We start from the raw sequence: 57,671 nt of genomic DNA, 5'->3' as shown, positions 1-57,671 counted from the left end.
TTTTCTGTATGGAACACACTGGCATCTATACCAGAAACATTGTCAAGTATTTGCTCAAAAGAGGATGCAAAGTTTGGCTTGAATCCTCCCTGCACATCAAAAGAAGCATGGGACTAATCAGGGGTAAGTCAGACAAAATTGATGCTGAAAGAATTGCCAATTTTGCTTTTGATCATCAACGTGATGCCAAACTGGTCAAACTCTCACATCCCACCTTAAACCGCCTCAAAGACCTGATGAAAACCAGAATGAGGCTTCAAAAAAGTTTACACAGTCAGCAAACTGCTGTAGATGAGTTGACCAAAGTAGACCCAAAGGCAGGACGTGAAATCGAAAGAATCAGTAGGTCAGCTATCAGTGGATTAAAAAAATCTTTAGAGAAAGTTGAAGCCAAAATGGACGAATTGATTCAGATAGATAAACACTTAAAGGCCTTATACGAGTTGATCACTTCGGTGAAAAGTGTAGGCAAGGTTTTGGCCGTGGATCTGATCGTTTATACAGAAGGATTTACTCGCATGTTGGACAACCGAAAGCTGGCTTGTTATTGCGGTGTAGCTCCTTTCGAATACAGTAGTGGAACCAGTGTGTATGCCAGCCCTGGTACTTCAAGCTTTGCTAATAAACAGCTGAAATTTCATCTACACATGTGTGCGATGAATGCCATCAAATGTCACAAAGAACTTCGAGGATATTACCTTCGAAAAACCGAAGAAGGGAAAAGTAAAATGAGTGCACTCAATGCAGTGAGAAACAAACTACTCCATAGAGTAGTCGCCGTAGTAAAAAGAGGAACCCCTTATCAAGAGAAATTGGATTAAAAAAAGACCAATACGCTTGTTTTTACCATAGATAGCGCCTGTTACCTGTAGTTGTTTAATTGTTCGAAGTTGAGCGAGTTGAGATATTCCCCCATTTGTCCTCTAAGAGCCATTGTTTCTCTATCAATTGACTCTGGAAATTTAAGACCAGTTTTAGAAGAAGTTCTTCTGTAAAAATGTTCGTAGTTGGAAAAGCGTTCAAAGGCAAACCCAAAGTCAGAATAGTATTCTAACATCCAATCCAGTTCATAATCCAGTAAATCTTTTGAAATCTGTCTGTCAAGTAGTTTGACAATTCGTTCCTCCGCCTCTGGGTCAAGTTCACAGATTCCAGTTAGCCAAGTTGGTTCAGTTAGCGCATACCACATGATAAAGAGTCCTCTTTTCAGTGCTTCAAGTTCGTCCTTAGCAAGCATTGAATACTCACGATGTATTTCCAGATATTCTTTGGATATTCCGAAGTAAACTACTTTGTCAGTTTTTTCGTCAATCGTTCCTTCAAGTTGTTGAATTCTGTGGTAGAGTTCCAACTCCTTGTTTCCGAGTTCATCTATGCTCATGGGAGAAATTACAGGTAACGTCCCGATATGCTGTGGGGCGTTTGTTATGTACTTTGTTTCTTCACGAATATAGTCGAATCTGGGATTCGACTCATACATTTTTGATTTACAATGAGGCGCATCGCAGAATCGACGGAGCTTCCAAAACCTCTGCGGCTTCCTTTACCTTCGAACCGCCCTGCAGACATCATCGATTGTTATAGCCATTTTTTCTTTCGTAATTTCTTGAGTTTAAGGATGGTATTTGGTTTACCTCTTTCCTTGATAAATGCAGCGTTTCTATTCATTACCGCTGGTAGCATGTCCCATTGGGAAGCTCCAGTATAGTCAATATCAAAGTTGTAGTTGATGGATACTTTGAGTGAACCTATTACAGAAAATTCTGTTGTAGAATGTTTGATAAATTCAGCATAATACCAGCTGATTATCTCCCGATCTTGGTAATTTTTTGGTGAGCGCTCTTCTTTTTGAATTAGGACGTTAGCTTGTTCGAAATCTTTGGCCGTTGGTGCTGAAGAAGAGTTAATATCTGTTACGGCTATAAGGTTCATGCCATACTCAGTTTGTTGTTCAGACTCAAGAACGAAAGCACCTCCATAGTTGCCATTTTCTAGTTTGTATGTTAAACAGTCACCTTTCTGGTACAACGAATCTCTGAATTTCTTCTTTACTCTCTTCTTGGCAGACTTCTTCTCGGAACTAATTTTTAACAGGAATTTCTCTAGAACCTTTTGTCTCTTGCTTAACTCCGATGTTTCTGAACCTAGTTCTTTCCAAAGCTCAATATCCTTTCCTGATTCGATTATATCTCTTATACGTTCTGAAAGTTCTGCGTTGAGCGATTTACATTCCCATTGACAAAGGCCAAGAGCAAACCAGAAATTATGGGAGTCTTCCTTACTCTTGATGCTGTCTTGGTTCGAGTTGATCAGTTGCTGAGAGATATCATCGGGCTCTCTTCCGTCATTATATAGCTCAAAGAACTCATATTTAACGTCTTCAAAAATATCGTTGGAAGAAATGCCTGTTCCCCAAGTTCCCATATGTGCTTGATTTGAAAATTAGTTGGCTATAACATCCGTATATCACGCACTAGTGCGTGATATATCCTTTATATATTTATTTAAACATTTATTATCCGTACAATTCTACGGCTAATTTTTTTCAGAAGTGCTGCGTCACAAGGATAGCTTAATAGCAGAAAGATTCCAAATAGCCTATCTATCCCTCAGCCTATACATAAATTTCAAACCACTCCAGTCCGCATCTACGGCGGCTACTTTTACATCTACCAGTCCCGCATCCAGCATATAGTCACGGATGTGGTTTTCCCTGAAAGGAGAGGGGAGCTTGGACGAAAGCTTGACCCAACTCACCCACATCGTGCCATTTTTCTTAAGCCAGGGGATTTGATTGGCAGCTTCTTTAAGGTCTTTTTCTTCTCGACAAAATATATGGATGAAGTCTATGGATTCTACTTCTGGCTGGTCTATGTGCTCCACCAGTTCGGGCCAGTCGGAGAACAAGTCGTGGTAGTGATCAGGTTCGTTGACGAGCAGCACTTTGAATGCGGATTTGATACCAAGTTTCTTGGCCAGTGGTGTGGAGGAGTATCCAGCAGTCATCTTAAGTCCGGTTGAGTGAATCTTAAAGGTACTAAAAAATCCATTGGGGACATCTATGAGATTAAGCTAAAGTAGCGCACTTTTTTCACATAAATGACCGATATTTAAAATCTGAAAATTGAATGTAGAAAGTACATTCTAATTTTCAACCCCACTCCAAAACTTCTAGTTCTAATTTTCTTATTAATTAAAACGAATCGAATTTATGAATTTAGAATCGAAGTATTTCTATGTCCTGGGTATTGCCGTACTCGCCTTTTTACTAGCTGGTTGCGAACCTAAAGAACCCACTGATCTTTCCGATCATAGCCTCATACCTCATCCAGCAGAAATTACTGCTACAGGCGGACGGTTTCAATTGAATCCATCTGTCACCGTGCGAATGGCAGATCTATCCTTGCACCGTGTAGCCGATTATTTAATTGATAGAATGGCATCATTGAAAGTAGTAGAGTCAGGTGCGGCAGATATAGCATTGTCTTTGGATGCCAATGATGAGCAGCTTGGAGCAGAGGGCTATCAGCTTAAAATTACAGAAAGTCAAATCCTCATTTCTGCCAATCACCCACAAGGAGTATTCTATGGCGTACAGACTTTGTTGCAGATGATACCATTGCGTCAGTATGAATCAGTAGAGTTGCCAACTGGGGTCATCAGAGACTATCCCAGGTATGCGTATAGAGGGTCTATGCTGGATGTATCCAGACACTTTTTTGGAGTAGAGGATGTGAAACGCTATATAGATTTTATTACCACTTATAAAATGAACGTCTTGCATCTGCACTTGTCAGATGACCAAGGGTGGAGAATTGAAATCAAATCCAAACCTGAATTGACTGCCATAGGGGCTGCTACAGAAGTGGGTGGTGGAGATGGTGGTTTTTATACCCAGCAGCAATACAAAGAGATAGTCAAGTATGCAGCAAATAGGTTTATCACCATTATTCCAGAAATAGACATTCCTGGTCATACACAGGCGGCTTTGGCCTCCTATGCAGCATTGAATTGTGATGGTAAAGCAGGGGATTTATACACAGGAACCAAAGTGGGATTCAGCACATTGTGCACAGACAATGAAGCTACCTATGAATTTGTGGATGCAGTGATCCAGGAGTTGGCGACCATCACGCCTGGAAAATATATCCATATAGGAGGGGATGAGTCTCACGCTACTAAAAAGGAGGATTATATCTATTTTATCAATCGAGTGCAGAAAATCGTGAGTAAATATGGAAAGACCCTGATTGGTTGGGATGAAGTGGCTCAAGCCAATATTGAAACAGAATCCATAGTGCAGCAATGGAACAGTGCTGGCAACGCTACCCTTGCGGCAGAGAAGGGCAACCGCATCATTTTGTCTCCAGCTACACTGGCCTATATGGATATGAAATATGATACCACCAGTCGTATAGGTTATGACTGGGCTGCATTGATTGAAGTAGATCAGGCCTATAGTTGGGATCCTGATACTATAAATGCTATGGTTCCTGTGGAATTGATTTTTGGCATTGAGGCGCCACTCTGGACAGAGACTGTAGAGAATATGGAGGATATAGAATATTTGGTGTTTCCTAGATTGCCTGGCTATGCTGAAATTGGCTGGTCAGCTCAGTCTATTCGAAACTGGGAGACCTATCGTATCCGCCTGGCTGGCCATGCCCCTCGTTTTGAATCAGAGGGTATTGATTACTATCGTTCGCCTTTGGTAGATTGGGGAATGATGGATTCTATTAATTGATAACAATCAAAGACTAAACATAAATGGATTTCGGCTCGGCCTGACATTTATGTTTAGTCTTAAGTCAATAGTTACTCATACCTCAAAGACTCCACGGGATTGGTTCTGGCGGCTTTAATAATGTGGTAGGAAATGGTGATCAAGGCAATAAGCAGTGAGACCACTCCTGCCATGCCAAATAGCCCAATGCTCAAAGTTGACCTGAAAGCAAAGTTTTCCAACCACTGGGACAGCAATATATAAGTAATAGGCGCTGAAATCGTAAATGATATAACAATAAGTGTTGCAAAATGTTTGGACAAGGTCAGAAACAATTCACTGATGCTTGCACCCAGTACCTTTCTTACCCCTATTTCTTTCATTCTTCGTTCAGTGGTCAGAGCAGACAAACCAAACAGTCCCATCCCCCCAATGAATATGCTCAAAAAGGCAATGATGGAAATGACGGCACTCATCTGCTGATCAGTTTTGTATAGGTCATTTATATGATCTTCAAGGAAGGCGTATTCCAGTGGATATTCGGGAATCGTTTCTTGCCAAACCTGCTCCAGATGGTTCAGTCCTGATTGGATATTGTTTCCATTGAGTTTAATAGACATTTCATCATATCCCCAATCCGTGTGTATGACGAGTGCCAGGGTGTTTACCCGATGATGCAATGAATTGAAATTAAAATCTTTGGTCAAACCTATGACATGACCGAGTGAATCGTCAGGATACCAGGAGTGCCCCATTTGCATACCCACAGGATCTGTAGCGCCCATTTCTTTGGCGCAGGCTTCATTGATAATAAAAGCAAGCCCATGGTCTGTTTTTCTGGCCTCGTCAAAATTGCGCCCAGCTATTAAATCAATCTCGTATACGTCCAGATAGTCGAAATGCACGTTGACGTTGGAGGGGGTGAATGTCACAATGCCACTATCACTTTCTACTTTGGCACCCCATTGGTGAAAATTATTACCAAGTCGCTGACCCGAGGCGGTCACACCCAGCACATTGTTGTTTTCCAGTAATTTTTGCTTGAGGAGATCATATTTATCATTGGCAGTTTTATCCATGTCCACCAGTAGGATATGGCTTTTATTAAAACCAATGTCTTTATTTTTCATAAAATTGAGTTGGTCGAGCACGGCCAGCGTGGCCACGATCATGGCGATGGCCAAACTGAATTGTATGATGATCAAAGTGCTTCTTAAAATGGATTTACCTTCTTTCTTTTCCCCACCTCGGAGAATAGTTGCTGGGTTGAATTTTGTCATATAGAGTGAAGGATAAAGCCCAGTGAGCACACCCAGTAAAATGACTATTCCGAGCATAGAGAGGAGCACGGTATGATTGACCAAGACAGTTTCAATGGCCAACTGACGGTCAATGACTTGATTTAGAAAATCCAGCCCAACCCAACTGATCACCAGAGACAAGACAAAGGCGCAGGAAGTCATGAGTAAAGACTCCACAATAAACTGCCAGAAGAGCTGGACTTTGTTGGCACCAATGGATTTTCTCACGCCCACTTCCTTCACTCTGGTACTGGCTCGTGCCACGGTAAGGTTCATAAAATTGACAGAAGCTATAATAAGGATGAACAAACCCACAAGCGAAAAAACATCCAAATACGCACCATTGAATTTTCGGTAGTTCAAGTAATCATGTTCTGTATCTGTGGAGGCCAAGTGGACTTCTGGAAGTGGCTGGAGATAGAGTTTGTAATAGTCATTGATGTCTTCTCGGCCTGAGTTTTTATCCAGGTACGCAGGATATCTCTCCGCCATATTGGCTAAATCTGCATCAGGCGTCAATTGGAGATAGGTGACCAGAAAATTTCCACCCCACTTATTGTTGAATTCAGGATCTTCGGAAGTAATGGAAGTTATCGAAATCACGACTTTAAATTGTAGATGTGAGTTTTCGGGGATGTCGGCCAATATGCCTGTTACTTTGTACAGGTCATTATCCATTTCGAGTGTTTCTCCTATCACATCTACTTGTCCGAAAATACTTTGAGCTACCTGTTCTGTAAGCAAAATGCTATAGGGTTCGTTCAATGCGGTACTTCGATCTCCAGCAATCAGGCGAAAATCAAACATTTCTAAAAATGTACTGTCGGCAGAGACCACTTGATCTACAGGGTGGGGTATGCCATCTTTCCTCCAGATGCGCTTGCCTCTTCCCCATATTCTCATATATTTTTCTACTTCGGGAAAATCTGTGATAAAGGCTGGTCCCATGCCAGGCATTGACAGGGCCACGTTTTGCACTTTGGTGCCAGGGAAACTTTGCACCTCACAGAGACGGTAAATATGGTTCTTTTGAGCATGTTGATCAAAGGATTTTTCATCCTGAATAAATAAGTAAATAGCCAGACAAGCGGCAAAACCTATAGCCAGACTGAGGATATTTAGACTGTTGTGAAAACGGTGCTTGGTTAGGTTGCGAATAGCAATGAGTAGATAACTTCTAAGCATAATGGTATGATTTGAGTGTTTTGACTTTGTTTTTTTTAGGGCAAAGGGCCTGACATAATTCAAGACCTGATACCAATAATTGAGTTTTGCTTTTTTTGAATCCTGGTTTTCCAATGTATGCAAAAACTGCTCATACAAGTCGCCTGAGACCTCTTCGTAAAGGTCTGACTTGAGCATCAGGTGTAAGATCCTGGATGCTAATCTTGGTGGATTGGGAGCAGACTGCTGCATAAACCTAAAAATGAAAGCTGAGTGAGCCTTCTGAAAATTTCGGATACTGATTCCAAAGCGAAAGTCTTAATTCGCGAGCATTGGCTAAAACCTGCTCACCCTCAGCTGTAATATTGTAGATGCGTTTTCTACGTCCACCTCGCTCGGAAGTGGCTCCTCCCATGACGGAGGTTAGAAAACCTTTATCTGCCAGACGGCTGAGTGTGGAGTGCACAGCTCCAATGGCCGTAGATTTTTTGGTTTGAGTTTCAAACTCCTGAGCAATGTTGAAAGCGTAGGCCTGTTCACCTAAAATACCAACTAAAAGCAGGATAACTTCTTCAAATTCGCCTAAACGTGATTCTGTCATAATGATACTAGATTGTAGAACAAATACTAAGCTAAATATTTTTTGTTCTACAATCTAGTATTAAATAAGAAATTTGATTTGGAAAAAGAAATGCCGCTACTTGAAAGCAGCGGCATTAAAAGGCATGATAAATGGGCTTAGACCCCCATTTGTCTTTACTAAGATAGAAACAACTTATTAGTTGTCTGTTATTTCAGTGTTATTATTACGACTGGCTGAAAAGTGAGTTCCAGTGAATGGCAATTATAAATGCAATCTGATATTTAGTTTGTTGAAGACTTTCATGAGATAAAGCATAACAATAGAGAAGGCTGCACACCATAAAATACCTGGTAGACCACTACTGAAATATTCTGGTACGATACTGAATCCTATGGCTGCATTGAAATAAATAATAATCCCAGGAAGTATATATATCAAAAGCGGGTTGGCAGCAGCTGGTATAAAGAATTCGCTCCATTTTGTTTTCTTTCTGACCTCCATGAGCCAGTACAAAGCGTAATAAATAAAGGTGCAAAGTCCAGCCGAATACAATGTCCAGGAAGGTGTGCCTCTAATTTTTGAGACTTCATAATAGGGTCTCAAAAGATACCCAGCAAGAAAAAAGAGGAGACCAAAACCAATAACTTTCCAGTGAATGGTAGGGGTGTTTTTACATTCAAAGAATAATAAGGAAATAATGACACCTGCACTGACCAGTGTGACGTGCGTGAGATGCCCTGCCACAAATTTGAACCAGGCCAATTCACCAATGGCTAGGCCATCTGTAAGATTCACACAATTGACAATCACAGAAGCTAAAAAGAAGCCAACAAGAGCTTTTAGGTTGCCATTGGCAAACCAATAAAAAACTACAGTAAACAAGTAAGCCCATCCAATCAGTCCTAAGATTCCCCACCATTTTTCGGTCATTCCTATCTGTCCATTGTCTTGGACGTATAAAAAGTACAATGCCACAAACCCAAGCATGCCCCCATATTGGAGTACGTGCTTCCAAAGGGTTGGATAATCTTTGCTGTATCTGTTCCAGATGGGTATGGGAAGGGTATAAGCGAAAAAGGCCCAAAGTGCCGGGCTGATGAGCATCTGAGCTTCATTGTATCCATACTCTGCATTGACCATAAATAGCCCCATCACAATCAAGGCCAACGAGCGTTTGAGGGTATGTTTCCAAATCAGATGAGGTTGATCTTCTTTAATTAGTCTGGCGTTGAAAGCAAATGGCACTGACATCCCTACGATAAAAAGGAAGGCAGGAAAAACCAAGTCCACAAAGGTCATGGCATCTGCATCTGCTGGCATGTGTTTCATCCACTGGGGCACATCTGACACGCCAGCCAATTCATTCACAAATATCATAACCAATATGGTAATCCCTCTAAAAGCATCTATAGAGGAGATGCGCCCATTGTACAAATTTTCTTTGATTGTCATCTATTGATTCTTTAGCTCCAAAGTAAAATACAGCACTGGGATGAAAGGAATCAATAAATTAGCTCAATGGCATACAATGGGCTTTCAATGAATGGGCTTATGCCAAAGCAGCTAGTGCCTTTTCGAAATCAGGGTCTTGAACGATCTCTGGTACTTGCTCTGAATAAATTACTGTATGGTTTTCGTCGAGGATCACAATGGCTCTTGAATGAAGATGAGCCATGGGACCATCTATGATGGTTACCTCATAGTCCTTCCCAAACTGACCTGTTGTGAAATCCGAAACCGTCTCAACACTGTCAATACCTTCAGCTCCGCAAAATCTGGCTTGTGCGAATGGCAAATCACGAGAGATACATAGAATTTTGGTATTTGCCAGTCCACTAGCCTTTTCATTAAAAGTGCGAACAGAGGCTGCACAGATACCTGTGTCAATACTTGGAAATATATTAAGAATCACACGCGAACCTTTGTAATCAGCCAGAGAGATATGTGAAAGGTCATTTTTCACCAGGTCAAAATCTGGAGCTTGCGAACCGTTTGCAGGTAGATGGCCAATGGTATTGATCGTATTGCCTTTTAGTGTTATGGAAGCCATAGTTAGATATTTAGTTTAAATAAGTAAATATACAAACCAGAGTGCAGGGATGGTGTCTGAATAGGAAAAAAGAGAGGGTTATTTATAAACAAAACTCCCCTTTGTAAGAGGGGAGCTTTGTGGGCTTAATTTTCTTCTGATTCCATTTTTACTGAATCAGGTACTTTGCCAGGCTGTAAGAAATCTTCTTCTTTTACCATATCGGCCTTACCCAAATAAGTCCAGCTGATCACATCTGTATACTTGTCTATTACTCGATTGATGTCTTCTAGTGAAACGGCGTTCACGCGTTCGGTAAAGTCTTCTGACATTTCCCAGCCTCCTTTGAGTTCATTGCTTCCCAGACTTTGAGATTGGGATGACAATGTTTCTTGTCCCATATAGAACTGTGTGAGGTAGCTTTGCTTTTTGTTGATCAGTTCCTTTTCATCAAAGCCTTCTTTTTTCAGTTTACTGATTTCATCCACCATCACCTGGATGGACTGTTTTGGGTCAGTAGTAGAGATGTAAATCCAATTGTATGGATTCGTCACCTTGCCATTGTCATAATAAGAATAAGGTGCATAGGACAAACTTCTTTTGGTTCGCAATTCTACAAAATAGCGTTCGCTCAAAATACTCATTGCGATCATCATGGCTGTACCATCTTCGGATGAAAGAGTGGGGGCACTCATTACACCAGCGATATAATTAGTTGCAATATCTCTGTCATTGATTTTGTTCGAAATCTCTCCAAGCATATTTCTTTCTTCAGCAGGTGGCAGCGTGCCTTTTGGCAGCTTGGCCAATGAAGCACCTATTTTCTTTTTCAAATCAGCTACATCCAAATCACCTACAATAACCAAGAAACTCCTGTCCTTACCTAATATTTTTTTGTAATAGGATTTCAAATCTTCTAACGACAAGGTCTCCAGTGAAGCAGCCGTGCCGTTTGGGTTTTTCTCATAGTTTTTACCTTTAAAAACATTGGCCATGGCCGCTTGAGTTAAACTTTGATCAGGATCTGCATCATTTTGTTTGGCTGCTGAAATCAACTGATCTTTCAATAGCTGATACTGCTGATCATCAAAAACGGGATTCATGATGGCGTCAACAAACAAATCCCAGGATGCGTCCCAATTTTGTTTCACACATCTCATATTGATCTGGCCATAGTCGTAGTTCGTTCCTGCTGCCACTGTGGTGCTCATTTGCTCTAGTGCCGTGCTGTAGGCCAGTTTATCCATGTTGGTTGTCCCACCCGTCACAGCCAGTTGCAAAGCGAAGTCTTCTATACCACTTTGTTCCAATGAATAGTTGGCCGTGCCGCCACTAATAAATAATCTGGCACTCACGATTTCTTTAGGCACAGACTTGTAAATGACTTTAAGGCCCTTTACATCAAACTCTTGCGTTTGTGCAAAAGTTGGGCTCATCAAACCAAAAAAGGCAAGCAGAGCTATATTGAATTTCATAATATTCTTCATGATCTTATTTCTTTAGGTAGGCTTGTAATGAGTTGAGTTCCATGTTTTCTTTCATGTCAGGCGACACCAATAAACCAGTAACGCTTGGTTTGTTTTTGACGTAGTTTCTAACAAATTTTTTGATGTCTTCCCGAGTTACCTTGTTAAGATTTTCTACATAGTTTGTGTAGTAGTCTATACTGGCCGACGACCACCAATAGGTTACCGTATGAATAAATTGTGAAGTCTGCTCCTTGCTATAAGCATCTTGAATGGCCAGCATATTTTTAGCTGTTTCCAATTGCTCATCTGTAAAATAATCGTCAGTATCCCATTGTGCCATCTCCTGTTCCAATACTGCAAACGCCTCTGTGATTTTGGCCGGATTGGGTACCATGAAAATATAAATGGGCCCAACATACTTGTTGGTTGAGTAGCCAACATTGACATTCATAGCAAGGCCGCTCTCTATTAGGTTTTGTTGAAGCTTAGATGATCTCTGTGATAAAATGAAGCTAAACACATCTGCTGCATAGGTGGCTGGAATATCATTTCTAGTATCAGGCCCATGGTATCGAATTAATGCGATTGGTGTTTGTGCATTTTCATTTTCAGTAATGAAATAGGAATCTTTCTTTAAAGGCTCAAATTCTGGAATAGGATATTTTTCAAATGGATCAAAATCGGAAGGTTTCCAGTCGCCAAATACGGCATTCGCCTTTGCTAAAACTTCATTGTGATCCACGTCTCCTGCTACTACCAAGATGGAATTGTTAGGATGGTAGTACTTGCCCTGCACGATCTTCATTTTTTCGGTGGTTGCGGAAAGAATCACATCGTGATCACCAATCACATTTTTGCGACTGTATAAATCACCCCACATTTTCCGATCACTATCTTGAAACAAGAAAAAGACTGGATTGGATTCGGCACGTTGGAATTCGCCATCTACTACGGGGTTTTCGTTCTTCATTTCTTGTTCATCAAATAGTGGATAGCGAATGGCGGAGTTCATAAACTCCATGCCTTCCTGCAATTTTAAATTGCTGAGGGTTACGAAATAATTCACTCGCTCTCCAGAAGTAGTGCCATTGAACACGATACCTAACTCTTTGGTACGCTCAAGAAATGCTTCTTGTGAAGGTAAATCTTTGTTGGCCTTGAAGAACATGTGCTCGTAAAGGTGGGATAGCCCATCAAATTCGGGCGACTCGGTATAGCCGCCATTGCGCACGGTAATTTCGATGGTGGCCAATGGTACAGTATTGTCCTCAATCGTGAGGACTTCCAGGCCATTGTCAAGTGTTTCTAAAAAGAAATTGTCAGGGAGTTTTTGCTGGGCAAAAGTGGATGCCGAAGCGAAAAGCAATCCCAAAGTCAAGAGTTTAATTGTTTTCATGAGTTTTTGAATTTATTAAAGGGTTAATCTATGAACTAACTGGAAAATTAAGAATAATAAATACACGGATGGAAGATATCTGTTTTAATCCGTTGCTTAGTATTCGACTTGTAGACTTCTGGAAAGCTCGAAAAGTTTTATACGGGGACTCTTTTTATGATAGAAGCCGTCAAGAGGACAATGCAAGGATTAATCTGTATCAGCGCCTGCTTCTGGACATCTAAAATCAAACTTCTAATCCTTTGATATTGACCTAAAATAGGCTATTATTATGCTGAGGCAAGCATTCCGTATTTTAGGGCAAATCACCTAAATGTATATGGATAAGCATCAGCGGCATTTCTGAGATAATTAAAAGCATTTGTAGGAAGGGTATTTCTTCAGATAGTCATTGAGACATTTTCTGTCGAAACCAAAAGCAGTTGGAAAACTGCAGCGTTTGGTATTCCAGACTAGTAAGTATTTATTCTGTTGCTATATAATATTTTAATCTCTAAGAATGGCTGTTAAAAACAAATGGTGGGCGTTGTTTCCTACTTTGATTCTCATATCTGTGGTATTCATGTACTATTTTTTTGTGTATGTGAAGAGCAATGAAAAGGAGTTGGTTCTCAATAATATGCGGGTATTGTTGCAGACGAACAAAAACATCGAATCAAGACTTAATTCCTTGTATAAAATCAGTCAGTCTAAATTGAATGAGATTTTGTACAATAAGGGTGAGAATACATCAACTGGCGAGTTCAAACATCTGGAAGATGCTGAGAAACCAAGCAAGGACACGCTTTATAAGATTTCACACGGAAGTGTCATTTTCTATTACTTTGATGGTTCATGTGCCTATACCTATCAACAGGACATCAAAGAAATTTTTGCGAATCCACTCATCCATCGCGAAGATGTTTTTGATTTTATCACAATTCGTCAGTTTTCTGATGAGGGTCAGACACAAGAAATACTGTATACCAACAGTACAGTAGGTGGCACGCGGCTACAACGAGATTCAAGTTTTTTTCAGTTTAAAGCCCAGAGTTTTTTTGAGATCAATCTTGGTTATGAAGATTATGTGGTTTTCAACTCTCTGCTGCGCGGGGAAAATAATATTTATCTGACTGGATTTGTCAACAAATCGAAATTTAATGAACGAAAGCGCGAGGTTTCGGTATTTACAATTACGCTGATAACCATCTTGATTATCATGATGATCATTAGTTTGCCTTTGCTCAAGCTTAGAGTAATGAGCAATTTGGAACGGCTGCACATATCGGATATTTTCTTGACTGGCATTTCGATCGTCATGGGGACTGCCATTCTGCTCATTCTATTCTTGTTTTATAGTTCTAATCTAATCTATGAACAAGAGAATCAGGAGAGAAAGCTAGGTAGGCTAGCCGATAGAGTCAGTGATGGTTTTTATCAAGAACTTGATTCGATGCTTGATAGGATGAAGTTTATTCGAAACCAGACAGATAATAAACTAGATATACTGCACAGTTCGGATCAGATGGGTGGTAAAGCAAAGTTGGAAAGCATTGACTTCCTTAAGGACTTTGAACTGGGACATTATGATGCTGTTTCAAATTTCTTTTGTTTAAAAAATGCACATCTGAGCTGGGAGGACTACGGCTATGCCAATCTCTATTTTTGGACGGATTCAAAGGCTCGCATGAAAATACAGCTATCTCCTAGGTCAGAAGTGAGTAAAACGGGTCCGGATTTGAGCCATAGAAGTTACGTCATGGATATCATAAACAAAGAACCCATAGTTTACTCCAGGGAATCTTTATCGACTAGTGGTGTCCAAGATAAGGATACAATTGCCATAGAGTCTATCAGATCTGTGCTGGATGGCACTTATGAGATTGCTATTGGAATACCTTCTGGAAATGAAAAATACCCAGTTTTGGCCAGAAGCGGGCCATTCGTTACGTTAATTGATCCCATTATGGAGATTGGATATGGGTTTTGCATTTTTGATGAGAATGGAAATACCTTGTTCCATTCGGATAAGACCAGAAACCTAAACGAGAATTTTCTGGATGAAACCTACAATACTTTTGATCCCTTTATTGAAAGTGGGGTGTCGCATTTTACTTCAGTGATGTATGCCGGATTGAATCATTATGTACGCGTGCTCCCAATGAAAAATCTCCCTGGTCTTTACATGGCAGCATTTGTTGACCATCAATATATCAGATCACCAAATGTGATTGCCATGAATGTGACCATATCCATGCAGGTTGTTTTTTATATTTTCATCACGTGCTTCTTTTTCGTTATTTATCTGCTTACCTCAAAGAGAAGCAAATTAAAGCAGCGAATTTTCCCATTCAATTGGCTTAGGCCGTATTACGATAGTGATGGCAAATACGAAAGAATTTATTTGAGGCTTTTATCGACTAATCTGCTGGCTGTGATCTACCTGATTTTGAGTTTTTTTACTTCAGGTCATAATCCAGACACTTTAATTTTTTCACTTCTTTTTGTAGTGCTTTTGCTGATCGCTGTTCACTACTTGATACTTGCTACAAATCTTCCCTACGAACAAAAAATACATACCTTATTTTCAATAAGCAATAGGTACAAGACCTTGTACCTGCTAGCCATAGGTCTCTTATTATTAGGGTTCTTAGGATATGGAGCTCATACATTACGGGCTCAGTATGAAGATTGGATTATTTCTATTCCTTTTTGGGTTTCTCTGGTTGTCCTACTGTTATTGTTAGGGTTGCTTTTTTATCCACTGATCAAAGAATTATATACCAGCAATAGTGCGGCTACAGAAAACAAAAAGAATCCGTACAAATTCAAAAAATTTACAATCTATAAATACTATGCTCTGTCATGGGTTTTGATTTTATCTATTCTTCCTCCTCTTACCTTCTTCACGATCAATTTCAAAAAGGAGAAGGAGATTTTGTACAAAACCAACATTCTTTCGATCAAAAGGAAGAATGATCAATGGGAAAAGGTAAAGCTGGACAATTATTATGAACCAAAACAGATACCAAAAAAACAAAATATTAATGATCCGCATGGTTTAGTAGGAAAGATGAAGAATCTTAAGATCCTTAATCCTGACTCCCTTGTTTTTGTAAACTCAGAGCAAGTTGAAATAAAGCCCGATGATCGACTTCAAACCGCCAGATTTGTTATTCCCAAAGGGTATAACATACTTGAATTTGGAGCAGAAAAGGAGGAAACAAAGAGTGGGTTATTTGGAGATTACTATGGGGCATTTAGGTTTTATTTTGACAATTATGGCGTGATGAGTCAGGGATATATTCCAGATGTTGATAGAAAAGGCAACTGGTCTTATGCGAAGGGTGGTATTTATTTCAATGATTCCAAAATGAAGATATCGACTCCTCCTCAGTCTCTTGCAAGTATTATATACCCACATTGTGGGTCACATGTTATTTTTTTACTGGTACTTCTGCTGGCTACGTATCGGGTGATGGAATATGCAGTGCAGAGAATATTCGGGTTGGACTTCAAGAACTATGTTGATCATCTGATCTCGGATAAAAGATTGGATGATTTTACCCAAGAGATAGTTGAGATCACAGCGTATGATGATCAGAAAATCAGTTCTTTCAATAACTGTTTGATTATTAGTGTCAATTCATCACACCTATTTCAGATTCGAGAAAAAATAAAAAACGAGAGGGCCGATCGTTTTGTTTGTCTGGACTTATTTGATTTGGATAATCAGGCATTTGAGAATTCGAGTGATCAGCAGAAAAAAGGATCAGGATCAGAGTCTGAGCAAGTCAAGCGGGTGATATTAAATATGTCCAATTTTTCAAATGAAAAGAAAGGGCATAAGCTGTTGGAAGAGGCACTCAATCATGATTTGAAACATGTCAAAGAGCCCATTCTTCTATATATAGAGCATTTCGAGTATGCCTACAATGATTTGGTCTACAATAGAAAAAGAATGCTCATACTGCAACGCATGGTAGATAATCCTTCGATACGTGTCGTGATTTCGTCTGAGATTAACCCGAAAAAGATTTATCAATTTTATCAGGGATGTATTCAAAGCCTAGAAAAAAACTTAGCAAAAAGTACAGATGGCTATATGGAAATAAAATCCAAGCTGGATGAAATCATGGTGGATTATAAAAAATGGATGCATCTCATGGGTGGGTTTTATAAGATGACAATTCCGCTAGAAATCATAGAAAGCGGGGCAGATGGAGTGCTGGAAGAAGGACTTCACTCAGAGTTGAGTAACGGTGTTTTTCTGGATAGAATCAAATGGCGCTATACTGGTGCTAAAGCCTCAAAGGAAATTTCTAAGGAGGATTTTACATTGAATGTGCAGGAAATTTCGTCATCCTATTATTTCTCAATATGGAACTCACTGTCTCAAGAAGAGCGACATATTGTCTATGACATAGCCAAAGATAAGTATGTGAATACGAATAACACAGATGGGATCATTGAGCTTCTGCATAAGGGTATTTTGAAATATGATCATTCACTACGCTTGGTCAATGAAAGCTTTACCAACTTTGTACTATCAGAAGTAAACAGCAATGAAGCTTTAGAAAAGGAGCTTGAATCCAACAAAAAAGGTAAATGGAGTGTAGCGTCATCTGTTATTATTTTGGTGATCATAAGTTCGATCGTTTTTGTTTCCTTTGGAAAAGTGAGTGGCTTAAGTGATATCAACGCACTTGTCAGTTCTCTGGGAGCTATTTTCGCCTTATTTCTAAGAATCAGTGGGCTTGTGACTTTGGGAGCAAAAACTACCTAGTCTCTGGATAATATTTCAAGTTCGACAGCATATTCTTCATAAAATACCACCTAGGAAAAAGTAGTTAAACAAGCATATTTGTTATGTCTGAATAAAATGGACGTAATAAATCCTTTCTCTAACCATAGATCGTCAGAAGCTCAATTTCTCTAAAACAGAACGGGTTAAATAGTCTTTCGCACACCTTTTAAACTCCTTATTTATTAAAGGATAGCCTCATCATTATTCAAAATAAGAGCATTTAATTTTTCAGGGTGAAAAACAGCCTTTGACCCTCTTGCTGAGCGATTTTTAGGTTCTAATTTTGGGTTTTCACATCTTATTTTCATTTTTTTTCTAAAAAAATCTCCTCGTCAAAATCCGATTCAGTCTTGAACTCCGTAGGTCTTACCCAAAATGTGACGGACACATTTAATTAACATTTATTCTAACTAAAATCTAATTCTTATGAAAAAGAAAATTGTAATAGGTCTAAGCATGGTAGCTATGGTGCTGACTGTCGTTTGGGCAGCGGATCACATTGATGCACCTGCTGTGGGGTCTCTTACCGCAGGTAGTGGAGATACGGACATCACAGATTTTTATGCATTCGAAAGCCCTGCTTCTAGCGACAATTATGTTTTTGTCTGCAATGTGCAGGGACTGACGGCACCAACCGCAACAGGAGATTTGTCTTTCAATGAAGACGTGATGTATGAATTTAACATTGATACAGATGCCGACCAAGTAGAAGATTGGGTGATCCAGACTATTTTCAGAGATGGCAAGGTCATTTCTTTTGGTCCAGTAGCACCTTCGGCTTCGGGCACTGCAAGTACAATTGAAAATAGTGGCCCACGGGTAGAAGCATTGGTTACTGCCTATGGAGAATCAGCAGAAATTGGTACCGCCAGCGGCATCAAACTATTTGCTGGTTCAAGAGATGATCCATTTTTCATGGACTTCTTCAAGTTTGTAGATATTGTGAATGGTGTGGGCAACTCGCTTCAGCTAGACGTGGCAGATCCTGCGGACGGTGAAGCGTATGCTACTTCATTCGACGCAAGCGGAGCAGACACTTTCGCTGGTACTAATGTAATGTCTGTAGTAGTAGAAGTACCTAAAGACATGATCGGCGGATCAGCTGTAACTCAGTTCGATGTATGGGCAGAATCGAAGAGAAGATAATAGCCTAATTCTAAAAATTAAAATCAAAATACAATGAAAAATATACGAGTAATATTAGCGGTTTTATTGGTAGGTGTGATGGGATTCACAGCATGTGACGAGGATGATGATCCAGAATCTCCAATGCTAAGCACCAGTGGAGACGTGACGGTAGATATTGAAAAAACTGTAACGCTGGAAGTAGGCGCATCCTCAGGCACTAACTTGACTTATGCCTGGATACTTACAGATCCTGATGGCACAGTAGCCGACTTGTCTGATGCAACGTCTGCAACTCCTTCTTTTGTCGCTTCTATAGCAGGTACTTATAGTGCAGATGTGGTAGTGGTATCTAGTGATGGAGGTACGGCAAATGAGACCATTGAAATCACTGTGGTAAATCCTACTTATGAGCAGGAAGATCAAATGGGTAGACCGGCCATCAACACCGTGTTCAATTACTTTGGTGATGCAGACACTAAAAATGCATATAACCAAACCTTGCCTGCCAACGGCTCTTCAAACGCCGGAGGTTTCGAAGGGATTTTGGATGCCTTACAGAACTATATCGGACTAGATGCCGATACCTATGCCAATGTTTTGGGACTAGATAATACGACTACAGCTACTGTATTGTCAACGGATGTATTGAATTGTAATAAATCGGCATCGACCACTTATGGCCCTTCAGATTTGGATAACATCACCTTGTTTTCCAATGTGCTGAATGGAAGAGGACTAGACAATGATGTGGTAGATGTGACCTTGATTCTGGCATTTGCTGGAGATGATTTGACGAATTTGTCCTCATTGCAAGAGGGACTCATAGCGGATGGTGTAGCAGCCAATGATAAAAGCTTCTCTACGGAGTTTCCATATCTGGCTAGCCCGCACTGATTTAATTGAAAAAGCAGGTGGCCTGGAATTTCGTGTAGCGCCACCTGCCTTTCTTTTGAGTTATTGATTTATTTCAACTTAATCCTTTCTTTGATGAAAAATACAATATTCATACTAATAGCCATTTATGCAATCAGTTGCAATTCTAGCCCTCAAACGATTGTCAACCCGGCAGACTATTCATCCTATCTACAGGTCAGAAACACTTCAGATCTAATTAACGACCTAAACCAAGAAATTGAGTTTTGGATACAAAAGGCCAGTCAGCAAACCAATGGCTATACCTTTTATGACAAGGCCAACAGTGCGTGCCAGCAGTTATTTGAATTGACTGGTGACGATCAGTATTTAAGACAAGCGCAAGACTTAATGATCGAAGCTGCCAAATACGCTCCTCAAAAAGCCAAAGTGGGACTCTTGCAGCGATTGGCATCAAATGCCATCAGCCGTCATGATTTTCAGACAGCTCTAGTTTACGCCGAAGAGGCTGTCAAAATCAATGTATTCAGAGATGAGAGTTACTTGATTTTGTCAGATGCCTTGATGGAAGTGGGGCAGTATGACAGCGCAGGTAGTGTGCTCAAAACCTATGAACACCCTGAGTCATTTGATTTTTTGGTAAGATGGTCTAAATACATGGATCATCAGGGCGATCTGGACTCTGCCATTCATACCATGGAGATTGCCTCCAAGCTTGCCAGCAACAGTGGCAATAAAAAGCTGGAAAGCTGGAGCTATAGCAATCTTGGAGATATGTATGGGCATGCAGGGCGAATAGAGGACTCTTATCAATATTTTTTGTCTGCCTTGTCTATAAATCCAAGCGATCATCATGCCTTGAAAGGAATAGCTTGGATTGCGTATGCCAATGATCGAGCAGTGGAGCAAGCAGAAACCATCTTGACTTATTTGATGGATATCAAAGATTCTCCAGACTATCATTTGTTGCTGGCTGATATGGCTGCATTTGAAGGCAATGAAACTGAAAAAATTAATCAATTATATCTGTTTAGAGGTAGGGTGGATCACCTACATGCCCGTTTAATGTATCAAAAGCACTTGTCCGTGATAGAAGCCGAAATATTCAATGATCCCCTGAAAGCCCAACAATTGGCTTTGCAAGAAATAGAAAATAGACCCGTTCCACAGTCTTATGACCTGCTGGCTTGGTCTCATTTCCACAATGGAAAATTGGATAAAGCAGTGAAAATCGTTTCGACTCATGTAGATGAAAAGACTTTCGAGCCAGAAATACTCTATCACATGGGCATGATCTATTGGTCGGCTGGTCAGCATCAAAAAGGCCGAAAGTATTTGAAAGAAGCTTTTGAAAGTGGTTATGAATTGGGACCAGTGAAAGCCGCCAAAATTCAACAAATGATATAATGACAATTTCGAATATGAAAATTCTTTCTTTTTTTCTACTCTTTGCCATTCCTTTTATTGGCTTGGGCCAAAAACTATCTGGAACAATCACAGATGAACAATATGTGCCCCTACCAGGCGCTTACGTGACCAACATGACCAAAGGAACTCATGCACATACAGATGAGTTGGGTAGGTTTCACTTAGAAGGTGTGGAAGCGCAAGATACACTTTCGGTAAGCTATATAGGGTTCAAAACAGAGCAATTGATTGTTTCGAAATTGAGTAAAGGATTGAAAATAAGACTGACCGAACAAATCGTAGAGTTAAGCGAGCTGACCATTACACCCGATTTGAATGCGATTCAGGCGTTGACTAAAATTGACTTGAATACTGCGCCCGTAACTTCATCACAGCAGATACTTCGTACCGTGCCAGGTCTAATGATCGGTCAGCATGCAGGAGGAGGAAAAGCCGAGCAGATATTCTTACGTGGCTTTGATATTGATCATGGCACGGATTTCAACATGACCGTAGATGGTATGCCAGTGAATATGGTGTCTCATGCGCATGGCCAGGGTTATTCGGATTTGCACTTTCTGATTCCTGAATTGATTCAAGATATTGATTTCGGGAAGGGGCCGTACAATGCAAGCAAAGGCAATTTTACAACGGCAGGGTATGCCAATATTCGAACCTTGTCCAGTCTCAAAACCAGTTCTATACAAGTAGAAGGAGGCCAGTTCAATGCCTTTAGAACCGTGGGACTTTTCAATTTATTGAATAACAAAGACCAGTCTGCTTACTTAGCAACCGAATACAGTTTGTCTGATGGGCCATTCGAAAGCTCGCAGAATTTTGGCCGAATCAACCTGATGGGTAAATACAATGCCAGAGTGGGAGATGACCGAATCGGATTGCAATTTTCACATTTCACCAGTCAATGGACAGCTTCGGGACAGCTGCCACAGCGAGCCGTGGAGGCTGGTTTGGTGAGTAGATTCGGTTCGTTGGATGATACAGAAGGGGGCAATACCAGTCGTAGCAACCTGAAACTCGACTACATCAAAACGATCAATGATCGCTCGTTCATCAACAATCAGCTCTACTATGGGGTGTATGATTTTGAGCTGTATTCCAATTTCACTTTTTTCTTGGACGATCCAGTCAACGGTGACCAGATTCGCCAAAAAGAAAACCGCCAGATCATTATGGCCACCAGCGAATTCAATCAATCGTTCGATTTGGGCAGGCATGAGAGTTTCCTCAAAATCGGGGGTAGCATCCGAAATGATGTGGTGAACGATATAGAGCTGTCGCACACTGCCAACCGAGTCACCACTTTGGAGCAAATCCAACTCGGAGATATCAATGAAACCAATCTGTCGGCTTATGCGCAATGGGATATCGAATTGGGTAAGTGGCTATTGAGTCCTATGGTGCGGTACGATTTATTCAAGTTTAATTATGATGATGCCCTGTCAGGCGAACAGCTATACGAAACACAAGGTATTGCCAGTCCAAAGCTCAATGTGTTGTACAATCACTCTAAGAATCTACAGTTGTATTTCAAAAGTGGATTTGGTTTTCACTCCAATGATACCAGAGCGATTGCGGCTAAGCAAACAGATATCATTTTGCCCAGAGCACTGGGTTACGATGTGGGATTTATACTAAAACCCACATCCAAGTCTTTCCTGAATGTGGCCTTTTGGTCTTTGGATCTAGAACAGGAACTGGTATATGTAGGGGATGCGGGAATTGTGGAGCGAGGAGGAAGAACCCACCGTTATGGGGTGGATCTGAGCTACAGATATCAACTCACGCCCTGGTTGTTTTTCAATCAGGATGTGAACTACACCCATGCACGAAGTGTGGATGATCCCGAAGGACAAAACTATGTACCCTTGGCACCGGGACTAACGGCTTCGGGGGGAATAGGTGTGGCAAGAGCTACAGGCTTTTATGGTGGAGTGCGTTATAGGTACATGGCAGATCGCCCGGCCAATGAAGACAATTCTATTGTGGCTACTGGCTATACTGTAGTGGATATGAATGTGGGCTACCAAGTAAAAAACTACACCTTCGGCGTAAACATAGAAAACCTCCTAAACACCGAATGGAATGAAACCCAATTCGCTACAGAATCTCGTATGCAAAACGAGCCTGCGTCTGTAGAAGAAATCCATTTTACGCCGGGTACGCCGTTTTCGTTTAGAGCCTTTTTTAGGGTGAGTTTTTAGGCCTTATCTATTTTTTATAAATTGAAAGCTGGATGACGATCACAAGTGATCGTTACGTTAATGTTGGGCTCAATAAAGAATCTCCTCATCCAGTTTGTCTAAAGCATTTTTACTTACAACATAAGCATAAATGCTATTTGGAACAATGAGTAAGTCATCATAATCTTCAAATTTGGTTTTACTCGTTATTACACCCTTGCGCAGATTATTTTTAGACATGAATTGCTTGAGCTTACCAGCTTTAGGGCTATCTGACCATTTAAATTCTACAGCCCATTGAACATCTTGGAAATTATTACTCACTTGAATTAAATCGACCTCTCCCTCATCCTTTCCACTTTTCCAATTAGCATACCTTAAGAACTCATGTTCCCTATGCAAGTACTGAGCATATACTGCCGTTTCAACTAAATGGGGGAATCTTTCATCTATATCTTTTATACGCCCAAACAACCCTGTATATAAACTAGGATTGGTCAAGTAAACTTTAAACTGAGTAATATTCTTAAATCTTTTGGCTGAAATATCTACTCGATGCAACACTTTAATTAAGAAAGCTGCCTCCAAATATTTGATGTATTTCTTAATTGTTTTGTTGTCCGTTTTCGTTTCTTGTGAAACTTTTTTGTAATCAAGTATTTCACCGGTTCTATAGGACAACACATTAAAAAACTGTTGAAGTTCCAAAGTATTCTCAATACCAAAAAGTCCTGGCAAATCTTTCATTATTACTTTATCAGTAATATCTTTCTGGATGACCCGCTCTGGATTTTTTACTTTTTCAGAATTCAGTGCTATTTCGGGAAACCCCCCAAAATTTATATAGTCAATAAAGTGATTATTAAATTTCTCAATATCATTACATTTGTAAAATCTTCTTGGCCCATTGAAATCAACTTCTGTTTCCTTCAATATATCATTGTAACCATTTAAATCGATATATTCAGAGAAAGTTAAAGGTGGTAAAAAGTAATCAGTAAACCTACCAGCGCCACTTTCAATACTTTTCATTCTCAGTGCTGCTGCCGCACTCCCGCTAGCTATGAATTTAGATTTTCGGTTTTTATCCACCAGTGATTTTAGGTGTATTTCCCAATCTTTTAGATATTGTATCTCGTCAAAGAAAAAGTAAGACTCTTCGAGTTTTACGTCATTAATTGAGAGCCCATCATTAATTAATTCCTCAAGAGGCATATTAGTATAGATCGGTGTATCCAAACTGAAATAGAATATGTTTTTCGGACTGATACCAGAATCAATCAAATCTTGAATTGCCTGATACATAATTACTGTTTTACCAATTCTTCTAGGTCCCATTAACACTACTGCCCGATGTGGAAATTTTTGCGTGACTAATTCATAGAAACCCCTGTAGTATCTCCGCTTACTAAATTCATCGTAGAAAGGTATCCTACCATCATCCCACCACGTGTTATCATCTATGATTCTACCTGTAAGTATAGTTTTATCAAAGGCCATGTTTCAATTTTAAGGATAGTTATCCCAAAATTAATTAAAATCAATTTAAGGACAAGCATCCCAAAAATTTAAAAGAGCCTGACAAACACTATCATCCATAAGCTCACCTAGTTATTTGTAAAGGCCAGTGGAACTGGATTCTTTTATAGAAATTTTAATAGATCAGCTTGCGGATGATAGTTGAGCATTAAAATCATTATTTAATTACCTCACCACCAAGCGCTCGGTCTGCACTACACCACCCACTTCGAGCTGTACTAAATACACGCCTGGTTTCAGGCAAGGAGACTCGTATTTTGCGAAAATATCTTCTTGATGATATAAGGTTTTACCCTGAAGGGAGAGGATTTTGATTTCTTTGCTTAATCCATTGATGGTCGATGAAAAAGTAATGTTGGCCTTATCGTAAGCAGGATTGGGATGTATTTGCATCATTTGAGTATCTACAGGTGTTTCATCTGTGGTTAGCGCAAATTCTCGATATTTAAAATGAAGAATGGTGCCAGGGTTTTCTAAATCATCGGTATTGCTACTGGATGGGCCTGACGTCTGGCCGCGATTGTCTGTAATCACATAAAACTCTTGTCCGTTGGGATGGACGGCCATGTCTCGGTAGCGGTTTTGTGTATCCCAGTATTCCATAGCTTCTCCTACAGCATTTCCTTGTTCATCAATCGGCTGTCTGAAAACTCTCCCCAATTTTAAACTGACAATAAGCACAGATCTACCCCAGCCAGGAACCCCTTCCGTATTTTCATAGATGTCAATACTAGATGGTGCCACGGTCGGCCAGCAGATGAATTTCACATCGCACGACTGGTCTATGAAATCATAATCATCTTCCACCGTATAAAAGGTCTTGATTGGAGGCATAAAATCATCATGAGACCATTCGCTCTCTTCTGTTATCTCAGCTGATATTGGGCAACTGTAATCATCAAACCCACCACAGTTATCAGCCGAAGACCAGTTGCAGTAGGCATAGGCCTGGTCGTCTTGGTAGCCAGCCACATGAGGCCAGCCATAGTTTTTGCCTGCCACAATTCGGTTGAGTTCATCGTCGGATTTGGGCCCATGCTCTGCAGAGAATAATGTGCCATCTGCTGCAAAAACCAGTCCTTGCGGATTTCTATGGCCATAGCTGTACACATGACTTGCCACACCGTCTATGATCGGATTGTCGTCTGGAATGCTTCCATCAGTATTTAGTCGCAAGACTTTGCCTTGATAGGTATGCCAATCCTGATTGTCGACTTCCTGCTGTGTGGGCAGTGCCTGTGCCATGATCTCCAGACACACATTGTCGAATTGATTTTTCCCCTGATCTCCGATCGTGTAGTAGAGCTTATCATCAGATCCAAATTTCAACCGTCCAGAGTTGTGGTCATTGCTTGCTGGCAAATCTGTGAGTAGATCTACAGGGTCTCCTAATGACCCATCTGCTCCGTTAAGTGTGTAAGTGTATCGGACGAGCTTTTGCTTTCTCATTTCATCAAAATACGAATGCGAAACGTAGACATAGTCATTGTCCAAACCTTTCCCCAAATCAGGGTGCAAAGTCATGCCCAGCAATCCATCTTGAGTGGAAGCTTGATAAGCGCTTGCTATTCCAACGAGATAATCGCGGTTGCCCGTTTGTGGATCAATCCGGACGATAGTTTTGCTGGTACGTTGAGTAATCCAAAGCCAATTATCAGGGCCATACAGGATTTCCCATGGATCTGCTAGGTCATGGTTCTCGATGATTTGTTTCATCTCGAAATGCTCCTGAGCAAATGATTGGGTATAAATAATAAGTAAGAATAAGAGAATGCCTGACCGCATAGTTTCATTTTTTTATCAAGTAAGGATAGGGGGAGAAGTGCGCTGAACAAAATAATGTCTCAAAATTGGATGTATTGGCCGATTTTTACTCCTTTACAGGTTTTAGGTTTATTCAAATCTGTAGCTTTTCATCTCATAGAAGTACGAATAAAATGTATGGGCTGACGCATTTGGTCATTTCTAAGATTCACTATATTAGTATTGAAAACCAAAATAAAAACTCATGGATCAAGCACTCAAAACAATGATTGACAACATGCCTGCTAAGACGGGTAAGTCATTAGAAGAATGGAAAAGAATCCTGAAAGAAAAAGCTTTTGGAAAGCATTCGGAGGGAGTAAAATATCTAAAAACTGAACATCAGGTCACACATGGATTTGCCAATACGATTGTATTGCTTTCTAAGGAAGAGAACCAGTCGTCAGAAGATTTGGTGGAATCTCAGTATAAAGGTAAGGAAGGCTTATTACCAATCTACAAAGCGCTGATCAGTCATCTCAAATCGCTAGGAAGTGATGTGACGATCACACCCAAAAAGGGAAGTGTAAGCATTATCAGAAAACATCAATTTGTTTTAATTAAACCTGCAACTAAAACCAGAATCGATCTTGGGTTCAAACTAAAGGACAAACCTACAGGGGATCGACTAGGAGATTCAGGGCCATTTGGTACTATGTGTACACATCGTGTGATGATCTCAGAAGTTTCAGAGATTGATCATGAACTGAAGGGTTGGATTCAAGAAGCCTATGACCAGTCTGTATAAGTAGCATAGAGCGCCTTCTAGAACCAATCCTTATATTCGAATTATGAATGGAATAAAAACAGGAATATTGTCATTTGGCATGTCAGGCCAGATCTTTCACGCCCCATTTTTAGCTGCACATGAAGGATTCGAATTGTATGCCGTGGTGGAGCGATCAAAAAAGAATGCGCAATCCATTTATTCAAGTGTCAAAAGTTATGATAAGGTCGATGAGCTGATCGCTGATGATACCGTTGAATTGGTCGTGGTGAATACCCCAAATGCCACGCATTTTGAGTTTGCAAGGCGAGCACTTCGGGCCAAAAAACATGTACTGGTTGAAAAGCCTTTCACTATTACCTCAGGGGAGGCACAGCAACTCTATCAAGAAGCTAAAAAAAATAACGTTCAGGTTTTCCCTTACCACAATAGGCGATATGACAGCGATTTTCAATCAGTAAAAAGTGTGTTGAATGCTGGCAAGTTGGGAGATCTTGTAGAGGCACATATTCGCTTTGATAGATATAAACACGATATTGGAGAGAAGAAGGCAAAAGAAACTCCTGGCCCTGGAGCTGGATTGTTGTATGATTTAGGGCCACATATTTTAGACCAGGCCATCTCTCTTTTTGGAATACCTGAGACGTGGCAAAAAAGTGTGAGACATTTTCGTCCGAAAACACAGGTGGATGATTATGCATCCATACATTTGTCCTATCCCAATGGCTTGCAGGTTTTTCTTACAGGGAGCTTGCTCGTAGCTGATCCCTTGCCATCATTTGTTGTTCATGGGACACTAGGTTCATACATCAAGAAGCGAACGGATGTTCAGGAAAAGCAATTGTCGGAAGGCATGCATCCAGGTGATACGGGCTATGGAGTCGAGCCAGATGTGGATCAAGGTATGCTGACGATTATTAGCGCCAGTGGAGAAAAATTGCAAGAGCATATTTCGTCAGCCGCATCATCTTACATGCAGGTCTTTGATGATGTCTTTCAGGCCATTAGAGGGGGTAAGCCATATCCAGTAAAAGAAGAAGAGATCATTCAGCAGTTGCAGATATTGGAGGGGTAGTTGTCAGCTCTCAACTTTTAAATTCTCACATTTTTTTGCGTAGTCATTTGACTACATATATATTTGTAGTCAAATGACTACGTAATGAATTTAAGAAGAGATGTATTTCAAGCCATTGCTGACCCAACGAGGAGGACGATCCTGTTGTTGGTGGCTTCACAGTCCATGACTGCTGGAGCTATAGCGTCCAATTTTGATACGGCCCGCCCCACAGTTTCAAAACATGTACAAATACTCAGTGAGTGTGAATTGCTCCAGCAGGAGCAAAATGGGAGGGAAATCACGTACTACCTCAATCCAAAAAAACTTAAAGAAATCGCTGATTTTATTGAACCTTTTCGCAAAATGTGGGACGACAGATTCGATAAACTAGAAGCTGTTATGAAAAATTATCAATCAGATCAATAGCACATGGAACTTAAAACAAAACTGGAAGCCACAGAAGGTAAGCAAGAGATTTTGATCAGCAGGGTATTTGAATTACCATTAGAATTACTGTTCAAGGCCTATGTAGAACCAGACCTTGTGGAGCAGTGGATGGGCACTAAGGTGCTGAAGTTAGAAAACAAAAAACATGGCAGTTGGCGATTCGAAACCACTGACCCCAAAGGGCACGTGCATGGCTTCAATGGAACCATTCACGAGTTTGAGCCCAATCAGAAGATTACGCGGACATTCGAAATGGAAAACACGCCATTTCCCGTTCAGCTGGAGTTTTTAACATTTAAAAAGCTGACTGATCAGACTAGCCAACTCAGTATGCATATTATTTATAAGTCTATAGAAGACAGGGATCGCATGCTGGAATTGCCATTTGCTCAAGGGATCAGTCTGGCGCATAATAGACTTGAACAAATTTTAACTAAACTGATATGACTTTTACAAAGAGAAATAAAATTATCTATTGGGTGGCCACGTTGTGGCTGTCGCTTGGTATGGTATCTACAGGCATAGTCCAACTCATAAAAATGGAGGAAGAAGTAGATCGGATGTTGCTGTTGGGCTATCCGTCATATTTACTCACGTTATTGGGTATTTGGAAACTACTCGGTGTGGTGGCAGTGCTTATTCCAAAATTTCCATTAGTCAAAGAATGGGCTTATGCTGGTTTTTTCTTCGTCATGTCGGGAGCGATTTTTTCCCATTTCGTGGCAGGAGATCCAGTCATGGATTTTTTTGGGCCTGTGCTGCTCATTGTTTTGACCATCACATCTTGGTATTTTAGGCCAGCAGATAGAAAACTTGCTTTGACCAATTGATTAGACCTATGATGAATCCAAAAGTTGATTTCTTTTTTAATAAAACATCCAAATGGCAGGCATCTTACGAAAAGCTAAGAGAGATTGTGCTTGACTGCCAACTCATAGAAGAGCTGAAGTGGGGGTGCCCGTGTTATACTTTTCAGCGAAGCAACGTGGTGCTCATTCATGGATTCAAAGATTACTGCGCTTTACTCTTCCATAAAGGAGCGTTACTCAAAGACACAGAAAATATATTGATCCAGCAGACAGAAAATGTACAATCTGCCCGCCAGATTCGATTTACAAGTTTAGAAGAAATAAAGAAAAGGGAAGCAGCCATAAAGGCCTATGTTTACGAAGCCGTTGAAGTAGAACGGTTGGGTTTGGAGGTGAAAATGAAGAAGACGGCAGATTTTAATATGCCTGAAGAGTTTCAAATGACTCTTGATGAAAATCCAAACCTTAGAGCTGCATTTGAGACTCTGACACCAGGCCGGCAAAGAGGATACCTGTTGCATTTTTCTCAAGCCAAACAATCCAAAACGCGAGTATCAAGAATTGAGAAATGCATACCTCTGATTCTTGATGGCAAAGGGATTCAGGATAGATAAATTGGTTGCAAAACCTTTATTTATTACAGAGACTTGCCGTTGACCCCATAACTCTGGTCGTTCAAAGATTTCATTAGACTATTCACTGAAATTAGTGCTGTTTTGCATGGTTAATTAAAACTCAGGAATTCCAATGATTCGATCAACAGTCGTAGCTATACTTATTTTAAGCTCCTTGGCGCTTCGAGCGCAAACCAGAACCCAAATTGTTGGAAAGGTGGTAGAGAGCGAGAGCAATAAGCCTGTCGAGTTTGCCACAGTGGCCGTGATTGATTTGAGAACCAAAAAACCAATCACAGGAGCGACCACTTCACTAGAAGGCGCTTTTGCAATCAGTACCTCAGAAACAGCATTTGAGATAGAGATTAGTTTTATAGGATTTGAAAAGAAAATCATCAGTGATTTTCAAGTAGTAAACAATAGAGTGGACTTGGGCACTATTTCTATTAAAAGTGATAGCAAGCAGCTGGAAGAGATTGTGGTTGAGGGCGAGAAGTCTCAGACTGAGTTTAGAATTGATAAAAGAGTATTTAACGTAGGGTCTGACCTCAGTGCTGCAGGAGCCAGTGCGCTGGATGTACTTACCAATGTCCCTTCTGTCAATGTAAATATTGAAGGGCAAATTAGTCTGCGTGGAAGCACAGGTGTACAAATACTCATAGACGGAAAGCCATCTATTCTCACAGCCAGCAATGATGGCAATGCACTAGGTTCCATCACGGCCGATATGATCGAAAGTGTGGAGGTCATCACCAACCCTTCTGCAAAATATGAAGCAGAAGGTACATCAGGTATCATCAATATTGTTTTGAAAAAAGAAGAGAAGAAAGGGACGAATGGTTCCATTTCCATCAATACTGGCGTGCCTCACAATCACAGCATTGGATTTAGTTTGAACCACAGGACTGAAAAGTTCAACCTTTTTTCGCAATTTGGCGTGGGCTATCGCGAGTTGCCAAGGGATAAGCAAGCTTACAATCAAGACTTGTTGACCGATACAATCATTTATTCAGAGGGAGAAGAGTTTAGAAATGAGAAATTTTATAACGTAATCTTAGGGACAGATTATCACATCAATGATCGCAATGTCATCACCTTGTCAGGTAATTATGCTTTGGAAATGGAGGATCAGCCTTCACATACTGATTTTTCTATGGCAGATGGCGCAGAAAATGTAGTATCACAATGGAGCAGAACTGAAGTGACAGAGGCCACCAATCCAAAATATCAATTTGATTTGCAATATAAGCGTGATTTTGAAAACCATAAAGACCATGAACTGCTGGTGTCAGCTACAGGTAGTTTTTTTGGCAAATCCCAATCTTCCGACTTTTTGGATGAAACCGTAGCTGGGACGGAAAATCAAAACGCTCAGCAAAAAACTGAAACTACCTTTGATGAAGGAAAATACACGTTCAAATTGGACTACACGAAACCTTTTTCAGAGGGGTTTACCTTGGAGACAGGAGGCCAATATTTGCTCAACAACGTGGGCAATGACTATGCGGTTCGAAATTTAGAAAACGGAGTTTATGTTATAGATTCTACTCAAACCAATGATTTCGAATACAATCAGGACGTATTGGGTGTGTATGGTACAGTGGCCTATGAAAAGAAAAATTGGGGGCTGAAACTAGGTCTTCGTGTAGAAAATACCGAACTGAATACCCTATTGGCTAATACAGGAGAGAAGAACCATCAGAATTATACAAATTTATTCCCTACCGTTCATACCTCTTATAAAGTAAAGGAAAACATTTCACTGCAAGCGGGCTATTCAAGACGAATCTACCGTCCAAGACTTTGGGACTTGAATCCATTTTTCAACATTAGAAACAATTTCAATATCAGACAGGGTAATCCCGATCTACTTCCTGAATTTACAGATTCCTTTGAATTAGGAGCCGTTTATAATAAAAACACATTGTCACTCAGTTCATCACTCTATCATAGATATACAACCAGTGTGATCGAACGCATTTCCTTTTTTGAAAACAATGTGAATACAACTAGACCGGAAAATATCGGTACCAATAATGCCACAGGATTGGAAGTAAATGCGCAGTATGAACCACTGAAATGGCTGACGTTCAACGCAGACTTCAATTACAACTACTTCGTGAGAAATGGAGAACTAGAAACCACAGTTTTCGATTTCAGTGCAGACCAATGGTCATCTAAGCTGACCACAAAACTGAAATTGCCCAGAGATTTTGATTTGGAATTTACAGGCCGCTATCGATCAGCCTACGAAACCGTGCAAGGTCATGTCTCAGACAGGGCATTCTTGGATATGGGTGCACGAAAAAAGATATTGGACGGCAAGGGGGTAATTAATATGAGTGTGAGAGATGTGTTTGCCTCCAGAATAGAAGAGACCATTGTATCACAGCCCGATTACAATCTTTACACCAGATCACTCCGTGGCCGATTCGTTACCTTAGGATTTAGTTATGGTTTTGGCAAGGGAGAAGCCATGACCTATTCGGGAAGGCGGCGTTAGGATATTATGGATAGTGGTGTATATTTGACTACATCCTGATTGGAAGATTCCAAAGTCATGTTGCCTAGCCCTAATCCAAGAAACATTTTTTTTATTGATGGCATAGGAGCACTGGTTTCCGCCATCTCTTTGGGTTTGGTGCTGACAAGTTTCCAACACTTGATAGGCATGCCCATTCATATACTATATTATTTATCCTATGCGGCCTGTGTGTTTTCTGTTTACTCTTTTGTTTGTTACCACCTCTTGCCGCGCAATTGGCGTTTGCTTTTGAAGGTCATTGCGACAGCCAATTCCATATACGGTTGTGGTACCGTCCTGCTGCTCTTTTATTTTTATAATCAATTACTCTTTTGGGGTAAAGCTTATTTCATCTTAGAGCTCATGATATTGGCTTTTTTGATTAGGAAGGAGTGGAAAACAAGCGTATAGCAGAATACTTAATACTTAGCTCTTACCGTCTATAGTAGCCACTTATTAAAAAAATCTTCAAAATTTTTGTGTAAGTAAATGCTTACGTATATTATTGTGTAAGTAATTACTTACATAAATATTGTGAAATGAGGCGAGATGTATTTCAGGCGATAGCCGATCCTACGAGAAGGGACATAATCAGTTTAATAGCACACCAATCACTCAATCTAAATTCGATTGCCGAAAAATTTGAAATGAGCAGGCCTGCTATTTCGCAGCACATCAAGGTGCTGAAGGAGTGCGGAATTGTGATAGTCAACCAGGAAGGGCGTGAGCGCTACTGTGAAGTACAACCCAGAAAACTCAAGGAATTAGATGATTGGTTGGAGCCTTTTAGACAAATCTGGGAAAGTCGATTCGACAAATTGGACAACTTATTAGAAGAAATAAAAAGTAAAAGCAACTAAAATGAACTTACACCAAACAGAAATTTCTAAGGACTTAGAAAACAAAAAACTCCATGTCTCTCGAAAGTTTAGTGCACCAGTAGATCTGGTATGGAGAACATGGACAGAAGCTGAACTGCTCGATCAGTGGTGGGCACCAAGACCTTATCAGGCCAAAACGAAAGAGATGAATTTTAGCGAGGGTGGCCATTGGCTATATTATATGGAAAGTCCAGAAGGCGACAAACACTGGTGTAGAGCCGACTACATATCCATAAGCGAGGAAGACTTTTATACGGCCAAAGATGCGTTTTGTGATGAAGACGGAAAGGTAAACGAAGACCATCCGCGGATGCTTTGGAAGAATACATTTATTGATCAGAGCAATGAAACACTGGTGCAGGTTCAGATTTCTTTTACTAAAGTAGAGGAGATTGAAAAAATTATAGAAATGGGCTTTAAGGAAGGGTTTACTGCAGCTGTTGGAAATCTAGACGAATTGTTGCAGAAATTAAATAGTTGAGAGGATGAACAAACACAAAACTTCTGTAGAAAGAAATGGCAGCGAACTCACACTTACCAGACGCTTTGATGCGCCAAGAGAGCTAGTGTGGGAGGCCTGGACGAATCCTGATTATTTAGCACAATGGTGGGGGCCTGATGGTTTTACATTATCTATTCATGAATGTGAGATCAAAACGGGAGGGATTTGGAGATTTATGATGCATGGACCAGATGGTACTGACTTTCCAAACAAAATGAAATATGAAGAGGTTTTGAAGCCAGAACGCCTTTGTTATCATAATACAGATGACGCTGAGGTGGATCCTATATCTTTTGTTGTTACTGTCACGTTTGAACCAATTGGTGAACAAACCGACTTGACAATGAAATTCAAGTTTGATTCTGAGCAAGAGTTGAATCGTGTAGTAGACCAGTTCGGAGCAATAGAAGGAGGAAAACAAACCTTAAGTCGTTTGGCGAAAGTTTTGGAATCCATGCCTGTCAAATAAATCGTAATCAACTAGTAAACATTATTTATATGAAAATCGCAACTATTATCATCCGCGTATTACTGGGGCTTCTGTTTGTATTTGCCTCAGGTTCTTATTTCCTCAATTTGGTTCCTGAGCCAGAATTGGCTGGCAACATGAAGACCTTTAATGAAGGACTAAATGCTGCTGGGTATTTGATGCCTACAGTGAAATTTTTGGAGTTGATCTGTGGACTGGCGTTTCTTACTGGTCGTTTTGTACCCTTGGCTACAGTCGTTATTTTTCCGATTACGGTCAATATTTTAGGTGTTCATACATTTCTTGCACCTGAAGGATTGCCAGTAGCTTTATTTGTTTTTTTGGCTAACCTATTTTTAGCTTATCGCAATTGGTCGCATTATAAGGGCTTGTTAGAAAGCAAATAAATTTGTTTTATGACTAAATTACGGGTGCTCGTTTTGAGCACCTTACTATTTCAACCCATTTAGTCTATGAATAAGCACAAACTTTCGACTGTCGTATTTGTTGTCAATGGCATCTTATTTTTTCTTGGAGGTATTGGATTGTTGGGGGATGGTAAGGTGCTGTTTGGAGCTATTCAGATAGTGGCAGGAGCTTGCAACATGGCCATACTGGTAGGGACTAGAAAAAGTCACAGAAGACACATAGTCAATCTCTTGATTCTACTCATGAATGTGATTGTGGCGGGATCTATAGCCTGGGATTATACCATAGCAGGAAAGCAATACATTCAGTACGCATGGCTTGTAGCTGCGCTAATGTCACTGGCGGCATTTGGTATTCAATTGCGCAAAGGAAATACAGCAGAATAACTTTTTGCGAAGTGCATTTCAGCAGTTGAACAGGATTGTATCAACTTGAACAAGGTTGGCTAACCAGCTTTTTATCAATGGTTCTAATTTGTAGTAACCAAAATAAAAAGCAATGAAAAAGGCAATCTTAGTACTACTCATTATTAACGCACTATTTACTCAATCGAACGCTCAGGAGATTCTCCCGATCGATACCAGTACGTGGGATTTTCAGGGACGTGGATATGTGATAGAAGAGTTTAAAGGCAAAAAAGCAGTATACCTGATAGGTGCCATGGCTTTGAAGGATACTAAATTTCTGAATGGCACGATAGAGTATGATATCTTTCTAAAAGAAGAGCGATGTTACCCAGGTGTTTATTTCAGATTGGCAGAGGAGAAAAATGGCGAACAATTCTTTATGCGATTGCACTTATCGGGATTGGAAGATGCCACTCAAGCGGCACCCTTAGTCAACAATCTAACGCCTTGGCAGTTGATGTTTGGGAAGCGTTATTCCTTTCCATATACGTTCAACTACAATGGTTGGACACATGTGAAAGTGGTAGTCAATGGCAAGAAGGCACAAGTCTATTTGGACTACGCCACGACCCCTCAACTGTCCTGGGATCTCACGATGCCAGTAGAAGCAGGAGATATTCTTCTCAGAGGTGGTCGAGTAACTGGCTTGCATATTGCCGACATTAAAATCGATCCTAGCGCAACCGAAATCAAGGATTTTAATCCTATAAAAAGAGAACCACTGGAGGGTTTGGTTCCTTCATGGGAAGTTTCGGATATGTTTGAAGAAAAACTGCTTGAGGACCCGTCCAATCTACAAAGTGTAATTGAGGCCAGGAAGTGGGGGAGGTCGGTCACAGTAGAAGAAGGGACAGCAGCCAATATTTCCAAAGTCCAGGATTTGTATAATGGAGAGCCTGGCGAAACCGTATTCGCTAAAATCACCATTCAGTCTGACAAGGATCAAATTAAACTCTTTGAATTTGGCTATAGTGATCGTGTGGTGACAATTCTTAATGGAAAAGCCATTTACAGAGGGACGAACTTCTGGCGGTCGAGAGACTATAGATATCTCGGTACAGTTGGGTTGTTTGATGGTGTGTATTTGGATTTGAAAAAGGGTAAAAACACCTTATTGCTAGCCGTTTCTGAAAGTTTTGGTGGCTGGCTAGTCACAGGAAGAATAAAGGATATGGATGGGATCAGGATAAAATAAATGGAAACCATGAGAAGGATAATTTTAATTGTCATAATAGGTGTGATTTATTCAAAGATGGGTTTTGCACAGGACGTGCAAAATTCGCGGAAGATGAGCCAGAAGGTAGTGTCTACCAGAACTATTGGGACAACAGAGGTAACGATTACCTACCACAGCCCTTTGACCAAAGGGCGTAAAATTTTTGGAGGTATTGTACCTTATGATTTTGTAGTGGAGGGTAAGGAGTATGCTTGGCGTGCTGGATCAAACAATCGTACAAGCATAATATTTAGCCATGACGTTTCTATAAATGGTAATCCACTGAAGGCAGGTGAATACGGATTGGTTGTGCTTGTTTCAAAAGATCAATGGACTTTTGTCTTCAGTAGTGATCTGAGTTGGGGAGCCTTTCAGTACGACCAAGCTAATGATGTTTTACGTGTGCCAGTGGCAGTAAAAAAAGTGCCTCATCAAGAATGGCTCAGTTATGACTTTATTGAACCACAAGCTGAGCAATTTGATATTAGGCTTCGTTGGGAGGAAGTCAGTGCGGCTTTTACTGTGTCCACTCACGTGAATACCAATATTCTGGCAGACTTGTATGCAAAGGCAGATAAATCTGCACGAGACTATAGAGTATTGGCAGTGGAAACTTTGGTTGCTGATCCTAGTCAGGTAGATCAGGCTTTGAAGTATCTGGAAGAAGCAATGGCTAGAATTGATAGCATGGAAGTACGGAGACAACAGGGCGAAAGATTTTCCATCACAGTAATGAAAGCAGACCTATTGATCCAGAAGGGGGAAGTGAAAAGAGGTGAGAAAATGAAGCAAACTGCTATCAATGAGGCTGAAGGGTTTAATATGTATTATTACGGATTGAACACACTGATGGTGAAAGGTGACAAGAAAGAAGCCTATCAGTTGCTACAAGAAAATATCCAAAAACACGAGCATCAATGGCAGGGTTATTTGGCCTTGGGTGAATATTATCTGCATGAAGGTGATCAAAAGCAAGTAGTTGCAAATTTCAAAAAAGCCTATGAACTAACACCCGAAAATTGGAAGAACTATGCTCGATACCTTTACCTGCAAAATAAATTGGTGCTGGAGAGGAGCTAGTTTAGGGAATTATTTTTTTGATTGTTAAAGGTATAGTATCGGCCATGTTAGGTCAGGTGCGATACCTTTTTTGGTAGAAAGCAAATAGTACTATTTTTGAAAAAAAAGACAGTAAATAACCATATTCAAATGAAGCAATCCATTGTGCACATCGCACTGGTCGTCAGAGATTATGACGAAGCCATTGCGTTTTATACAGAGAAGTTGAACTTTGAATTAATAGAAGACACTTATCAGCCAGAGCAAGATAAACGATGGGTATTGGTGGCTCCTCCTGGATCGATTGGGACCACCATTTTACTGGCCAAAGCATCTAAGCCCGTACAGGAGGAATTTATTGGGAATCAGACTGGAGGTCGAGTCTTTTTATTTTTGAATACGGATGATTTCTGGAGAGATTATAAAGATATGGTCGCTCAAGGTATTGAGTTTATAAGAGAGCCCGAAGAGGCAGACTACGGTACAGTGGCAGTATTCAAAGATCTGTATGGAAATTTATGGGATCTGTTGGAATTGAAATCAAACCAGCATCCTAATCAAAGAACTAAAAGTGTTAGATAACCCAATGGATGCTATTTGCAACAAGATCAGGACAAGCTTTTCCAAACAAGGTTTTATGAAGACGCTTGGAGCTCAGCTAGAAAATATTGATAGGGGAGAAGTCAGTATTTCCTGTTCGCTGAATGAGGGTGTATCACAGCAAAACGGCTTCTTTCATGCGGGTGTTTTGGTATCTATATGTGATTCAGCCTGTGGTTATGCCGCATTGACTACTATGCCTCTGGAAGCGGATGTATTGAGTGTGGAATTTAAAATCAATCTGCTCAGACCATCCAATTGTGATCAAATCTTAGCGGTAGGCACTGTGCTTAAGGCTGGTAAGACATTAACCATTTGCGAAGGTGAAGTGAAGGACAAAGACAGTGGAAAGCTGCTCGCAAAAATGACAGCGACTATGATTAGTATTCAGAAAAATGGCTAAACTTCAGTAGAGCCTACCACCTGCATAGTCTCTAGACTTGGGTCTTTGCTTCCACCTCTAGGTTCCACGGTCACAGCAAAGGCAGCAGCTGATGCCACTGACTTCATTTTGAGAAGGTCTGATTCATTGTCAAACACCCCCATATCTACAGGCACACCATCTACTATGGCCCAAAGTTGATACTGTTGGTCTTGCGTCAGGTCTTTAAGGTTTTGTATTTTGAGGTAAACATCTTGTGTGTTGCTATTCCAATAGACGGTGGCAAGCGATTCTGGCGAATTCTCCGTGCCGTTCATTGCTACTCTGGCAAAATCGGGATTGCCTAGTATCTCCACATCCGTCTCCAGGCTTTTAAGTCTTTGATTGACAAATTGATAATTATCAGCTACTTCTTGGTTTTGCGCGATCATGACGGCCAGTTGACCTTCTGCTGATTGCCATTGACTATAGAAATAGAAGGCCAGAGACGAGGCCAAAACAGCAATAGAAACAGATGCAGCTATGGCATAGCTGAAAGACTGTTTTTCATCGGGCATTTTAACTTCTTTGGTTTCCGAATTCTTCAGATCTAGCTGATTTTTGATTTTATCTTTCAACTCGGGTTGAGGGTCTATGGCCAAGCGATTCGCAAGAGCGCCCATGGTAGATTCAATCAAGTCTAGTTCTGCTTTGATCTCTTCATGAGATGCACACATTTGTTCGACCTCAGCCTTTTCAGACTCAGAGAGTTCGCCAAGTGCGTAAAGCTCTAAAATACCGGATGATATGTATTCCTCGATATTCATCTGACGTCTAATGTTTTTCTAAAATAAATCAATGCCGAACGCACTCTTGTTTTCACTGTGCCCAGTGGAAGATTCAATTCTTCCGCTGCTTCCGATTGCGTAAACCCTCCAAAATATACCAACTCCATCACCTGTTTTTGATTTGCATCCAACTGATCTAACAGCTCTCTAACCCCAATTCCATCTTCTGTAGAAGGGGTGCTTTCGCGATCAAGTTTATATACGGCATCGCCTACCTGATCGGATTTCCTGCGCTGACTCATTTCTTTAGAACGCAGTTTGTCAATGGCTAAATTTCTGGTGAGGTTAAGCATCCAAGTGAATAGTTTTCCTTTGGACGCATCGAAAGAATCAATCTTATTGTAAATTTTGAGAAAGGCATCTTGCAATACTTCATCAGCAATGTCCTGATCAAGTACCACTCTGGATACCACACCATACAATGCACCTGAGTAGTTGGTATACAAGTACTCAAACCCTTTTTCGTCTTTGTCTACAAGCAGACGAACCAATTCCGATTCTTGGATTTGCAAATGCTTTGTTTTAGCGATTAGTTAAAGAAGTCAAAAGTTAACTAAAAATTCAAGTAATGCAAGTTGTGATATACTGGAAGGTGGTTAAGGTTGGTGCTGCATAGATAAATATCATTTGCTTACGAATTGATGAGTATACTTGGTTCCAATACCTTCGAGTGTTAGTAGATAAGTTCCTGAACATAGATTAAGGCCATTTATTTCTATATTTTGAGTCGAAAAGCTTAGTGATTTATTAAATATCAAAGCACCCGATTTAGTGTGAATTTTGATAGCAAAGAAATTATTACTTTCATCAAATTTATTTCCTAGATCAAATTTGATGTTTAGTGATGTTCCATCAGTAACGGGATTTGGATAGACATTTAATTGAGGATCAAATGTTTGATTAGGTATTTCAATGGATTTGATAGGATAAGATTCTCTCTCCCCATCGTAGTCGACTTGCCTCAGAAAATAGTAATTGACCCCATAAGACCATTCATGATCCATTACACTATAATTTAAAACTTGATAACTAGTGCCACTTCCATCTATTGTTGCAATTCTGATAAAATCTTTTTTTTGATCATTGGAGCGATAGATCTCAAAATAATCGTTGTTGTATTCTGATGAGGTCGACCAGGTAATATTAACAGCCTCGCCTACTATAGTAACGTTAAATGATATAAGAACCACAGGTAAATTAACTCCGTTTTCTAACAATGTAGCTGTGGGCTCTACTGTGATTAAATCAGGATCATCTATGTCATCAGAGACATCTAAAATGGCATTGTCTTGAATTTCAAATGACGAATCTGTACCCCCACCATATAATCTTAAAACTTCCTCAATAATTACAATAGCATCTCCCGCAATAGTTATGCTGGAGTTGTTAATCGCAGGGCCGCCAGATGGCCCTAAACGAAAAGTGGCTATCTGCACAAATGCATCACCAGAAAACTCAATAGTACTATTATCTTGTTCTATTCGGGCGTTATCCGTTACCGTAAAACTTCCACCTGTTATTTGTAATAAATTACCGGTGCTGTTATACATTTTTAAATCATCATCAATTACCACAGTACCACCAGTTTGGATAAAGGCAGCTTGATCACTTGTAGTGTCTGTATATTCGATGTCATCAAATCCGGTTACGTTGGCGCCGGCCTGAACCAGTATGGTTGCATTTTGTGAACCAATATTGATGTCTTCTGAGCTTGTAGTTTGCGTGAGTGTAGTAGAAATGGTGACAATAGATCCGCTTAGGACATCTAAATCATGACCAATCAATATTGTTCCTCCTGTCATATCTATCACAGAATGATCACTGGATACAATTCTTCCAAATACAGTAATATCAGCATTGATAATTAGGTGTGCGTTTGCAGGAGTGCTATCTGTATCACTATCTTCCACTGTTATACTTCCAGGAGAAAAAATTGATGCCATATTGATCGTAGGAGAATTTGAATACAATTGAACGTCAATAATAATAGCATCTCCGTTTGATGGCAATACATCACCGTCCCAATTCACAGCGTTGTTCCAATCGGAATCTGCGTCACCATCCCAATATCTAGTAGCCGCTTCTATCTCTGTACTGAAGATTAGGACAGAGATAATGATGAGTATTGATTTCATAATTCTTGATATTTATTTTTAATCTAGGATCAAGGGTAACTGTTGTGTAGGAAAAAAAACATCCGTCATTGACGGATGTGTCTTATTTTTTGATAAAAGAGTGTTAAGATTTTATATGCTGGCTAAAGGTGAAATGTTTGACTTACTCAAGGTCTTCTGCTACAATTCTATGTTGGGAATTTATTTTCTGAGAGCCAAGTAAATGGCGTGCAGGGCTAATGCCTCAAGTTCTAATATTTTTTGCTTACCTAATTCTTACGTGATTTTGACTTGTGCTTACTTGTTGCTTACCTCCAAAAAAACATTTGGAAGGAGTCTAATTATAGCTTTGGGTTTTATTTCAATTATAAAAAGTAAGCGATAAATGACAACACAAGAAATTAGTACGATAAAGTCCTGCTGGGAGGTAATTGCGCCAAATGGCATTTTGGTTGCACAAAAATTTTATAAGGAGTTATTCGAAAGTAAGCCTGAATACCGAAGGCTATTCACAGGAGACATGGATAAGCAAGCAGAAAAATTAATGATGACATTGGGCTTTTTGATGGCCAACTTGGATAGGATGAGTACAATAAAAAAATCTGTAGAAGATTTGGGGAAACTGCACGCTAATCATTTTAAAGTGTTACCCGAGTATTATCCTCCTGTAAAAGTAGCGTTGATTTCATCAATCGCCTATTATATGGAGGAAGATTGGACGCAAACTCACCACAATGCTTGGGATAAATTGATTAATTCAGTTGCAACTATGATGATCAATGGCGCGAATAAAAAAGGGTTCAAGTGGAAGTTTTGGAAATAGACAATCGCAAATTAATTCATGAACTATGAAGGAACTTACTTCTCGTGAGATTCAGGTTTTAAAAAAATCATGGAAAGATATGGCTCCTAGATTGCACGAAATGACGGCCTGTTTTTACAACAATCTGTATAGCATAGATCGTGCTTTGGTACCCTCATTTTCAGATCAGTTGGCCATGTACAAACAGGCTGATAAGGCTCTCTATTCGATTGGTTTTTTGATAGCGTCACTTGAGAATTTACTCATAGCTAATGCAGGAATACGAAAAATATTTTCAGAATATGGGGCTACTCATAAAAAAATCAAGCTAAGTGATAGTTCAAAGGTGATAAAAGCTTTCATCCTTGCTGCTAAATCTACTTTAAGAGACGAGTGGTCGAATGAAACGTCAATTTGCTGGTATCGCTTGTTTACTATTCTATTAGAATTATTAAATAATAGAATGACATATACAAGACCTGAACACTTAAGAATATGAAAAATCCAAATGCATTAAATGTAAAAAAGTGGTGTATAGACACCATTGGTGAAGCGGGTTGGTTGATAATTGTTTCCAGATCATATCCAGAATTGTTGCAATGCGACAGGAAGATATCAATTATAAATATTAGTGAACGAACTGTTTTTGACCAAGACCATATCAATGTATTGAACAAGTATTTGTGGGAAGTGTATGGATGCGAAATTCCAGAGTCAATTAGCTCATTTTCGAGGCGAATGGAACAATATAGTGGATTTAAAATTGAGTGGAAAGATAAGGTAACGGGAAGGATGAAAATCTCATATACATTGAAAAGACCCATTAGTTGGTTCTCAGATTTGTTATCTAATAGGTAGTGAAAAAGTAAATGGAAGAGAAAAAGGAGATGCTAATAAAGGTGGTTTTTCTTAAAAATTGGTGCAATAAAAGACTATCCCCATTGGCTTGGCAAAGGGTAGTTCTATGCATGTATCCAAATTTAAATGGCTCGAAATATCGATTATCAGAGCTTGAACAGCCTGCTGCAAGTATGATGTTTGGAATTAACGAGTTCAATTTTTTCACAAAACCGCGTTGGAAATTTACGAAACGGACTTTTTGATGGGTATAAAGAAATTGCGCCAAGCGAAAATGAAAAGTACACTTTTTAAACGAATCAGTGATTTCATGACATCATCACATAAGCATTCAAATGTTGAGAAAATAAATTCAAGCCTATGACGAAGGATTTAAAAAATTTGATTTTGAAAGAACTAGTTGAAATGAACAGAAGAGTTCGTACTGGTAGCTGTACATATGCTCTGAATACCGAGCGAGTAGATCAGGAATCAGATCAACAAAATAAGGACATACTTCGGGCTCTGAAACGTCTGCAAGGATCGATTGAAAAAAAAGATATGGACGTTGGAGGTATTATATCTGATTTGAACCATGATAAAAAAATTGCTGAACAAGATGGAAAGGCTAAATCCGATTTCCTGTCAATGATTAGCCATGAAATCAGAACTCCTTTGAATGCAATTATTGGGATCGGTCATATTTTGATGAATGAGTCACCTAGAGAAGATCAGCTCAACTATATAAAAAGCCTTCGCTGGTCGGGGGAAAGTTTACTAGCTCTAATCAATGATGTATTGGATTTTAACAAAATTGAAGCAGGCAAGGTTGAGTTTGAATCTACACCATTTAATATTTTAGATGCTGTGCAGGGAGCTAAAGAGTCGTTTGTAATGAAGGCAAACGAGCAAAACAATGAACTTGTATTGAGAATACAAGATGGAATGCCAGAATTCTTAATAGGGGATCCAACTCGCCTGACACAAATTCTAAATAATTTGATTAGTAACGCAATAAAGTTCACAAAAAATGGCTGTGTTCGGATTGATGTTGGTTACGATGACAAAAGTGACGCTCATGTAGATTTAAAAATTGATGTATCTGATACGGGAGTTGGTATTGCCTCTGATAAGCAAAAGGAGATTTTTAAACATTTTAGTCAGGCAGATTCAAGAACCAACAGGCAATTTGGAGGTACAGGATTGGGACTTACCATCACTAAGCAACTCATTGAGTTGCAAAATGGAAATATTAAAGTTGAGAGTGAATTAGGAGTGGGTTCAGTATTTAGCCTGATCATGCCGTTTCAGGTTCCCGAACAGTCCATAATTCAGGAAAATGCAGCAAACATACATCCGAAAAAAGACGGGATTGCAGGTATCAAGGTACTTGTAGTGGAGGATATAGCGGTTAATCGCTTGGTAGTTGAGAAATTCATGTTGGATTGGGGGGTAGAAGTCGATCTGGCTGAGAATGGAAAAGAAGCCATTCACATGGTGATTACAGAACGATATGACCTTGTACTCATGGATCTACAAATGCCAGTAATGGATGGATTTATTGCGACCGAAGAGATTAGAAAGCTAAAACGGCCTAAGTATAAGTATCAAAAACTGCCAATTATAGCACTTACTGCGGCCTCAGTCTCTGAAATTAAAGAAGAAGTATTTGCTTCGGGTATGAACGATATTGTGACTAAGCCAATAAATCCTGTGGAATTGTATAAAGTTTTGCAAAAGCATGGAGGTAGAATTGAACGAGTGGAGATATTGGGCAATCAGAATACGAAAATTGAGCCAAACAAGTTTGAATATGCCGAATTATTAGATTTTTCTTATTTCAATAAATTGGCAGGGGAGGATATGAACTTCTTCAAGAAAGTGGTATGTATGTCTGTTGACGCATTTGAGACTTTTAGAATCGAATATGCGCAATCAATGAGGTCGCTCAATTTTGACGAAGTAGCAGAAGTCAGGCACAAGATCATAGCTAGTCTTAATAACCTGAAAATCAAGGAACTTTTAGAACTAATGGAAGAGAGTAAGGTTCTTCAAAAGAATAAAAATTCTAATCCCCAATCAGATGTTGAGGCTCACTTGAACGATGTAGATAAGGTAACTGAAAGAGTAATCAAAGGGCTGAAAGAGCGAGTATCAACAGTCCTAGAGGAATCAACAATGGTTTGATTATAAAACTATGAATATGGACTTGAAACATGATGAAGGTATTTCGGTACGAAAGAAATTTTCGAAAAACGAACTTTCTAGCAAGGAAGATGGTATGGGTCAACGGAGTGAAAAAAATCAGGCCAATAATCTGTACGATTCGCTTGACAAGAAAAGAGACGCTTCAATGGTTGGTTTGAGTTATCTGCTTGACGAACTGAATAAGTTTCAAGCATTTTCGACTAAAATGAATGAGTTAATAAGTAGAAACATGGATCAGGTAATTCAGCTTCATGAAAGGGACGGAATCACATTTGTTAGAATAAAGAATATCTTGCGTTTTGAAGCTCAAGGGGCATATACTAGAGTACATTTTACCAACTACTCTGTTTTGATTAGTAGACATCTGAAGCATTTTGAGGATCAGATTACTTCTGATTTTTTCTGTCGAATACATCAATCTCATTTTGTCAATCTTTTCTTCGTAGAAAAATACCTTAATCAGGACGGTGGCCAAATCCAGATGATTGATGACTCACTCATTCCACTGGCCAAATCCAGAAAAAAGGAATTTTTTGGTGCTATAAACAAATATCACAACAGTTTTATTTTTGAGAGGTAGTCCTCCGAAATTGATAATTGTATCATAATCCACTCTGATAATTTGCTTGGGGAACTGGCTTAAGTTCTTGCTTTTTTCTAAATTAAATTTCACTTCGACAGAAGCAAAAACCTCCCTTCCTTACAAATAAGTACCTTTAGTGTATCGTAGGATTTCTACCCTTTGTGATTTGAATTATGAGAACAATTCTTGTATTAGCCCTTTTTGTATTACCCAGTGTGCTGTATGGACAACTGGATTCGGTCATGCAACAAGCCGACTCGATTAGTGAACCAGATGAACGAGTACTGTGGATTCTCAGCTATGCCTATAGCCAATATTCGAATAGCCCCCAGCTCACCGAGGAACTAGCACTGGAAGCAAAAGAACTTGCTGAAAAAAACTATTTTGAGGATGGCGTCGCCAGGTCACATCATATACTGGGTATATGCTATTGGGTAATGGGTATGTATCAAAAATCTCTTGAGCATAATTTTCAGGCAAAAGTTATATATGAAAAACTTGGCGATGAACGTAGGATAATGCTTATTGATATAAATTCTTCCAACGTATATGGCGAATTGAAGGAAACCGAAGAAACAATAAAGACTCTTCGTTCTTTATACACAAGGGCAAAACAGCTGCAGGACAGTCAGATTGTCCTACTTTCTTTAAATAATGTTTTTCCAGAATATAGGAAATTGGGACAATATGATTCTTCCCAGATTTTAGCTCAAGAAGCCTTGGTTTATGCACATGCCTTGAGTGATAGTGGTATGTTATGCAGTATACACTGTAATCTAGCAGCTACGCTTAATGAAATTGAAGAAGTAGATCAATCCATTTCTCATGCTATGATAGCACGAAACATTTTCAGGAAACTGGATTCAGACAGGAACCTTAAGCGACTGGCTAATATTCAAACGAATTTAGCAGATAGTTATCGGAGGCTCAGCCAATTGGATACAATGAAGCTTTATATGGATTCAGCATTGGCATTGACTACCAAAATTGATGTTCCTTATTTAGAGCGAGAACTCTATTCTGGTTTTAAGGATTATTATATCAAGAAGAGCGACTATAAAAATGCCCTGAAGAGCTTGGATTCATGGGTAGAAGTGAACGATTCGATTAGCAGCGTGGAGGTGTTAAAGGAAGTCAAAAACCTGCAATTTCAGTACGAGAGTGAGAAAAAACAAAAACAGATTGCTTTGCTCAAGGCTCAAAAAACATCAGAAAGACTTAAGCTCAACACCATTTTGTTTTTGTCAATTATTATATTGTTAGGATCGGGGTTGTTAATTTATAGGCAAAAACTCAGGATAATAAAATCTGCCGGGCGGGAAAAATCTTTGAACAATAGTTTAGATCAGAAAAATCAGGAGCTTACGGCTAATGCCTTGAATTTTATTCAAAAAAATGAGCTTATGAATGACATGACAGATAAGATCAATGAGTTGATGAAAAATGCAGATCCGTCGCTATCGAATGAGCTGAACCGTATGAAAAACATCATTAAAAGCAGCTTTAGATTGGATCAGGATTGGGAAAATTTCAAGCTAATGTTTGAGGGAATTCATGGCGGTTTTTTCATGAGATTGAAAGAAACTTACCCTAGCTTGGGTAAAGCAGAACTGAAGCTGTGCGCGCTGCTGAGACTGAATATGAATCTCAAAGAATCATCAAGCGTGCTAGGCATATCTACTAATAGCGTCAAAACAGCCAGACATCGCATTAGAAAAAAACTTGGTCTAAACACAGAGGATAATCTCTCTGATTTTTTGATCAACTTCGACTTTGAAAGCCAGCAATTGCCAGCTGAGGATTTAAGTAAATTAATTGATATCAAATGATATGATTCGCTGACCAAATGTTGTCATGTCAATATTAATTAACGTTTTTTAGAAAGACTATTATATATCATGTTTGTTGGAGTAAAGATGGTTTGATAATCAGATAAGATTAATCAACTGGCTATTGTTTTAACTAAGAAGGTGAATCAAAAGGATTCACCTTTTTTGATTGTTGTGAGGTGATGCTAATTGGGCTCAAAAAATATGATAAGTGAATGAAGGCAATTTTTATGATTACAATAATTCTATTTGGAAATGCACTAGATGGCTTTTCTGAAAGTAGAAGAGTTAGAGGTAAAGTATTTGATGCCCAGTCAGGTGACCCACTTCCATTTGCGCATGTTATATTTGAGAACATCGGGGTTACAACAAATACAGATGGCAATTTTACCATCAATATAGAAGTTGTAGATGTCGTTGATGTGCCAAAGCTGTTGATTAAATATATTGGATATGAATCGGTAAATTTTGAAATAATAAATTGGGTGGAGAATATCAATATTGGTCTTATCCCATCAACAGAGACCTTGGACGAAGTATTCGTTATTACAGCAGAAACAGTTGTACGAAACTTAAATAGCCATCGACAAATTAACTATGAGTTTGAGGATTTGTTACTTTCCGCCTTTTACAAAGAATCTTTAGTCGTTAAAAAACAGTTGGCATATATCGCAGAGGGCGTTTTCGATATTTATTTACCAACCATATATAATAACGATCAAATTGAAATTGGTCTTAAGAAGACCCGAAAGAAAACTTTTGTCAATTTAGACTCGATAAGTATGCTTTTTGTCACTGGTCATGCCAGAGACATGATTAATGGATCTATGAGAAGAAATCATAGTTTTCTTGATACCAAAGAGATGAAAAATTATCAGTACTGGAAGGAAGGAGTAGAGCAATATGACGGCGAAGAAGTATATGTAGTTGGTTTTGGGCCATCTGGAAAAAAAGCTTCAGCAAACGGGCTGCTTTATATTAGTACCTCAACGTATGCATTGATTAGAGCTGAGTATTATCCGATTATTTCTAGGCAACATTTTTGGAATAAGGTTAAGTGGGTTGAGGAATATATTGAAGTTAAAAGTACGTGGTTGCTTAAGCAAGTGATCTACGAGGGGGCATGGTCTGTCACAGGGAATGAATATAATTTCCAAGCTATTTTGGATGTAACTTCCTTTACACCCGTCGACAAAAAACCTCCAATTACGGATGTTATAAATGAGAATGCAATTTTCTTTGATAGTGCAGATAATTTGGATGAAAATTTTTGGAGGAATCATAATTACATGAGTCTGAGCGAGAAAGAAAGATTGGAAATGTCTGAAAGCGACTAATAAGCTCAAAACTAATAGCTTTTTCTGATAGGCAAATTATTTGATCTAACGTGTCAATTGGAAATTGTCTACTGTTTTTTGTGAGTGGTCTTTAGGTCGTGTCTTGTAGTCGCAGTAAGTGTAACGGTGTTTCAGGACGGGACAAAATTTGAAAATAAGAAAGCCTTACACTTTCGTGTAAGGCTTTCTTGCAGAGAAGGAGGGATTCGAACCCCCGGTACCTTGCGGCACGCTGGTTTTCAAGACCAGTGCATTCGACCACTCTGCCACTTCTCTAGGTCGTAATTATTTCCATTCCGTTGAATGGGAGTGCAAATGTAGAATAATAATTTTTTTTGACAAGGGTGGACTGAAAAATATTTTTAATCAGTCAAAAATTGATGTCGTGGTTTCTATTTTATCAGAGACTACTGCTCGGTCTACACTAGCATTATACTCAAATCCGACGAGCAAAATAAGTGACAACAAGTACAGCCAGACCATCAGGGCGATCAGCATTCCCAAGGACCCATAGAACTTATTGTAGTTCGAAAAATTATTGATGTAAAATGAAAAAGCATAAGAGGTAGCTACACAGGCCACTGCCGAAAATACAGCACCTGTCGAAAAGAAAGTCCATCGATCATGTATCGCTGGCGCGAAATAATAGATGGTAGAAATGGCAATAAAAAATGCGATCACAATGACCATGTATTTTAATGCTGTAAGCAAGTAAATGATATAGTCTTGAGTGATAAAGCCTTCAGTTGATAAATAATTCAAAACTAGCTTTCCAATAACCATCAGAATAATAGAGAAGAACAGCACAGAAGACAAAACCAATGTAAGTCCCGTTGCGATCAGTCGGGTTCTGAAGAATCCACGTCTGTCATTTGTTTTGTAGATACTGTTGAAGGTTGCCATCAGACTATGCATGCCATTGGTGGCTAGTATGAGGGCCAGCAGCGCACCAAAGGAAAGTAGTCCCTGACGCTTGTTGCTTATAATATCATGGATGGTACCTGTGGCGGCCTCGTACATGGCCTTTGGCATTACAGTTCCCAAAAAGTTCATAATGCTTTCTGTGCCTATATGTGGGATTACAGAATGGATATATGGAATTAAAGTGAAAATGAAGATAATCGAAGGAAAAATGGCCAGTGTAAAACTGAAAGCCACTCCGTTAGCTTTATTTATAAGTCCGTGCCTGCCCGTGTTTTCCAAAAACAAATCCAGCGTATTATAGAGAGTGGTTTGTCGTTTGTTGAGTTTGATCAGCTTGAGCTTCTTAATAAGATTAAGATACCACTGATAGTAGAGGAGGTGCTTATGGAGATTTTTTCTTTTCATGAGAAATAAGGCTCCAAAAACTTAACAAGTTGGTCTGGTACTCTACAAGGTCTATTGCTCGTCATGTTGATAAATACTAAGGTGGTTTCACCCGTATTTATTAATTGATTCTCTTCATTGAATATTTCGTATTCAAATAAAATTTTCGCTTTAGGAAAGATTGGTATTTTCACTTTTATTGTCAATAATTCATCATATTTACCTGGAAGCAGGTAGTTGGTTTGCATGTTGATCACAGGCATCATAATGCCACTTTTTTCCATTTCATTATAGGAAAACCCTAATTGACGTAGCGTCTCTACCCTTCCAATTTCGTAGTATATGGCATAATTGCCATAGTACACATACTTCATTTGATCAGTCTCGGAGTATCTTACTCTTGTCTTGGTTTGAGCTTCAAACATTTAGGCTTTTGACATTTTCATTCAACGAATCTGAAATATATTGCATTTTTCTTATACAAAGGTGTATAATTTGGGAGTAAAAATTTTGATAAAGCTGTGCCTTTTCGTTCTGATTTGTTGTGACCTCTGTTCTCCAGTAGAAGCTTCCAAGCTTTCTATTGGATATCAAAGACCCGAATCTGATAGATTTCGGGAAATTTTTCGCGCCCTGAAATCCAATCATGAGTCTATCTATGGCGAATCTGTCAAATACCTGAAAAGTATCTACAATTGGCCAGACAAGATAGAAGTAGTGGTCTCCACTTGTGGTTTCGTTAATTCACGATATCTGCCCAATGACAAGCTCATTGTTATCTGTTATGAATCCCTTTATCAAAAGGTCTATGACTATCCAGAAAAGGCAAAATCAAAAGAGGCCTTTGAGCGGAGAGTATTTCAAAATGTAATGTTCACTTTGTGGCACGAATTGGGGCATGCGCTGATGGATCAATTTGGCATTGGTCAGGGCACTGATGTGAAGCAAACGGAGTTGCTCGCAGATGAGTTTGCTGCATTGTCCATGCTCTGGCGATCTGATGCTCATTGGAACAATATACTAATGATCAGTGCACTACATTTTAAAAGCCAGTCTTTGAAGAATCCTAATAAAAATTATAAGGTGCATGCTTCAGACGACTTTCGTTATGAAAAAATAATAGTTCTTCTTTATGGTTTTGCTCAAAAATCTTATTCTAAATTAAAATCAGAAGTCAATCAATTGAATTGGTTGAGCATTTCTGCTCAAGAATATTATTTGGAGAGAAGTGTCTTTTGGGAACAAAATCTTCGGGAGCATACCCGTGGAGATTTTTTTAATAATTGACTGCCAGGGATTTAAAAGTTTGGTTAATCTGCCTGTAAACTCTTTGTTTTTCTATTTTTGTTGGAAACAACATGCCGAATGAATTTAGAATTTAACAAAAACGAAGATGCTTATAAGCAACTAATTGCTCAACTGAATCACAAGCTCAAAAAAGTAAAACTTGGAGGAGGAGAAAAGAAGATAGAAGCGCAGCACGCCAAAGGCAAGTTGACAGCCAGAGAGCGAATCGATTACTTGATTGACAACCCAAAAAATTTTGTTGAAGTGGGTGCATTTGTTGGAGATGGTATGTATCCTGAGCAAGGTGGCTGTCCATCAGGAGGTGTAGTCATGGGCATTGGACATGTGCAGGGGAGGCAGTGTGTAGTAGTAGCAAATGACGCCACTGTGAAGGCGGGCGCTTGGTTTCCAATTACGGCAAAGAAAAACCTCCGTGCGCAGGAAATCGCCATGGAAAACAGACTGCCCATTATTTATTTGGTAGACAGTGCAGGCGTATATCTGCCCATGCAAAATGAAATTTTCCCAGACAAAGAGCACTTCGGCAGACAGTTTAGAAATAATGCCATGATGTCCTCAATGGGTATTGTGCAAGTGGCCGCCATTATGGGGAGTTGTGTGGCAGGTGGTGCCTATTTGCCCATCATGTCTGATGAAGCCATGATCGTGGATAAAACGGGTTCAATCTTTCTTGCCGGAAGCTATTTGGTGAAAGCAGCTATAGGTGAAACTATTGATAATGAAACGCTTGGTGGTGCAACTACGCATTGCGAAATCTCTGGTGTAACGGACAATAAATATGATACAGATCAGGACTGTCTGGATGCAATTAAGAAGATTTTTGATAAAATTGGTGACTTTGACAAGGCTGGGTATAACCGTGAAAAGCCAAAGAAGCCTAAGCTAGATGAAAAGGAGATTTACGGCATGCTTCCAGTAGATCGTGTCAAGCCTTATGAAATGCGTGAGATCATCAAACGGATGACAGATGATTCTGAATTTGATGAATACAAGGCTGATTATGGTCAATCTATTGTTTGCGGCTATGGCCGAGTTGATGGATGGGCAGTGGGTATTGTAGCCAATCAGCGCAAAGTGGTAAAGAATAAAAAAGGTGAGATGCAAATGGGTGGAGTGATTTATTCCGACTCAGCAGACAAATCAGCTCGCTTTATCATGAACTGTAACCAACGCAAAATCCCACTGGTTTTCTTACACGACGTAAGTGGTTTTATGGTTGGTAGCAAAGCAGAACATGGTGGAATCATTAAAGACGGCGCTAAGATGGTGAATGCCATGGCCAATTCTGTGGTGCCAAAATTTACTTTTATTCTAGGCAACTCCTATGGCGCTGGCAACTATGCCATGTGTGGCAAGGCTTACGACCCAAGGCTGATTTATGCCTGGCCAACTTCACAATTGGCGGTAATGAGTGGTGCCTCAGCTTCTAAGACCTTATTGCAAATCAAGGTATCTTCAATGAAAGCCAAGGGTCAAGAAGTGTCTGAAGAAGACCAGAAGAAATTTCTGGCAGAGATTACAGATAAGTACAACGAAGAACTGAGTCCATATTACGCAGCATCCAGACTTTGGGTGGACGGTGTAATTGACCCATTAGAGACACGGAAGATTATATCTGTAGGTATAGAAGCTGCTAACCATGCACCTATAGAAAGGCCATTTAACGTTGGTGTGATCCAGACCTAAACCAAATTATCTATTAAAGTTGGTATGAATTCAGTGCCTTTTTTCGTATATTAATTTAGCGTCTTGTTAATTTGGTATTTCATTTCGTGAATCAACAATTTTGGATAAAATAAACGAAAAAGAACTCAGTGCACTGATCTCTCTTCTTGAAGATGATGATCATGAAATTCTCATCCATGTGGAAGAAAAACTCTTGTCCTTAGGGACAGATGTCATTCCGCTTTTGGAGAAAGAATGGATGAACAATAGTCTGGTTCCTCGCGTACGCGAAAAAATAGAAGACATTATTCATGATCTTCAGTATGATCTTTTAAGTGAGAAGTTGGTGGCTTGGAAAGAGTCAGGTGCTGAGGACCTGCTCGAAGGGATGATGCTTGTGGCCAACTATCAATATCCTGATTTGAATCTGAAATTTCTAACCAGAAAGTTCGAACAGTATTATCACAATGCCTGGCGAGAGTTTTCCGAGGAACTTTCTCCTATGGAGCAAATCAAAGTGCTCAATGATGTGTTCTTCAACAAGATGAAATTCAGGCCAAATGCCAAGAATTTTCATTCGCCTGCCAATGGGATGATCAATGTAGTACTAGAGTCTAAGCGAGGTAATCCACTCAGCCTTTGCGTGGTTTATTTGTTGCTAGCTCAGCGCTTGAAAATGCCGATCTATGGAGTGAATCTGCCTAATTTATTTATAGTCACTTATAAAACCGAGGATACCCAGTTCTATATCAATGTTTTTAATAATGGGATCATTTTTACTACAGATGACATCAATAATTACATTGATCAGCTGAAGTTGGCCAAAAACGAAATCTACTATCAGCCATGTAGCAATGTAGATATTGTTGCTAGAGCCTTACGCAATCTGATTTCCTCATTCGAGAAATTAGGGGAATACAAAAAAGCAGACGACATCAAAATGTTATTGCAGTCTGTAGACGAGATGAGTTATTGATTCTACATTCCAAAGAAAGTAACCAGTACAATCATGGAGAACATGATGATTAAAGTGGCTGGAAGTAAAATGGGCATGACAAATCGTAAATATTTACGAACCCAGGACTTTTCGTAACCCTCAAAACCCATTGAAATTTCTGCTTCTAAGTTTTCTCTTTTCCAGATATGTGCTGCAAAAAATATCATCAAAGCACCACCTAATGGAAGAAAAGAATCGTTAGCCACATTTACGATAAAGGAAAGGAAGTCTGTAGGAGCTGAAGCACTAACATAAGTAATGAACTCGGAAAAATAAGCCGAGTAGCCATTACCCATGAGTGAGGGAATACCAATGAGATAGACGATACCTGACATCAACCAAGCCGCTTTTTTACGAGAAATTTTGAATTCATCAATAACATAAGAAACAGGCACTTCAAGCAAGGAAACGGTAGAAGTGAGTGCGGCAAAACACAACAGAGAGAAAAATATCATACCCACAATTGACCCAGCAGTAGGTCCTATTTCTCCAAAAATGTGAGGAAGCGTTACGAAAATGAGTTCTGGCCCACGTCCTACGCCAGAAAGTGTTCCACCACTTATAAAACCAATTAACGGGAAGATCATGAGTCCAGCTATAATGGCAATGCCCACGTCTGTCAAAGTGATCAGTGCCGCTGAACTTACCAGATTGTCATTTTTGCTGATATAGCTACCATAGGTGATGAAAGTACCCATGCCTAGTGAAAGCGAAAAAAAGGCTTGTCCCATTGCATTGAATGCAACAGATAGTGTGAGTTTGGTGAAATCGGGAAGAAGGAAAAATTTAATTCCTGCCATCGCATTCGGAAGAAATAAGGAATACAAAATCAAAGAAACCATCATCACAATAAGTGAAGGCATGAGAATTTTTGCCGCTTTTTCTATACCACCTGAGACACCTTTTGATACAATGAAAGCAGTGGATACCATAAATAGGAAACCATAGATGCCCACCGCATAAATATTGGTAGTGTATTCCTTAAAATGTTCAGTAATAGCAAAATTTCCACTAGCCATTTCAAAAGTGTAGCCAAAAGCCCACCCAGCAATTACGTTATAAAAGGACAAAATAAGCGCGCCACTGAGTACCCCAAGTTTTCCAATGAAGTTCCATTTTTTATGACCTAAAGCATCAAATGCCCCAACTGCATTTCGACCAGATTTCCTACCAATGGCTAGCTCAGTCAGCATAACTGGAAAACACAGGGCAAAGCAGAAGAATAGATAGACTAAAACAAATATGGCACCACCACCAGCACCAGCCTCGTAAGGGAATCCCCAAATATTACCTAAACCTACTGCGGATCCTGCAGCTGCAGCTATGAATCCGATACGGCTTGAAAAATTACCTCTTGCGGCCATTAAAAGATGAGTTTATAAATAACAGAAAAGATTGAATCAATGGAAATGAAATTTCAAGAAAATGATATGGCCAAAGTAACTAAAAAAGAGGCGGTCTAAAAAGCTATCCGTCATTGGCGAGCAACTTGAAGCAATCTTAACATACGATCTGTATTCGAACATTAAGATCACTTCGCTGCACTCGTGATGACGTTGTCAGGACTTTTTAGACCGCCTCGTTCGGAGTTTTCTTAGTTTAATTATTTAATAGGATAAAACACCTCTGTTCTCCATTGTGCTGTGTCAGTCTGAATGGTAGGGTCAGTAACATACACTTCATAGCCATTTCCATTGGCTTCTAATTCATTGAACTGCATGTAAGCTTGCAACTGTTTATGAGTTTCATCTAGCAAGTTGTAATCCCCCATGTGAACACCCATTAAAACTTTTCCACCTGCTGTCTGGCCAGCTGCTATATTTTCGTCAGATACTTCACCTGTGTCAGCTACTGGAATGGCAATATCTGCTTCCCAGCCAGTATCACTGTAATCAACATATATGGACATGGGTTGACCAGCAGCCATTACGCCATTTTCATTAATGTATCCAAGTAACTGGCCATAGATTTCTCCCATTCTTGGGCCAATGCTTTCAGGATTGGTGACATCAAAAGTTTCTCTTATTGCGAGGTAGTTGATAGGTTCTGCATCTATTTCACTGATTTCTATGGAGAATGTTGGCTTGGACTCCACTCGGCTTTTCAAGTTGGCCAGCCCTTCTTCATACGTAGGGCCTAACATTGATTCCATCATCAAACCCATGAGTTTGTAAAGAGGATTGCTACCCATGTCTCCCTCAAAGGTCCAAGTAACTTTGGTTCCTTCTTCAGTTTCTGCCAAGACGAAATCTGCATAAGCTGGTTCATCAAACCCGCCGAAATAAAGTTCAGTTCTAACCTTTTGGTCAGGAATAGCTTCAACTACTTCTTGTGAACCTGAACCTACCTCATCATTGGTACTGGTCCATTCTTTTTTGGCTCCGACTCCCATGTCTGGGCCAGTAAATACGTATGAGGTACCCTCTGGATCAATAGCATCCCATGGAGACCACTTATTTGTTTTTTTAAGGTTAGCCACTTCTTCGTATACAGAAGAGGGTGTTGCATTGATTACTGTAGAGCGTTCCAAAGTGACATTGCTTGGCGAAACCAAGCCAATTACTACAATTAGCCCAACCAAAATGGCTAGTACTAATAAAATCTTTTTTAGAATATTCATTTTTTAGTGTGTTAGTTTTGTTGTGACAAGATAATCAAATTGTCATTTCCATTCAATACCAATTAAAAATTGAAGTTAGAAGATAACTTCTTTCATATTTTAGTATGAATATTAATTCAAAAACAAAATTTGCCACTTTTCCTCAGCGCCTTTTTGCCTTCAATATTGATTTTTTAGTCTTCCTTTTTGGTGCCGTCGTTCTGTCTCTTTTGATTAAAGATGATGGGTGGTTTTGGGGCGCGGTTGTATGTTTTGTTTGCATCTATCATGCGGCACTGGAGAGCTCTGGATGGCAGGCGACATTAGGAAAGAAATATACACACCTTCAGGTAGTCGATGAGCGAGGAATTCGACTTTCTTTCTTGAGGGCTCTGCTGAGAATTATTACAAAGTATCTCTCTTTATTGCTATTTTTTGGCGGATTTTTCATGATCTACTTTAGGAAGGATCGTAAAGGGTTACATGATTTTTTAACCAAAACCTACGTAGTGGACAGGAGTAATTAGGACTGGTGTATAGGTAATTGCTATAAATAGCTAAGTAGGAACAAAAAATGTCAACTATTCCCTGTGCGGTATGGAAATTAATTTTAATTTTAGCACTTATTACAAACAGTTTTGGAACCAATTCGCATTAGCACTCATCAGGTATGAAAAGTTTTTTTGACAGATTTGAGAATTTCTTTGAAGGTTTTATTTTTTGGAGTAGATG

General features: G+C 39.7%; 54 protein-coding genes and 1 tRNA gene (2 of these 55 only partly in view). 36 read left to right on the top strand and 19 right to left on the bottom strand.

From position 1 onward, the window contains the following. Nucleotides 1–821, top strand: the 3' portion of a protein-coding gene (locus B9A58_RS06230; protein WP_084371541.1) for an IS110 family RNA-guided transposase. The gene continues 199 nt to the left of window position 1, outside the view; only the last 821 of its 1,020 coding nucleotides appear in the window; its start codon lies off the left edge, out of view; it ends in the stop codon at nucleotides 819–821. A gap of 41 nt (nucleotides 822–862) precedes the next feature. On the opposite strand, the gene B9A58_RS06225 is transcribed toward B9A58_RS06230, so the two are convergent. The 3 genes from B9A58_RS06225 to B9A58_RS06215 all read right to left on the bottom strand — a co-directional run bounded on the left by B9A58_RS06225 (nucleotide 863) and on the right by B9A58_RS06215 (nucleotide 3,006). After that, nucleotides 863–1,480, bottom strand: coding sequence for a hypothetical protein (locus B9A58_RS06225; protein WP_084371540.1), 618 nt, complete (start codon nucleotides 1,478–1,480; stop codon nucleotides 863–865). A 98-nt stretch (nucleotides 1,481–1,578) separates the two neighbouring features. Further along, nucleotides 1,579–2,424, bottom strand: a complete 846-nt coding sequence (locus B9A58_RS06220; RefSeq protein ID WP_084371539.1) for a hypothetical protein — start codon at nucleotides 2,422–2,424, stop codon at nucleotides 1,579–1,581. A gap of 174 nt (nucleotides 2,425–2,598) precedes the next feature. After that, on the bottom strand, nucleotides 2,599–3,006 hold the full coding sequence (locus B9A58_RS06215; protein WP_084371538.1) for a DUF3052 family protein: 408 nt from the start codon (nucleotides 3,004–3,006) through the stop codon (nucleotides 2,599–2,601). 205 nt (nucleotides 3,007–3,211) lie between these two features. Between B9A58_RS06215 and B9A58_RS06210 the strand changes: the two genes are divergently transcribed. Continuing rightward, nucleotides 3,212–4,744, top strand: coding sequence for a beta-N-acetylhexosaminidase (locus B9A58_RS06210; RefSeq protein ID WP_084371537.1), 1,533 nt, complete (start codon nucleotides 3,212–3,214; stop codon nucleotides 4,742–4,744). A 71-nt stretch (nucleotides 4,745–4,815) separates the two neighbouring features. Here B9A58_RS06210 and B9A58_RS06205 read toward each other — a convergent pair whose 3' ends face one another. The 6 genes from B9A58_RS06205 to B9A58_RS06180 form a co-directional block, all read right to left on the bottom strand. After that, nucleotides 4,816–7,440 (bottom strand): ABC transporter permease, encoded by a 2,625-nt coding sequence (locus tag B9A58_RS06205; RefSeq protein ID WP_084371536.1) that lies wholly within the window; start codon nucleotides 7,438–7,440, stop codon nucleotides 4,816–4,818. Nucleotides 7,441–7,444: 4 nt separating this feature from the next. Beyond that, nucleotides 7,445–7,789: a PadR family transcriptional regulator gene (locus B9A58_RS06200; protein ID WP_084371535.1), complete on the bottom strand. Its 345-nt coding sequence runs from the start codon at nucleotides 7,787–7,789 to the stop codon at nucleotides 7,445–7,447. A gap of 243 nt (nucleotides 7,790–8,032) precedes the next feature. After that, nucleotides 8,033–9,223, bottom strand: a complete 1,191-nt coding sequence (locus B9A58_RS06195) for a DUF5009 domain-containing protein (protein WP_084371534.1) — start codon at nucleotides 9,221–9,223, stop codon at nucleotides 8,033–8,035. A 97-nt stretch (nucleotides 9,224–9,320) separates the two neighbouring features. Next, nucleotides 9,321–9,821: a thiol peroxidase gene (tpx, locus tag B9A58_RS06190; protein WP_084371533.1), complete on the bottom strand. Its 501-nt coding sequence runs from the start codon at nucleotides 9,819–9,821 to the stop codon at nucleotides 9,321–9,323. 125 nt (nucleotides 9,822–9,946) lie between these two features. Next, nucleotides 9,947–11,287 (bottom strand): M16 family metallopeptidase, encoded by a 1,341-nt coding sequence (locus B9A58_RS06185; RefSeq protein WP_084371532.1) that lies wholly within the window; start codon nucleotides 11,285–11,287, stop codon nucleotides 9,947–9,949. A gap of 4 nt (nucleotides 11,288–11,291) precedes the next feature. After that, on the bottom strand, nucleotides 11,292–12,665 hold the full coding sequence (locus B9A58_RS06180) for a M16 family metallopeptidase (protein ID WP_084371531.1): 1,374 nt from the start codon (nucleotides 12,663–12,665) through the stop codon (nucleotides 11,292–11,294). A gap of 499 nt (nucleotides 12,666–13,164) precedes the next feature. Here B9A58_RS06180 and B9A58_RS06175 point away from each other — a divergent pair, with 499 nt between their 5' ends. The 5 genes from B9A58_RS06175 (at nucleotide 13,165) to B9A58_RS06155 (ending at nucleotide 23,081) form a co-directional block, all read left to right on the top strand. After that, the gene (locus tag B9A58_RS06175) at nucleotides 13,165–17,430 is read left to right on the top strand and encodes a cache domain-containing protein (protein ID WP_084371530.1); all 4,266 of its coding nucleotides are present in this window, start codon (nucleotides 13,165–13,167) and stop codon (nucleotides 17,428–17,430) included. 447 nt (nucleotides 17,431–17,877) lie between these two features. Then, nucleotides 17,878–18,597, top strand: a complete 720-nt coding sequence (locus B9A58_RS06170; RefSeq protein WP_084371529.1) for a DUF4331 family protein — start codon at nucleotides 17,878–17,880, stop codon at nucleotides 18,595–18,597. Between the two features lie 33 nt (nucleotides 18,598–18,630). Continuing rightward, nucleotides 18,631–19,473 (top strand): DUF4331 family protein, encoded by an 843-nt coding sequence (locus B9A58_RS06165; protein WP_084371528.1) that lies wholly within the window; start codon nucleotides 18,631–18,633, stop codon nucleotides 19,471–19,473. Nucleotides 19,474–19,566: 93 nt separating this feature from the next. Beyond that, nucleotides 19,567–20,859: a tetratricopeptide repeat protein gene (locus B9A58_RS06160; protein ID WP_084371527.1), complete on the top strand. Its 1,293-nt coding sequence runs from the start codon at nucleotides 19,567–19,569 to the stop codon at nucleotides 20,857–20,859. After that, entirely contained in the window at nucleotides 20,859–23,081 is a 2,223-nt protein-coding gene (locus B9A58_RS06155) for a TonB-dependent receptor (RefSeq protein ID WP_245826998.1), read from the top strand. Before B9A58_RS06160 ends, B9A58_RS06155 begins: the two co-directional genes overlap by 1 nt. Before the next feature lie 69 nt (nucleotides 23,082–23,150). Here B9A58_RS06155 and B9A58_RS06150 read toward each other — a convergent pair whose 3' ends face one another. Continuing rightward, nucleotides 23,151–24,560 (bottom strand): ATP-binding protein, encoded by a 1,410-nt coding sequence (locus tag B9A58_RS06150; protein WP_084371525.1) that lies wholly within the window; start codon nucleotides 24,558–24,560, stop codon nucleotides 23,151–23,153. A 204-nt stretch (nucleotides 24,561–24,764) separates the two neighbouring features. Further along, complete coding sequence (locus B9A58_RS06145; RefSeq protein ID WP_084371524.1) at nucleotides 24,765–26,384, bottom strand: glucose/sorbosone family PQQ-dependent dehydrogenase; 1,620 nt, start codon at nucleotides 26,382–26,384, stop codon at nucleotides 24,765–24,767. A 223-nt stretch (nucleotides 26,385–26,607) separates the two neighbouring features. Between B9A58_RS06145 and B9A58_RS06140 the strand changes: the two genes are divergently transcribed. From B9A58_RS06140 to B9A58_RS06060, 17 genes are all read left to right on the top strand, one after another. Continuing rightward, on the top strand, nucleotides 26,608–27,150 hold the full coding sequence (locus tag B9A58_RS06140; RefSeq protein ID WP_084371523.1) for a DUF4287 domain-containing protein: 543 nt from the start codon (nucleotides 26,608–26,610) through the stop codon (nucleotides 27,148–27,150). 43 nt (nucleotides 27,151–27,193) lie between these two features. Beyond that, nucleotides 27,194–28,204 (top strand): Gfo/Idh/MocA family oxidoreductase, encoded by a 1,011-nt coding sequence (locus B9A58_RS06135; protein WP_084371522.1) that lies wholly within the window; start codon nucleotides 27,194–27,196, stop codon nucleotides 28,202–28,204. Nucleotides 28,205–28,288: 84 nt separating this feature from the next. Beyond that, nucleotides 28,289–28,612: an ArsR/SmtB family transcription factor gene (locus B9A58_RS06130; protein WP_084371521.1), complete on the top strand. Its 324-nt coding sequence runs from the start codon at nucleotides 28,289–28,291 to the stop codon at nucleotides 28,610–28,612. A 3-nt stretch (nucleotides 28,613–28,615) separates the two neighbouring features. After that, nucleotides 28,616–29,080 (top strand): SRPBCC domain-containing protein, encoded by a 465-nt coding sequence (locus tag B9A58_RS06125; RefSeq protein WP_084371520.1) that lies wholly within the window; start codon nucleotides 28,616–28,618, stop codon nucleotides 29,078–29,080. Continuing rightward, nucleotides 29,077–29,463 (top strand): DoxX family protein, encoded by a 387-nt coding sequence (locus B9A58_RS06120; RefSeq protein WP_084371519.1) that lies wholly within the window; start codon nucleotides 29,077–29,079, stop codon nucleotides 29,461–29,463. The genes B9A58_RS06125 and B9A58_RS06120 overlap by 4 nt, the downstream gene beginning before the upstream one ends. 11 nt (nucleotides 29,464–29,474) lie before the next feature. After that, nucleotides 29,475–30,056, top strand: a complete 582-nt coding sequence (locus B9A58_RS06115; RefSeq protein WP_084371518.1) for a YdeI/OmpD-associated family protein — start codon at nucleotides 29,475–29,477, stop codon at nucleotides 30,054–30,056. A gap of 133 nt (nucleotides 30,057–30,189) precedes the next feature. Then, nucleotides 30,190–32,559: a TonB-dependent receptor gene (locus B9A58_RS06110; RefSeq protein ID WP_084371517.1), complete on the top strand. Its 2,370-nt coding sequence runs from the start codon at nucleotides 30,190–30,192 to the stop codon at nucleotides 32,557–32,559. Between the two features lie 39 nt (nucleotides 32,560–32,598). Next, on the top strand, nucleotides 32,599–32,991 hold the full coding sequence (locus tag B9A58_RS06105) for a hypothetical protein (RefSeq protein ID WP_139793763.1): 393 nt from the start codon (nucleotides 32,599–32,601) through the stop codon (nucleotides 32,989–32,991). Nucleotides 32,992–33,119: 128 nt separating this feature from the next. After that, a complete protein-coding gene (locus B9A58_RS06100; RefSeq protein ID WP_084371515.1) occupies nucleotides 33,120–33,440 on the top strand; it encodes an ArsR/SmtB family transcription factor in 321 nt (106 codons plus the stop codon). 1 nt (nucleotide 33,441) lies between these two features. Next, complete coding sequence (locus B9A58_RS06095; RefSeq protein ID WP_084371514.1) at nucleotides 33,442–33,942, top strand: SRPBCC family protein; 501 nt, start codon at nucleotides 33,442–33,444, stop codon at nucleotides 33,940–33,942. A gap of 4 nt (nucleotides 33,943–33,946) precedes the next feature. Beyond that, entirely contained in the window at nucleotides 33,947–34,432 is a 486-nt protein-coding gene (locus B9A58_RS06090; protein ID WP_084371513.1) for an SRPBCC family protein, read from the top strand. A gap of 29 nt (nucleotides 34,433–34,461) precedes the next feature. Then, nucleotides 34,462–34,839 (top strand): DoxX family membrane protein, encoded by a 378-nt coding sequence (locus B9A58_RS06085; RefSeq protein WP_084371512.1) that lies wholly within the window; start codon nucleotides 34,462–34,464, stop codon nucleotides 34,837–34,839. Between the two features lie 66 nt (nucleotides 34,840–34,905). Beyond that, nucleotides 34,906–35,247, top strand: a complete 342-nt coding sequence (locus tag B9A58_RS06080; protein ID WP_084371511.1) for a hypothetical protein — start codon at nucleotides 34,906–34,908, stop codon at nucleotides 35,245–35,247. 112 nt (nucleotides 35,248–35,359) lie between these two features. After that, a complete protein-coding gene (locus B9A58_RS06075; protein WP_084371510.1) occupies nucleotides 35,360–36,463 on the top strand; it encodes a hypothetical protein in 1,104 nt (367 codons plus the stop codon). Between the two features lie 93 nt (nucleotides 36,464–36,556). Next, nucleotides 36,557–37,564 carry a DUF2911 domain-containing protein gene (locus B9A58_RS06070; RefSeq protein ID WP_176214694.1) on the top strand — a complete coding sequence of 336 codons (1,008 nt, stop codon included), beginning with the start codon at nucleotides 36,557–36,559 and terminating at the stop codon, nucleotides 37,562–37,564. Between the two features lie 129 nt (nucleotides 37,565–37,693). Next, on the top strand, nucleotides 37,694–38,125 hold the full coding sequence (locus B9A58_RS06065; RefSeq protein WP_084371508.1) for a VOC family protein: 432 nt from the start codon (nucleotides 37,694–37,696) through the stop codon (nucleotides 38,123–38,125). A 55-nt stretch (nucleotides 38,126–38,180) separates the two neighbouring features. Then, complete coding sequence (locus B9A58_RS06060; RefSeq protein ID WP_221407819.1) at nucleotides 38,181–38,546, top strand: PaaI family thioesterase; 366 nt, start codon at nucleotides 38,181–38,183, stop codon at nucleotides 38,544–38,546. On the opposite strand, the gene B9A58_RS06055 is transcribed toward B9A58_RS06060, so the two are convergent. The 3 genes from B9A58_RS06055 to B9A58_RS06045 all read right to left on the bottom strand — a co-directional run bounded on the left by B9A58_RS06055 (nucleotide 38,543) and on the right by B9A58_RS06045 (nucleotide 41,487). After that, entirely contained in the window at nucleotides 38,543–39,331 is a 789-nt protein-coding gene (locus B9A58_RS06055) for an anti-sigma factor (protein WP_084371507.1), read from the bottom strand. The two genes, B9A58_RS06060 and B9A58_RS06055, sit on opposite strands and share 4 nt — an antisense overlap. After that, nucleotides 39,328–39,864, bottom strand: a complete 537-nt coding sequence (locus tag B9A58_RS06050; RefSeq protein ID WP_317042059.1) for an RNA polymerase sigma factor — start codon at nucleotides 39,862–39,864, stop codon at nucleotides 39,328–39,330. Before B9A58_RS06050 ends, B9A58_RS06055 begins: the two co-directional genes overlap by 4 nt. 111 nt (nucleotides 39,865–39,975) lie before the next feature. Next, nucleotides 39,976–41,487, bottom strand: coding sequence for a T9SS type A sorting domain-containing protein (locus B9A58_RS06045; protein WP_084371506.1), 1,512 nt, complete (start codon nucleotides 41,485–41,487; stop codon nucleotides 39,976–39,978). 364 nt (nucleotides 41,488–41,851) lie between these two features. On the opposite strand from B9A58_RS06045, the gene B9A58_RS06040 reads away from it, so the two are divergent. The 7 genes from B9A58_RS06040 (at nucleotide 41,852) to B9A58_RS06005 (ending at nucleotide 49,062) form a co-directional block, all read left to right on the top strand. Then, on the top strand, nucleotides 41,852–42,289 hold the full coding sequence (locus B9A58_RS06040) for a globin domain-containing protein (protein ID WP_084371505.1): 438 nt from the start codon (nucleotides 41,852–41,854) through the stop codon (nucleotides 42,287–42,289). A 25-nt stretch (nucleotides 42,290–42,314) separates the two neighbouring features. Continuing rightward, complete coding sequence (locus B9A58_RS06035; RefSeq protein WP_084371504.1) at nucleotides 42,315–42,767, top strand: globin family protein; 453 nt, start codon at nucleotides 42,315–42,317, stop codon at nucleotides 42,765–42,767. After that, nucleotides 42,764–43,126 carry a hypothetical protein gene (locus B9A58_RS06030; RefSeq protein ID WP_084371503.1) on the top strand — a complete coding sequence of 121 codons (363 nt, stop codon included), beginning with the start codon at nucleotides 42,764–42,766 and terminating at the stop codon, nucleotides 43,124–43,126. The genes B9A58_RS06035 and B9A58_RS06030 overlap by 4 nt, the downstream gene beginning before the upstream one ends. 360 nt (nucleotides 43,127–43,486) lie before the next feature. After that, entirely contained in the window at nucleotides 43,487–45,292 is a 1,806-nt protein-coding gene (locus B9A58_RS06020) for an ATP-binding protein (protein ID WP_084371501.1), read from the top strand. A gap of 16 nt (nucleotides 45,293–45,308) precedes the next feature. Further along, entirely contained in the window at nucleotides 45,309–45,893 is a 585-nt protein-coding gene (locus B9A58_RS06015; RefSeq protein WP_176214693.1) for a LytR/AlgR family response regulator transcription factor, read from the top strand. Between the two features lie 176 nt (nucleotides 45,894–46,069). Then, nucleotides 46,070–47,725, top strand: a complete 1,656-nt coding sequence (locus tag B9A58_RS06010; protein WP_084371499.1) for a helix-turn-helix transcriptional regulator — start codon at nucleotides 46,070–46,072, stop codon at nucleotides 47,723–47,725. Nucleotides 47,726–47,940: 215 nt separating this feature from the next. Next, complete coding sequence (locus B9A58_RS06005; RefSeq protein WP_084371498.1) at nucleotides 47,941–49,062, top strand: carboxypeptidase-like regulatory domain-containing protein; 1,122 nt, start codon at nucleotides 47,941–47,943, stop codon at nucleotides 49,060–49,062. 191 nt (nucleotides 49,063–49,253) lie between these two features. Here the strand turns inward: B9A58_RS06005 and B9A58_RS06000 are convergent. The 3 genes from B9A58_RS06000 to B9A58_RS05990 all read right to left on the bottom strand — a co-directional run bounded on the left by B9A58_RS06000 (nucleotide 49,254) and on the right by B9A58_RS05990 (nucleotide 50,795). Next, nucleotides 49,254–49,338: transfer RNA gene (locus tag B9A58_RS06000), tRNA-Ser, on the bottom strand. Between the two features lie 90 nt (nucleotides 49,339–49,428). After that, the gene (locus B9A58_RS05995) at nucleotides 49,429–50,391 is read right to left on the bottom strand and encodes a YihY/virulence factor BrkB family protein (protein ID WP_084371497.1); all 963 of its coding nucleotides are present in this window, start codon (nucleotides 50,389–50,391) and stop codon (nucleotides 49,429–49,431) included. Beyond that, entirely contained in the window at nucleotides 50,388–50,795 is a 408-nt protein-coding gene (locus tag B9A58_RS05990) for an acyl-CoA thioesterase (RefSeq protein WP_084371496.1), read from the bottom strand. The genes B9A58_RS05995 and B9A58_RS05990 overlap by 4 nt, the downstream gene beginning before the upstream one ends. 70 nt (nucleotides 50,796–50,865) lie before the next feature. Here B9A58_RS05990 and B9A58_RS05985 point away from each other — a divergent pair, with 70 nt between their 5' ends. The 3 genes from B9A58_RS05985 to B9A58_RS05975 all read left to right on the top strand — a co-directional run bounded on the left by B9A58_RS05985 (nucleotide 50,866) and on the right by B9A58_RS05975 (nucleotide 54,319). Beyond that, complete coding sequence (locus B9A58_RS05985; RefSeq protein WP_176214692.1) at nucleotides 50,866–51,657, top strand: DUF4344 domain-containing metallopeptidase; 792 nt, start codon at nucleotides 50,866–50,868, stop codon at nucleotides 51,655–51,657. A 78-nt stretch (nucleotides 51,658–51,735) separates the two neighbouring features. Next, nucleotides 51,736–53,364: an acyl-CoA carboxylase subunit beta gene (locus B9A58_RS05980; RefSeq protein WP_084371494.1), complete on the top strand. Its 1,629-nt coding sequence runs from the start codon at nucleotides 51,736–51,738 to the stop codon at nucleotides 53,362–53,364. A gap of 100 nt (nucleotides 53,365–53,464) precedes the next feature. Further along, complete coding sequence (locus B9A58_RS05975; RefSeq protein ID WP_317042058.1) at nucleotides 53,465–54,319, top strand: transglutaminase-like domain-containing protein; 855 nt, start codon at nucleotides 53,465–53,467, stop codon at nucleotides 54,317–54,319. A 2-nt stretch (nucleotides 54,320–54,321) separates the two neighbouring features. Here B9A58_RS05975 and B9A58_RS05970 read toward each other — a convergent pair whose 3' ends face one another. Continuing rightward, a complete protein-coding gene (locus B9A58_RS05970; protein ID WP_084371493.1) occupies nucleotides 54,322–55,704 on the bottom strand; it encodes a sodium-dependent transporter in 1,383 nt (460 codons plus the stop codon). 239 nt (nucleotides 55,705–55,943) lie between these two features. After that, nucleotides 55,944–56,960, bottom strand: coding sequence for an SRPBCC family protein (locus tag B9A58_RS05965; RefSeq protein ID WP_084371492.1), 1,017 nt, complete (start codon nucleotides 56,958–56,960; stop codon nucleotides 55,944–55,946). A gap of 104 nt (nucleotides 56,961–57,064) precedes the next feature. Here B9A58_RS05965 and B9A58_RS05960 point away from each other — a divergent pair, with 104 nt between their 5' ends. Next, on the top strand, nucleotides 57,065–57,466 hold the full coding sequence (locus B9A58_RS05960) for an RDD family protein (protein ID WP_084371491.1): 402 nt from the start codon (nucleotides 57,065–57,067) through the stop codon (nucleotides 57,464–57,466). Nucleotides 57,467–57,609: 143 nt separating this feature from the next. Beyond that, nucleotides 57,610–57,671 carry the start of a TIGR00645 family protein gene (locus B9A58_RS05955; RefSeq protein WP_084371490.1) on the top strand. 541 nt of this gene lie beyond the right edge of the window, so only the first 62 of its 603 coding nucleotides appear in the window; the start codon lies at nucleotides 57,610–57,612; its stop codon lies beyond the right edge, outside the window.

This window comes from Reichenbachiella faecimaris (assembly GCF_900176375.1).
In the GTDB taxonomy this organism is placed as follows: Bacteria; Bacteroidota; Bacteroidia; order Cytophagales; family Cyclobacteriaceae; genus Reichenbachiella; species Reichenbachiella faecimaris.
The sequence above is the reverse complement of the archived record's forward strand: the minus strand, read 5'-3'. Positions and strand labels throughout refer to the sequence as shown.

Bases quoted from the DNA above. Each gene is read 5' to 3' on its own strand.
- B9A58_RS06225 (WP_084371540.1), bottom strand. From the start codon at position 1,480: ATGTATGAGTCGAATCCCAGATTCGACTATATTCGTGAAGAAACAAAG.
- B9A58_RS06220 (WP_084371539.1), bottom strand. From the start codon at position 2,424: ATGGGAACTTGGGGAACAGGCATTTCTTCCAACGATATTTTTGAAGAC.
- B9A58_RS06215 (WP_084371538.1), bottom strand. From the start codon at position 3,006: ATGACTGCTGGATACTCCTCCACACCACTGGCCAAGAAACTTGGTATC.
- B9A58_RS06210 (WP_084371537.1), top strand. From the start codon at position 3,212: ATGAATTTAGAATCGAAGTATTTCTATGTCCTGGGTATTGCCGTACTC.
- B9A58_RS06205 (WP_084371536.1), bottom strand. From the start codon at position 7,440: ATGCAGCAGTCTGCTCCCAATCCACCAAGATTAGCATCCAGGATCTTA.
- B9A58_RS06200 (WP_084371535.1), bottom strand. From the start codon at position 7,789: ATGACAGAATCACGTTTAGGCGAATTTGAAGAAGTTATCCTGCTTTTA.
- B9A58_RS06195 (WP_084371534.1), bottom strand. From the start codon at position 9,223: ATGACAATCAAAGAAAATTTGTACAATGGGCGCATCTCCTCTATAGAT.
- tpx (WP_084371533.1), bottom strand. From the start codon at position 9,821: ATGGCTTCCATAACACTAAAAGGCAATACGATCAATACCATTGGCCAT.
- B9A58_RS06185 (WP_084371532.1), bottom strand. From the start codon at position 11,287: ATGAAGAATATTATGAAATTCAATATAGCTCTGCTTGCCTTTTTTGGT.
- B9A58_RS06180 (WP_084371531.1), bottom strand. From the start codon at position 12,665: ATGAAAACAATTAAACTCTTGACTTTGGGATTGCTTTTCGCTTCGGCA.
- B9A58_RS06175 (WP_084371530.1), top strand. From the start codon at position 13,165: ATGGCTGTTAAAAACAAATGGTGGGCGTTGTTTCCTACTTTGATTCTC.
- B9A58_RS06170 (WP_084371529.1), top strand. From the start codon at position 17,878: ATGAAAAAGAAAATTGTAATAGGTCTAAGCATGGTAGCTATGGTGCTG.
- B9A58_RS06165 (WP_084371528.1), top strand. From the start codon at position 18,631: ATGAAAAATATACGAGTAATATTAGCGGTTTTATTGGTAGGTGTGATG.
- B9A58_RS06160 (WP_084371527.1), top strand. From the start codon at position 19,567: ATGAAAAATACAATATTCATACTAATAGCCATTTATGCAATCAGTTGC.
- B9A58_RS06155 (WP_245826998.1), top strand. From the start codon at position 20,859: ATGACAATTTCGAATATGAAAATTCTTTCTTTTTTTCTACTCTTTGCC.
- B9A58_RS06150 (WP_084371525.1), bottom strand. From the start codon at position 24,560: ATGGCCTTTGATAAAACTATACTTACAGGTAGAATCATAGATGATAAC.
- B9A58_RS06145 (WP_084371524.1), bottom strand. From the start codon at position 26,384: ATGCGGTCAGGCATTCTCTTATTCTTACTTATTATTTATACCCAATCA.
- B9A58_RS06140 (WP_084371523.1), top strand. From the start codon at position 26,608: ATGGATCAAGCACTCAAAACAATGATTGACAACATGCCTGCTAAGACG.
- B9A58_RS06135 (WP_084371522.1), top strand. From the start codon at position 27,194: ATGAATGGAATAAAAACAGGAATATTGTCATTTGGCATGTCAGGCCAG.
- B9A58_RS06130 (WP_084371521.1), top strand. From the start codon at position 28,289: ATGAATTTAAGAAGAGATGTATTTCAAGCCATTGCTGACCCAACGAGG.
- B9A58_RS06125 (WP_084371520.1), top strand. From the start codon at position 28,616: ATGGAACTTAAAACAAAACTGGAAGCCACAGAAGGTAAGCAAGAGATT.
- B9A58_RS06120 (WP_084371519.1), top strand. From the start codon at position 29,077: ATGACTTTTACAAAGAGAAATAAAATTATCTATTGGGTGGCCACGTTG.
- B9A58_RS06115 (WP_084371518.1), top strand. From the start codon at position 29,475: ATGAATCCAAAAGTTGATTTCTTTTTTAATAAAACATCCAAATGGCAG.
- B9A58_RS06110 (WP_084371517.1), top strand. From the start codon at position 30,190: ATGATTCGATCAACAGTCGTAGCTATACTTATTTTAAGCTCCTTGGCG.
- B9A58_RS06100 (WP_084371515.1), top strand. From the start codon at position 33,120: ATGAGGCGAGATGTATTTCAGGCGATAGCCGATCCTACGAGAAGGGAC.
- B9A58_RS06095 (WP_084371514.1), top strand. From the start codon at position 33,442: ATGAACTTACACCAAACAGAAATTTCTAAGGACTTAGAAAACAAAAAA.
- B9A58_RS06090 (WP_084371513.1), top strand. From the start codon at position 33,947: ATGAACAAACACAAAACTTCTGTAGAAAGAAATGGCAGCGAACTCACA.
- B9A58_RS06085 (WP_084371512.1), top strand. From the start codon at position 34,462: ATGAAAATCGCAACTATTATCATCCGCGTATTACTGGGGCTTCTGTTT.
- B9A58_RS06080 (WP_084371511.1), top strand. From the start codon at position 34,906: ATGAATAAGCACAAACTTTCGACTGTCGTATTTGTTGTCAATGGCATC.
- B9A58_RS06075 (WP_084371510.1), top strand. From the start codon at position 35,360: ATGAAAAAGGCAATCTTAGTACTACTCATTATTAACGCACTATTTACT.
- B9A58_RS06070 (WP_176214694.1), top strand. From the start codon at position 36,557: ATGAGCCAGAAGGTAGTGTCTACCAGAACTATTGGGACAACAGAGGTA.
- B9A58_RS06065 (WP_084371508.1), top strand. From the start codon at position 37,694: ATGAAGCAATCCATTGTGCACATCGCACTGGTCGTCAGAGATTATGAC.
- B9A58_RS06060 (WP_221407819.1), top strand. From the start codon at position 38,181: ATGAAGACGCTTGGAGCTCAGCTAGAAAATATTGATAGGGGAGAAGTC.
- B9A58_RS06055 (WP_084371507.1), bottom strand. From the start codon at position 39,331: ATGAATATCGAGGAATACATATCATCCGGTATTTTAGAGCTTTACGCA.
- B9A58_RS06045 (WP_084371506.1), bottom strand. From the start codon at position 41,487: ATGAAATCAATACTCATCATTATCTCTGTCCTAATCTTCAGTACAGAG.
- B9A58_RS06040 (WP_084371505.1), top strand. From the start codon at position 41,852: ATGACAACACAAGAAATTAGTACGATAAAGTCCTGCTGGGAGGTAATT.
- B9A58_RS06035 (WP_084371504.1), top strand. From the start codon at position 42,315: ATGAAGGAACTTACTTCTCGTGAGATTCAGGTTTTAAAAAAATCATGG.
- B9A58_RS06030 (WP_084371503.1), top strand. From the start codon at position 42,764: ATGAAAAATCCAAATGCATTAAATGTAAAAAAGTGGTGTATAGACACC.
- B9A58_RS06020 (WP_084371501.1), top strand. From the start codon at position 43,487: ATGACGAAGGATTTAAAAAATTTGATTTTGAAAGAACTAGTTGAAATG.
- B9A58_RS06015 (WP_176214693.1), top strand. From the start codon at position 45,309: ATGGACTTGAAACATGATGAAGGTATTTCGGTACGAAAGAAATTTTCG.
- B9A58_RS06010 (WP_084371499.1), top strand. From the start codon at position 46,070: ATGAGAACAATTCTTGTATTAGCCCTTTTTGTATTACCCAGTGTGCTG.
- B9A58_RS06005 (WP_084371498.1), top strand. From the start codon at position 47,941: ATGAAGGCAATTTTTATGATTACAATAATTCTATTTGGAAATGCACTA.
- B9A58_RS05995 (WP_084371497.1), bottom strand. From the start codon at position 50,391: ATGAAAAGAAAAAATCTCCATAAGCACCTCCTCTACTATCAGTGGTAT.
- B9A58_RS05990 (WP_084371496.1), bottom strand. From the start codon at position 50,795: ATGTTTGAAGCTCAAACCAAGACAAGAGTAAGATACTCCGAGACTGAT.
- B9A58_RS05980 (WP_084371494.1), top strand. From the start codon at position 51,736: ATGAATTTAGAATTTAACAAAAACGAAGATGCTTATAAGCAACTAATT.
- B9A58_RS05970 (WP_084371493.1), bottom strand. From the start codon at position 55,704: ATGGCCGCAAGAGGTAATTTTTCAAGCCGTATCGGATTCATAGCTGCA.
- B9A58_RS05965 (WP_084371492.1), bottom strand. From the start codon at position 56,960: ATGAATATTCTAAAAAAGATTTTATTAGTACTAGCCATTTTGGTTGGG.
- B9A58_RS05960 (WP_084371491.1), top strand. From the start codon at position 57,065: ATGAATATTAATTCAAAAACAAAATTTGCCACTTTTCCTCAGCGCCTT.